This is a genomic window from Kocuria sp. CPCC 205263 (genome assembly GCF_040981075.1).
GTDB lineage: Bacteria > Actinomycetota > Actinomycetes > Actinomycetales > Micrococcaceae > Kocuria > Kocuria rosea.
The window spans coordinates 340022-396992 of record NZ_JAVKPV010000001.1; the positions used below are offsets into that span (position 1 = coordinate 340022).

Annotated in this window: 51 protein-coding genes and 2 tRNA genes (2 of these 53 cut by a window edge); 28 read left to right on the forward strand and 25 right to left on the reverse strand. The window is 73.7% G+C overall.

The genetic code is table 11. The features are described from left to right. The 5 genes from RF647_RS01590 to RF647_RS01610 form a co-directional block, all read left to right on the forward strand. Nucleotides 1–526, forward strand: the 3' portion of a protein-coding gene (locus RF647_RS01590; protein ID WP_368810203.1) for a sulfite exporter TauE/SafE family protein. Its footprint begins 335 nt before the window's first position; the window shows 526 of its 861 coding nt (coding positions 336–861); its start codon lies off the left edge, out of view; its stop codon occupies nucleotides 524–526. Nucleotides 527–577: 51 nt separating this feature from the next. After that, nucleotides 578–964 carry a thioredoxin gene (gene trxA, locus RF647_RS01595; protein ID WP_368810204.1) on the forward strand — a complete coding sequence of 129 codons (387 nt, stop codon included), beginning with the start codon at nucleotides 578–580 and terminating at the stop codon, nucleotides 962–964. A 129-nt stretch (nucleotides 965–1093) separates the two neighbouring features. Further along, complete coding sequence (locus tag RF647_RS01600; protein WP_368810205.1) at nucleotides 1094–2446, forward strand: rhodanese-like domain-containing protein; 1353 nt, start codon at nucleotides 1094–1096, stop codon at nucleotides 2444–2446. An 81-nt stretch (nucleotides 2447–2527) separates the two neighbouring features. Further along, nucleotides 2528–3598: a HoxN/HupN/NixA family nickel/cobalt transporter gene (locus RF647_RS01605; protein WP_368810206.1), complete on the forward strand. Its 1071-nt coding sequence runs from the start codon at nucleotides 2528–2530 to the stop codon at nucleotides 3596–3598. Nucleotides 3599–3603: 5 nt separating this feature from the next. After that, complete coding sequence (locus RF647_RS01610; RefSeq protein WP_368810207.1) at nucleotides 3604–4107, forward strand: metallophosphoesterase; 504 nt, start codon at nucleotides 3604–3606, stop codon at nucleotides 4105–4107. A 34-nt stretch (nucleotides 4108–4141) separates the two neighbouring features. Here RF647_RS01610 and RF647_RS01615 read toward each other — a convergent pair whose 3' ends face one another. Both RF647_RS01615 and RF647_RS01620 read right to left on the reverse strand, forming a co-directional pair. After that, nucleotides 4142–4711, reverse strand: coding sequence for a hypothetical protein (locus RF647_RS01615; RefSeq protein ID WP_017833458.1), 570 nt, complete (start codon nucleotides 4709–4711; stop codon nucleotides 4142–4144). 149 nt (nucleotides 4712–4860) lie between these two features. After that, nucleotides 4861–5157 carry a DUF1540 domain-containing protein gene (locus RF647_RS01620; protein WP_368810208.1) on the reverse strand — a complete coding sequence of 99 codons (297 nt, stop codon included), beginning with the start codon at nucleotides 5155–5157 and terminating at the stop codon, nucleotides 4861–4863. Nucleotides 5158–5390: 233 nt separating this feature from the next. On the opposite strand from RF647_RS01620, the gene RF647_RS01625 reads away from it, so the two are divergent. Genes RF647_RS01625 through RF647_RS01635 form a run of 3 tightly spaced genes read left to right on the forward strand, consistent with a single transcriptional unit; the run spans nucleotide 5391 to nucleotide 7328 of the window. Next, nucleotides 5391–5951 carry a carboxymuconolactone decarboxylase family protein gene (locus tag RF647_RS01625; protein WP_368810209.1) on the forward strand — a complete coding sequence of 187 codons (561 nt, stop codon included), beginning with the start codon at nucleotides 5391–5393 and terminating at the stop codon, nucleotides 5949–5951. Then, nucleotides 5948–6958: a pirin family protein gene (locus RF647_RS01630; RefSeq protein ID WP_368810210.1), complete on the forward strand. Its 1011-nt coding sequence runs from the start codon at nucleotides 5948–5950 to the stop codon at nucleotides 6956–6958. Before RF647_RS01625 ends, RF647_RS01630 begins: the two co-directional genes overlap by 4 nt. Before the next feature lie 22 nt (nucleotides 6959–6980). Next, nucleotides 6981–7328 (forward strand): GNAT family N-acetyltransferase, encoded by a 348-nt coding sequence (locus tag RF647_RS01635; RefSeq protein ID WP_368810211.1) that lies wholly within the window; start codon nucleotides 6981–6983, stop codon nucleotides 7326–7328. 42 nt (nucleotides 7329–7370) lie between these two features. On the opposite strand, the gene RF647_RS01640 is transcribed toward RF647_RS01635, so the two are convergent. From RF647_RS01640 to RF647_RS01655, 4 genes are all read right to left on the reverse strand, one after another. Beyond that, complete coding sequence (locus RF647_RS01640; protein WP_368810212.1) at nucleotides 7371–9005, reverse strand: tripartite tricarboxylate transporter permease; 1635 nt, start codon at nucleotides 9003–9005, stop codon at nucleotides 7371–7373. After that, on the reverse strand, nucleotides 9002–9547 hold the full coding sequence (locus tag RF647_RS01645) for a tripartite tricarboxylate transporter TctB family protein (RefSeq protein WP_368810213.1): 546 nt from the start codon (nucleotides 9545–9547) through the stop codon (nucleotides 9002–9004). The genes RF647_RS01640 and RF647_RS01645 overlap by 4 nt, the downstream gene beginning before the upstream one ends. Next, entirely contained in the window at nucleotides 9544–10548 is a 1005-nt protein-coding gene (locus RF647_RS01650; RefSeq protein ID WP_368810214.1) for a Bug family tripartite tricarboxylate transporter substrate binding protein, read from the reverse strand. The genes RF647_RS01645 and RF647_RS01650 overlap by 4 nt, the downstream gene beginning before the upstream one ends. A 290-nt stretch (nucleotides 10549–10838) precedes the next feature. After that, nucleotides 10839–11714, reverse strand: a complete 876-nt coding sequence (locus RF647_RS01655; RefSeq protein ID WP_368810215.1) for a shikimate dehydrogenase — start codon at nucleotides 11712–11714, stop codon at nucleotides 10839–10841. Between the two features lie 398 nt (nucleotides 11715–12112). On the opposite strand from RF647_RS01655, the gene RF647_RS01660 reads away from it, so the two are divergent. Genes RF647_RS01660 through RF647_RS01680 form a run of 5 tightly spaced genes read left to right on the forward strand, consistent with a single transcriptional unit; the run spans nucleotide 12113 to nucleotide 18193 of the window. Further along, a complete protein-coding gene (locus tag RF647_RS01660; RefSeq protein WP_368810216.1) occupies nucleotides 12113–13933 on the forward strand; it encodes an FAD-dependent oxidoreductase in 1821 nt (606 codons plus the stop codon). Beyond that, the gene (locus RF647_RS01665) at nucleotides 13930–14718 is read left to right on the forward strand and encodes a sugar phosphate isomerase/epimerase family protein (protein WP_368810217.1); all 789 of its coding nucleotides are present in this window, start codon (nucleotides 13930–13932) and stop codon (nucleotides 14716–14718) included. Before RF647_RS01660 ends, RF647_RS01665 begins: the two co-directional genes overlap by 4 nt. A 4-nt stretch (nucleotides 14719–14722) precedes the next feature. Beyond that, a complete protein-coding gene (locus RF647_RS01670; RefSeq protein WP_368810354.1) occupies nucleotides 14723–15511 on the forward strand; it encodes a cyclase family protein in 789 nt (262 codons plus the stop codon). Continuing rightward, nucleotides 15508–17250, forward strand: a complete 1743-nt coding sequence (locus RF647_RS01675) for a thiamine pyrophosphate-binding protein (RefSeq protein ID WP_368810218.1) — start codon at nucleotides 15508–15510, stop codon at nucleotides 17248–17250. Before RF647_RS01670 ends, RF647_RS01675 begins: the two co-directional genes overlap by 4 nt. Before the next feature lie 43 nt (nucleotides 17251–17293). Further along, the gene (locus RF647_RS01680) at nucleotides 17294–18193 is read left to right on the forward strand and encodes a LysR family transcriptional regulator (protein WP_368810219.1); all 900 of its coding nucleotides are present in this window, start codon (nucleotides 17294–17296) and stop codon (nucleotides 18191–18193) included. Nucleotides 18194–18205: 12 nt separating this feature from the next. Here the strand turns inward: RF647_RS01680 and RF647_RS01685 are convergent, their stop codons facing one another. Beyond that, nucleotides 18206–19546 (reverse strand): hemolysin family protein, encoded by a 1341-nt coding sequence (locus RF647_RS01685; protein WP_368810220.1) that lies wholly within the window; start codon nucleotides 19544–19546, stop codon nucleotides 18206–18208. A gap of 129 nt (nucleotides 19547–19675) precedes the next feature. Here RF647_RS01685 and RF647_RS01690 point away from each other — a divergent pair, with 129 nt between their 5' ends. Then, nucleotides 19676–20890, forward strand: coding sequence for a glycerophosphodiester phosphodiesterase family protein (locus RF647_RS01690; RefSeq protein WP_368810221.1), 1215 nt, complete (start codon nucleotides 19676–19678; stop codon nucleotides 20888–20890). 61 nt (nucleotides 20891–20951) lie between these two features. Here RF647_RS01690 and RF647_RS01695 read toward each other — a convergent pair whose 3' ends face one another. The 5 genes from RF647_RS01695 to RF647_RS01715 form a co-directional block, all read right to left on the reverse strand. Next, nucleotides 20952–21164, reverse strand: coding sequence for a hypothetical protein (locus tag RF647_RS01695; RefSeq protein WP_017833937.1), 213 nt, complete (start codon nucleotides 21162–21164; stop codon nucleotides 20952–20954). Nucleotides 21165–21258: 94 nt separating this feature from the next. Continuing rightward, entirely contained in the window at nucleotides 21259–22164 is a 906-nt protein-coding gene (locus tag RF647_RS01700) for an ABC transporter ATP-binding protein (RefSeq protein WP_368810222.1), read from the reverse strand. Continuing rightward, a complete protein-coding gene (locus RF647_RS01705; protein WP_368810223.1) occupies nucleotides 22154–22927 on the reverse strand; it encodes an ABC transporter permease in 774 nt (257 codons plus the stop codon). Before RF647_RS01705 ends, RF647_RS01700 begins: the two co-directional genes overlap by 11 nt. Then, complete coding sequence (locus RF647_RS01710; protein WP_368810224.1) at nucleotides 22924–23718, reverse strand: ABC transporter permease; 795 nt, start codon at nucleotides 23716–23718, stop codon at nucleotides 22924–22926. The genes RF647_RS01705 and RF647_RS01710 overlap by 4 nt, the downstream gene beginning before the upstream one ends. A 38-nt stretch (nucleotides 23719–23756) precedes the next feature. Further along, nucleotides 23757–24719 carry an ABC transporter substrate-binding protein gene (locus tag RF647_RS01715; protein ID WP_368810225.1) on the reverse strand — a complete coding sequence of 321 codons (963 nt, stop codon included), beginning with the start codon at nucleotides 24717–24719 and terminating at the stop codon, nucleotides 23757–23759. Nucleotides 24720–24851: 132 nt separating this feature from the next. Here RF647_RS01715 and RF647_RS01720 point away from each other — a divergent pair, with 132 nt between their 5' ends. Together RF647_RS01720 and mdlC are read left to right on the forward strand one after the other, a co-directional pair. Then, nucleotides 24852–25802 (forward strand): LysR family transcriptional regulator, encoded by a 951-nt coding sequence (locus tag RF647_RS01720; RefSeq protein ID WP_017833932.1) that lies wholly within the window; start codon nucleotides 24852–24854, stop codon nucleotides 25800–25802. A 94-nt stretch (nucleotides 25803–25896) separates the two neighbouring features. Beyond that, complete coding sequence (gene mdlC / locus RF647_RS01725; protein WP_368810226.1) at nucleotides 25897–27498, forward strand: benzoylformate decarboxylase; 1602 nt, start codon at nucleotides 25897–25899, stop codon at nucleotides 27496–27498. Between the two features lie 24 nt (nucleotides 27499–27522). Here mdlC and manA read toward each other — a convergent pair whose 3' ends face one another. Next, entirely contained in the window at nucleotides 27523–28626 is a 1104-nt protein-coding gene (gene manA / locus RF647_RS01730; protein WP_368810227.1) for a mannose-6-phosphate isomerase, class I, read from the reverse strand. 73 nt (nucleotides 28627–28699) lie between these two features. Here manA and RF647_RS01735 point away from each other — a divergent pair, with 73 nt between their 5' ends. Beyond that, nucleotides 28700–30100 (forward strand): phosphomannomutase/phosphoglucomutase, encoded by a 1401-nt coding sequence (locus RF647_RS01735; protein ID WP_368810228.1) that lies wholly within the window; start codon nucleotides 28700–28702, stop codon nucleotides 30098–30100. A 70-nt stretch (nucleotides 30101–30170) separates the two neighbouring features. On the opposite strand, the gene RF647_RS01740 is transcribed toward RF647_RS01735, so the two are convergent. The 3 genes from RF647_RS01740 to RF647_RS01750 form a co-directional block, all read right to left on the reverse strand. Further along, complete coding sequence (locus tag RF647_RS01740) at nucleotides 30171–31358, reverse strand: globin domain-containing protein (protein ID WP_368810229.1); 1188 nt, start codon at nucleotides 31356–31358, stop codon at nucleotides 30171–30173. A 58-nt stretch (nucleotides 31359–31416) separates the two neighbouring features. Further along, nucleotides 31417–31908, reverse strand: coding sequence for an Rrf2 family transcriptional regulator (locus tag RF647_RS01745; protein WP_368810230.1), 492 nt, complete (start codon nucleotides 31906–31908; stop codon nucleotides 31417–31419). Nucleotides 31909–32086: 178 nt separating this feature from the next. Further along, complete coding sequence (locus tag RF647_RS01750; RefSeq protein WP_133409065.1) at nucleotides 32087–33952, reverse strand: phosphoenolpyruvate carboxykinase (GTP); 1866 nt, start codon at nucleotides 33950–33952, stop codon at nucleotides 32087–32089. A 299-nt stretch (nucleotides 33953–34251) separates the two neighbouring features. Here RF647_RS01750 and RF647_RS01755 point away from each other — a divergent pair. Continuing rightward, nucleotides 34252–34327 (forward strand) — tRNA-Arg (locus tag RF647_RS01755). A gap of 83 nt (nucleotides 34328–34410) precedes the next feature. Here RF647_RS01755 and RF647_RS01760 read toward each other — a convergent pair. From RF647_RS01760 to upp, 5 genes are all read right to left on the reverse strand, one after another. Further along, nucleotides 34411–35595: an FAD-dependent oxidoreductase gene (locus RF647_RS01760; RefSeq protein ID WP_368810231.1), complete on the reverse strand. Its 1185-nt coding sequence runs from the start codon at nucleotides 35593–35595 to the stop codon at nucleotides 34411–34413. Nucleotides 35596–35607: 12 nt separating this feature from the next. Next, the gene (locus RF647_RS01765; RefSeq protein WP_368810232.1) at nucleotides 35608–36594 is read right to left on the reverse strand and encodes an aldo/keto reductase; all 987 of its coding nucleotides are present in this window, start codon (nucleotides 36592–36594) and stop codon (nucleotides 35608–35610) included. Between the two features lie 58 nt (nucleotides 36595–36652). Then, nucleotides 36653–37192 carry a histidine phosphatase family protein gene (locus RF647_RS01770; protein ID WP_017833923.1) on the reverse strand — a complete coding sequence of 180 codons (540 nt, stop codon included), beginning with the start codon at nucleotides 37190–37192 and terminating at the stop codon, nucleotides 36653–36655. Between the two features lie 96 nt (nucleotides 37193–37288). Further along, nucleotides 37289–38113, reverse strand: coding sequence for a winged helix-turn-helix domain-containing protein (locus RF647_RS01775; RefSeq protein WP_368810233.1), 825 nt, complete (start codon nucleotides 38111–38113; stop codon nucleotides 37289–37291). Nucleotides 38114–38620: 507 nt separating this feature from the next. Continuing rightward, nucleotides 38621–39256, reverse strand: a complete 636-nt coding sequence (gene upp / locus RF647_RS01780; RefSeq protein WP_031283230.1) for a uracil phosphoribosyltransferase — start codon at nucleotides 39254–39256, stop codon at nucleotides 38621–38623. A gap of 89 nt (nucleotides 39257–39345) precedes the next feature. Between upp and tadA the strand changes: the two genes are divergently transcribed. The 9 genes from tadA (at nucleotide 39346) to RF647_RS01825 (ending at nucleotide 52939) form a co-directional block, all read left to right on the forward strand. Beyond that, entirely contained in the window at nucleotides 39346–39891 is a 546-nt protein-coding gene (gene tadA, locus RF647_RS01785) for a tRNA adenosine(34) deaminase TadA (RefSeq protein WP_368810234.1), read from the forward strand. Between the two features lie 29 nt (nucleotides 39892–39920). Continuing rightward, a tRNA-Ser gene (locus RF647_RS01790) sits at nucleotides 39921–40010 on the forward strand. Nucleotides 40011–40210: 200 nt separating this feature from the next. Then, the gene (locus RF647_RS01795) at nucleotides 40211–41044 is read left to right on the forward strand and encodes a thioesterase family protein (RefSeq protein ID WP_368810235.1); all 834 of its coding nucleotides are present in this window, start codon (nucleotides 40211–40213) and stop codon (nucleotides 41042–41044) included. 123 nt (nucleotides 41045–41167) lie between these two features. Continuing rightward, nucleotides 41168–41494 carry a 2Fe-2S iron-sulfur cluster-binding protein gene (locus RF647_RS01800; protein ID WP_368810236.1) on the forward strand — a complete coding sequence of 109 codons (327 nt, stop codon included), beginning with the start codon at nucleotides 41168–41170 and terminating at the stop codon, nucleotides 41492–41494. 85 nt (nucleotides 41495–41579) lie between these two features. Then, nucleotides 41580–44450 (forward strand): FAD-binding and (Fe-S)-binding domain-containing protein, encoded by a 2871-nt coding sequence (locus tag RF647_RS01805; RefSeq protein WP_368810237.1) that lies wholly within the window; start codon nucleotides 41580–41582, stop codon nucleotides 44448–44450. Nucleotides 44451–44591: 141 nt separating this feature from the next. Further along, nucleotides 44592–45404, forward strand: coding sequence for a DUF4232 domain-containing protein (locus RF647_RS01810; RefSeq protein WP_368810238.1), 813 nt, complete (start codon nucleotides 44592–44594; stop codon nucleotides 45402–45404). Further along, the gene (locus RF647_RS01815) at nucleotides 45394–50412 is read left to right on the forward strand and encodes a DEAD/DEAH box helicase (RefSeq protein ID WP_368810239.1); all 5019 of its coding nucleotides are present in this window, start codon (nucleotides 45394–45396) and stop codon (nucleotides 50410–50412) included. The genes RF647_RS01810 and RF647_RS01815 overlap by 11 nt, the downstream gene beginning before the upstream one ends. Nucleotides 50413–50439: 27 nt before the next feature. Then, nucleotides 50440–51282 (forward strand): DNA-formamidopyrimidine glycosylase family protein, encoded by an 843-nt coding sequence (locus tag RF647_RS01820; protein ID WP_368810240.1) that lies wholly within the window; start codon nucleotides 50440–50442, stop codon nucleotides 51280–51282. A gap of 127 nt (nucleotides 51283–51409) precedes the next feature. Further along, the gene (locus RF647_RS01825) at nucleotides 51410–52939 is read left to right on the forward strand and encodes a stealth conserved region 3 domain-containing protein (protein WP_368810241.1); all 1530 of its coding nucleotides are present in this window, start codon (nucleotides 51410–51412) and stop codon (nucleotides 52937–52939) included. A 90-nt stretch (nucleotides 52940–53029) separates the two neighbouring features. On the opposite strand, the gene RF647_RS01830 is transcribed toward RF647_RS01825, so the two are convergent. Beyond that, nucleotides 53030–53572 (reverse strand): hypothetical protein, encoded by a 543-nt coding sequence (locus tag RF647_RS01830; RefSeq protein WP_368810242.1) that lies wholly within the window; start codon nucleotides 53570–53572, stop codon nucleotides 53030–53032. Between the two features lie 486 nt (nucleotides 53573–54058). On the opposite strand from RF647_RS01830, the gene RF647_RS01835 reads away from it, so the two are divergent. Beyond that, nucleotides 54059–54310 carry a DUF6458 family protein gene (locus tag RF647_RS01835; RefSeq protein WP_109268503.1) on the forward strand — a complete coding sequence of 84 codons (252 nt, stop codon included), beginning with the start codon at nucleotides 54059–54061 and terminating at the stop codon, nucleotides 54308–54310. 16 nt (nucleotides 54311–54326) lie between these two features. Here the strand turns inward: RF647_RS01835 and RF647_RS01840 are convergent, their stop codons facing one another. The 3 genes from RF647_RS01840 to RF647_RS01850 all read right to left on the reverse strand — a co-directional run. Then, nucleotides 54327–55430 (reverse strand): alanine--glyoxylate aminotransferase family protein, encoded by a 1104-nt coding sequence (locus tag RF647_RS01840; protein WP_368810243.1) that lies wholly within the window; start codon nucleotides 55428–55430, stop codon nucleotides 54327–54329. 102 nt (nucleotides 55431–55532) lie between these two features. Then, nucleotides 55533–55895, reverse strand: coding sequence for a hypothetical protein (locus RF647_RS01845; RefSeq protein ID WP_284563293.1), 363 nt, complete (start codon nucleotides 55893–55895; stop codon nucleotides 55533–55535). A gap of 272 nt (nucleotides 55896–56167) precedes the next feature. Next, nucleotides 56168–56971, reverse strand: the 3' portion of a protein-coding gene (locus tag RF647_RS01850; RefSeq protein ID WP_368810244.1) for an MFS transporter. Its footprint extends 495 nt past the window's final position; the window shows 804 of its 1299 coding nt (coding positions 496–1299); its start codon lies beyond the right edge, outside the window; its stop codon occupies nucleotides 56168–56170.

Sequence of the window (56971 nt, forward strand, 5' to 3'; positions counted from 1 at the left end):
CTCCCTGGCCATGATCCGCGGCCGCAGGAACAGCACCGCAACAACCCACGACGGCGAGCTGCCCGTCCTGAAGGTCGTCGCCGAGGGTCTGGTCGTGGGCCTGGTCACCGGCCTGGTGGGGGCCGGCGGCGGCTTCCTCGTCGTCCCGGCCCTCGCCCTGCTGGGCGGGCTGTCCATGCCCGTGGCCGTGGGCACTTCCCTGGTGGTCATCGCCATGAAGTCCTTCGCCGGCCTCGCCGGCTACCTCACTACGGTCTCCCTGGACTGGGTCCTGGTGGGCGCGGTGACCGTCGCCGCGGTCGCCGGCTCGTTCGTCGGGGCGCGGCTGGCCGGGTGCATCCCCGAGGCCGCCCTGCGCAAGGGCTTCGGCATCTTCGTCCTGGTCATGGGCGTCTTCGTCCTGGTCCAGGAGCTGCCCGGCGCGGCCGGACTCGCCGTCGGGATCACCGCGGCCGCCGGCGCGGCCGCCGCCGTCTGCTGGTTCGCGGTCCCGAGGTGCCCGCTGCGCACGCCCCTCACGGCCTGAGCGCCCCCTTCTTCCCGCACACCACACACCGCACACCGACAGGAGTTCCCCATGGCCACCATCGATCTCACCGAGCAGGCCTTCGCCGAGACCGTCCAGGAGCACGACATCGTCCTCGTGGACTTCTGGGCGAGCTGGTGCGGCCCCTGCCGCATGTTCGCCCCGACCTACGAGGCCGCCTCCGAGAAGCATCCGGACGTCGTCTTCGCCAAGGTCGACACCGAGGCCGAGCAGCGGCTCGCCGCCGCCGCCGGCATCAGCTCCATCCCCACGCTGATGGCCTTCCGCGGGGGCGTGCTCGTGTTCTCCCAGCCGGGCGCCCTGCCCGCCGCCGGGCTCGAGCAGGTCATCACCGCGGTCAAGGGCCTCGACATGGCCGAGGTCCACGCCGAGCTCGCCCGGCAGCGGGTCGGGCAGCGCACCGGGCAGCAGGCCTGAGCCGCGGCGCGGGGCCCCGGCACGTCGCTTCCGCTGTGGCCCCGCCCCTGGAACACTCCCGTAACAACTCGCCGATACCGTCACCATGCCCCGCGGTGCGCCGCGAGGCACCACCAGGAGGAACGCACCATGGACGTCACCGTCATCGACACCCCCCAGCTCGGGGACCGCAGCTACCTCGTGCACGACGGGCATGTGGCTCTGGTCATCGACGCCCAGCGCGACATCGACCGCGTCGAGGCCGCCGTGGAGCAGGCCGGGGTGAAGGTCACCCACGTGGCCGAGACGCACATCCACAACGACTACCTGACCGGCGGCTGCCTCTACGCCCGGAAGCACGGCGCGGCCTACCTCGTCAACGCCGCCGACGACGTCTCCTTCGAGCGCACCCCGATCGCCGACGGGGAAACCGTGCAGGTCGGAGAGCTCTCCGTGAAGGCCGTGGCCACCCCCGGCCACACCCACCACCACCTCTCCTTCGTGGTGGAGCACGGCGAGGAGCAGGCCGTGTTCTCCGGCGGCAGCGTCCTCTACGGCTCCGTGGGCCGCACCGACCTGCTGGGCCGCGAGCACATGGTGGGACTGACCCACGACCAGTACGCCTCCGCCCGCCGCCTGGCACAGGAGGCCGAGGAGAGGGCAGCCCTGTACCCGACCCACGGCTTCGGCTCCTTCTGCTCCTCCGGCCCCGCCACCGGCGCGGACGAGTCCACCCTGGGCGAGCAGATCAGGACCAACCACGTCTACACCGACCCGGACGAGGAGCACTTCGTCACCGAGCTCATCAGCAACCTCACGGCGTACCCGAACTACTACGTGCACATGGGCCCGGCCAACGCCGCCGGCCCCACCGAGCCGGACCTGTCCGTGCCCGACTCCCTGGACCCCGAGGAGCTGCGGTCCCGCCTCGAGGCCGGCGAGTGGGTGGTGGACCTGCGCCACCGGGTGGCCTACTCCGCCGAGCACCTCAGGGGCACCATCAGCTTCGAGTACGGCGACGGCTCCAGCTTCACCGCGTTCCTGGGCTGGATCTTCCCCTACGACCGGCAGCTGACCCTCGTGGGGTCGCGTGCGGACGTCGAGAACGCGATCCGGGACCTGTCGCGGATCGGCATCGACTCCCCCGACGCGGCGCTGGGCGAGGACCCGGAGAAGCTCGCTCCCGGGGCGGCCCGCTCCTCCTACCCGCGCGTCGACTGGAAGGGCATGCTCGAGGGGCGGCCCGAGGACGAGACCGTCCTGGACGTCCGCCGGGTGGACGAGTACGAGGACTCGCACCTCCCCGGGGCGGTCAACATCCCGCTGCACGAGCTGCTGCCCCGGATGGACGAGGTGCCCACGGGCCGGCTGTGGGTCCACTGCGGCTCCGGCTACCGCTCGGGCGTGGCCGCCAGCCTGCTCGAGCGCGCGGGCAAGGACCCGGTGCACATCGACGCCCTGTTCGCCGAGGCCGAGGAGGCCGGCGTGCCGCTGGAGAACTGACGCCGCCGCGGGGGCCGGTGCGCGCCCCCGGCCCCCGCAGCCCCTCCCCGAAGCCCACCCCAGCCCAGCGAAAGGCCCGCCGTGAGCACCTCCCGCACCGTCCCCCCGTCCGCCGCCGGACGGCGCAGCGTCACCGTCATCGGCGCCGCGGTCGTCCTCCTGCACGTCGCAGGCTGGGGCACGCTGCTCGCCCTCGTCCTGGGCACCGACACCCCCCAGGAGGGCACGGGACTGTTCGTGGGACTCGCCCTCAGCGCCTACGCCCTGGGCGTCCGGCATGCCTTCGACGCCGACCACATCGCCGCGATCGACAACGCGACGCGCTCGCTGATGGCGCGGGGCCGGGAGTCCGCGGCCACCGGCTTCTGGTTCGCCCTGGGCCACTCCTCGGTGGTCCTCGTCTCCGTGCTGCTGCTGACCCTCGGCCTGGAGGCCTTCGCCGGCGGCCTCGCGGACGAGGGCTCCGGGCTGCGGCAGGCCGCGGGGATCTGGGGCGGCACCGTCTCCGGGCTTTTCCTCGTCACCGCCGGGGTGCTCAACCTCGCCGTGCTGCTCCGGCTGCGCCGGGCCCGCCGCGCGGCGCGCACCGGCGCCCTGGACGCCGCCGAGCTGGACGCCCACCTCGCCGACCGGGGCGTGCTGCACCGCGTGCTGCACCCCGTGACCCGCATGGTGGACCGCCCTGCCAGGATGTACCCCGTCGGCTTCCTCTTCGGCCTCGGCCTCGACACGGCGGCCTCCATCGGGCTGTTCGTCATGGCCGGCGGGCTCGCCCCCGAGCTGCCCTGGTACGCGGTGCTCGTGCTGCCCGTGCTCTTCACCGCGGGCATGACGATGTTCGACAGCGCCGACGGCATCCTGATGAACCGGGTCTACGGCTGGGCCTCGATGGATGCCCGCCGCCGGCTGAACTACAACGTCACGGTGACCACCGTCTCGGTCGTCATCGCCTTCGTGATCGGTGGGACGAGCCTGCTGTCCGTGCTCGCCGAGCTCCTGCAGCCGACCGGCGGCGCGCTCGCCTTCGTGGCGGCGGTCGACCTCAACTTCCTCGGCATGGCCGTGATCGTCTTCTTCGGCGTCGTCTGGCTGGGCTCGAAGGGCCTGGACCGGATCCGCCGCGACGGACGGCCGGTCCCTGTGCGAGGCTGATCGTCATGGTCCGACTCCTCCTGCTCGCCGACACGCACGTCCCGAAGCGCGCCCGCGACCTGCCCGCCGCGGTGTGGCGGGCCGTCGACGACGCCGAGGTGGTGCTGCACGCGGGCGACTGGATCGACCTCGCGACCCTCGACCGGCTCGAGGAGCGGGCCGCGCGCCTCGTGGGGGTCTGGGGGAACAACGACGGCCCGGAGCTGCGCGAACGGCTGCCCGAGGTGGCCCGCGAGACGCTCGGGGGCGTGCGCTTCGGGATGGTCCACGAGACCGGTGCCGCCGCCGGGCGGGAGGCCCGGATGGACCGGGCGTTCTCCGGCCTCGACGTCCTGATCTTCGGCCACAGCCACATCCCGTGGGACAGCACCACCCCGGCGGGCCTGCGGCTGCTCAACCCCGGCTCCCCCACGGACCGGCGGCGCCAGCCGCACTGCACCTATCTGACGGCGGTCGCCGACGGCGGGCGGCTCACCGACGTGGAGCTCGTCCGCCTCCCGCGGCGCTGACGCCCCGCGGCACCGGCGCCGCCGGGCCGAGCGCTCAGAGGAGGCCCCGCAGCTGGTAGTAGCGCCGGCCCACCACGGTCCCGTTGACCCGGACCGCGGCCCACACCAGGACGAGCAGCAGCGCCACCAGCACGGCCGGGACGGGCACGAAGAGCGCCCACACCACCAGCGCCATGCCCGGGACGGTCAGCAGGATCGGCCAGGCGTACTGCACCATCTCCACCGCCATGTAGTCCTGCATCTCCCGCAGGACCGGGTCCCGCGGGACGGCGCCGCGGCGCACCGAGGTCCGCAGCCCCTTGCTCGCCCGGGCGCGGGCGTCCATGAGGTCGTTGCGGGGCGCGTCGTCCGCCCGGGTGAGCGAGAGGATGATGCCGCTGACCAGCAGGGCCGCCCCGCCCACCACGAGTCCCCACTGGACCGGGCTGAGCAGCCCCCTCTCGCCCAGGAGGAGCGCGGCCGCGATGCCGCCCAGCAGCCCGACCACCAGGCTGGCCACGACGGCCAGCACGATCCGCCGGGCCCAAACCGCGTCGAGCTCCCCGAGCCGGGGGATCTGCACGTGCGGGTGGTCGGCCCCGCTGAGCCGGATCTCCTCGTCCATGGCGCACCGTCCTCTCGTCGCCCCGTGCTGCTGCGCGGGCCCCTCCATTGTCCCGCGCCCCGGGCGCGGTGGCACGTCCGCCCCCGGGCAGGCGGGGACCCCGGCCCCGGTCAGGTGCCCGGGGCCGGGGTCGGGGCGGCCGACGGTCCTCAGGCGGCTTGGTAGGTGAGGCAGTCGGCCTCGTCGGCGCCGGCACCGATCTTCACGTCGTGGGCGGTGCACATCAGGTGCGCGTTGTGCTTGCACTCGGACCGCTGGCAGGCACCGACCTCGGCGTGGACGGTGGGCAGGCCGCCGTCGGGGCCCAGCGAGATGAACGTGCCGCAGTGCGCGTGGCCGGAGGATCCGGTCACGGTGATCGCGTGGGCCGTGCACTCGTGGTCGTGGTTGAACGAGCACTGCCCCACGGTGCAGTCGGAGACGGGAACGAACTCGGTGGTGGCCATGACTTCTCCTCCAGGAGGATCTCCGGGCCGGAGCCTGCTGCCCCGGCCTGAACAAGCTCTTCCAGGATGCGCCTCACGAGGGACGATGGATAGCGCATTTTTTCGTGCCCCAATGTCCGCGGGTCGGCCGACGGGCGCCGCGGCGCCGCCCTTGACGGGGCACCGCCGGGGGGTATTCGCTGGACGCACGGCGGTGCCGCCCGGCGGCGCCGCGACAACCCCGAGGAGAACCCATGAGCGCCGGCGACCACTTCTACCTCGACAAGGCGGATCCCGGCAGCTGGCGCGCGCTCAACGGCCTGGCGCGCAAGGTCGCCGCCGCGGCCGAGGACGCCGGGCTGTCCCGGGCTCTGGTGGAGCTGCTCAACATCAGGGTCTCCCAGCTCAACGGGTGCGCCTACTGCCTCGACCTGCACACCGGCTACGCCGTGGAGGCCGGGGTGAGCGCGCAGAAGCTGGCGGTGCTCCCCGCCTGGCGCGAGACGGAGCTCTTCGACGACCTGGAGCGGGCCGCGCTGGCCATCGGGGAGTCCGTGGCCCTGCTGCCCGACGAGGAGACCCGGTTGGCGGAGCTGGCGGTGGCCCGGGCGGAGCTGACCGACGAGCAGTACTCGGCGCTGCAGTGGACGGCGGTGGCGATCAACGCCTTCAACCGGGTGTCCGTCCTCTCCCGCCACCGGGTCCGCCCCCGTGCGGCCGCGCCGGAGGGGCACCCCCCGGGAGAACAGGCCGCGGAGGAGCCGGCGCCGGACGCCCCGCGCACCCCGTCGACCGTCGCGGGGGGCACAGCGTGACCAACCTGGACGTGGACCCGCAGGAGCTGCTGTGCTCCGAGGCCGCCGGGGCCGGAGCGCAGCTGCTGGCCCCGCGCGAGGTGCCCCTGGGCGGGCCCCGCGCGATGACCGTGCGCCGCACCCTGCCCCAGCGGCAGCGCAGCCTCATCGGGGCGTGGTGCTTCGTCGACCACTACGGCCCCGACCTGGTCTCGGAGTCGGGGGGCATGCGGGTGGCGCGGCACCCGCACACCGGCCTGGCCACCGTGAGCCTGCTGTTCACCGGCGGGATCGCCCACCGGGACTCGGCCGGCTACGACGCGATCGTCCGGCCCGGTGAGGTTAACCTGATGGTCGCCGGACGGGGGATCTCCCACCAGGAGTTCTCCACCCCCGGCACCACGCTGCTGCACGGCGTCCAGCTCTGGTACGCGCTGCCGGAGGCGACCCGCCACATGGCACCCACCTTCGAGCACCACGCCCCCGAGCCGGTGGTCGGGGAGGGCACGGAGCTGCGCGTCTTCCTCGGCTCCCTGGCCGGCAGCACCTCCCCGGTGGACACCTTCACCCCGCCGCTGCTGGCCGCCGAGGCCACCCTGCGGCCCGGCGCCCGGCTGGAGCTGGAGCTGGACCCGGCCCTCGAGCACGGCGTGCTGCTCGACACCGGCGACCTGGCGCTCAACGGCGCCCCCGTGCCGGTGGACCACCTCGCCTACCTCCCGGCCGGGCAGGGTCCCGTGGTGCTGGAGGCCGGCCTGAGCCCGGTCCGGCTGCTGCTCATCGGCGGCGAGCCGCTGGGCGAGCAGATCGTGATGTGGTGGAACTTCGTCGGCCGCAGCCACGAGGAGGTCGTCGCCTACCGCGCCGCCTGGCAGGCGGAGATCGACGCCGAACCGGCCCCCGCGCCGGCCTCCGGCGGCTACGAGGACGGGGCGCCGTACCCGCGCTTCGGTCCCTACCCGGCGGAGCAGCCCGCCCCGCTGCCGGCCCCGCCGCTGCCCACCGTCCAGCTGCGGCCCCGCGGCTGAGCCCGTCCCCCAGGAGACCACCATGGACACCTCCGCCGTCACGGTGCGGAACAACCCCGGCCGGCAGCGCTACGAGCTCCTCGACGGGGAGACCGTCATCGGCTCGGCCCACTGGGTGCCCTTCGAGGGCGCCGACGGGCCGCAGCGGATCTTCTACCACACCACCGTGGACGACGCCTACGGCGGGCAGGGCCTGGCTTCGAGACTGGCCCGGGATGCCCTGGACGACACCGCCGGGGCCGGGCTGACGGTCGTCCCGGTGTGCCCCTACATCAAGAAGTGGCTGCGCAGCCACCCCGACCACCAGCAGCACGCCGTGGCCGTGCGGCCCGAGCACCTCGCCGCCGTCCCGCGGCACGAGCAGCGGTGACCCCGCCCACCGGAGCGGGCTGAGCCCCGGCCGGCGAGGTCGCTACGGCTGCGGGGCGTCCGAGGAACCGGCGGGGCGGTCCGGCCGCTCCGCCGGTCCCTCCCCCCTCGAGTCAGCGGTGGCGCCCGCCGCGGTGGGCACAGCGCCGCCGTCCCCGGCACTCCTGTCCTGCCCGTTCTCCCCGTGGTCCCCGGCCAGCGCCTCCGCAGGGCTGCGGTAGTGGTGCGACTCCCGCCAGATGGCGAATCCCACCGAGGCGACGGTCAGGATGAGCAGCACGAGCGGCAGGGGCTCGAGGACCCAGCTGAGGTCTCCGCTGATGATCATCGCGCGGCGGAAGCCCTCCTCGGCGATCGGGCCGAGGATCATGCCGATGATGAGCGGGGCGAGCGGGAAGCCTGCCTTGATCATCACATAGCCGGCCAGCGCCGCGACCAGCATGACGAGGACGTCGAAGGAGCTGGAGCGCAGGGAGTAGCACCCGATCACGGCGAGCACGATGACCGAGGGCCACAGGTACGTGTTCGGGACTCGCTCGATCATCCGTGTCCACAGCCCGGATCCGAGCCAGCCGAGCACGAGCAGCACGACGTAGACGAGCAGGAAGCCCACGAAGATGCCGTACACGAGGTCGGGGGCGCCGCTGAAGAGGTTCGGGCCGGGCTGCAGGCCGTGCACCGTGATCGCTCCGATGAGCACCGCGGAGGTCACGTCGCCGGGGATGCCGAGGGTCAGCATGGGCACGAGGGCGCCGGCGGTCCCGGCGTTCTTGGCGCTCTCCGCGGCGGCCAGACCGCGGATGTCGCCGTCCCCGAAGCGCTTGGGCCGGCGCGCCACGCGCTTGGCCTCGTTGTAGGCCACGAACGAGCCGATGTCACCGCCCGTGCCGGGAATGACACCGATGATGAAGCCGATCACCGTGCCCAGCAGGGACGACGGGGCCAACCGGCCCAGCCACCCGAAGGAGGCCTTGAACTTCTCCGAGGTCGTCTTCAGCACGAGCGAGGTCTTCTGCTCGAACTGCAGGAACGCCTCCGAGACCGCGAAGAGCCCGATCATCACCGGGATGTAGTCGATGCCGGCGGTGAGGTCCGTGGAGCCGTAGGTCAGACGCGGATAGCCCTGGATGGTGTCCAGCCCGATCATGGCGATCCCCACGCCGACGACGCCGCTGATGAGACCTTTCACCATCCGCCCCTCGGATACCGAGGCGACCACGGTGAGGGCCAGCAGAGCCAGCATGAAGTACGCCGCGGGGCCGAAGCCGAGGGCCACGCTGGCCAGGCTGGGGGCCAGCAGGCCGAGGGCGACCACGCCGACGATGCCGCCGATGCAGGATGCCAGGACGGAGACCTTCAGGGCCTGCGAGGCCTGTCCCGCCCGCGCGAGGGCGTTGCCGTCCGCGACGGACGCCGCGGAGGCCGGTGTGCCCGGCGCGCGGACCAGGATCGCGGGGATCGAGCCGGCGTACACGGCGCCGCCGTAGATCCCGAGCAGCAGCATCATGCCCTGCAACGGCTCCATGACGAAGGTGAAGGGCAGCAGGATGGCGACCCCCACGGTCGCAGAGATGCCCGGAAGGGCGCCCACCACGATGCCGATGACGACGCCCACGACGATCAGGAGCAGGACCTGGAGGTCCATGGCGGCCTCGAGGCCGATGAGCCAGTTGTTCACAGCAGGACTCCTTCCAGGATGCCTGCCGGCAGGTAGACGGCCAGCAGTTCGGCGAACAGGTAGTAGAGGACGCCGGTGACCAGGAGCGAAACCAGCAGAAGGGGCAGCACCCGGCGCACACCCATGATCCGGATGGCACCCACCAGGAACAGGAACGTGGTCACGGGGAAGCCGACGGTCTCGACGACCAACACGTAGACGACCGTGAGCACCACGATCGCCGTCATGCGGCGACGGGTCCCGGGCGCGGGGGCCACGGAGGCCGGTTCGGGGCGCAGCAGCAGGAGGATCCCGAGCACGCCGAGAGCCCCCGCCACGAGCCGGGGCAGCGCACCGGTGCCGGGGTCGGAGTCCTGGGCGGAGGGCGGGAAGCCGAAGGTGGCGACCGCCAGCCCCGCCGCCAGCGCCAGCACGAGTCCTCCGATCAGCCGGTCGGCGAGCAGCCCGTGCCGGACCGCCGCTCCGGGCGGCTCCTGGGCAGTGCTGCCGGGAGTGCTGCCGGGAGTGCTGCCGCTGGTGCTGCCGGTCGTGTTCCCGCTCATCGGTCGACCCCCATTCCCGCTGCCTCGACGACCTCGCCGAAGCGCTCGTACTCCTCCCCCAGGAACGCGTCGAACTCCTCCGCGTCCCGGTGGACCTGGTTGAGACCGGTGGTCTCCATGTAGCCGGTGAAGGACTCGGACTGCCGCGCCTCGTCGAAGCAGTCGGAGAGTTGCTGCACGCGCTCCTGCGGCACGCCGGCCGGGGCGTAGAGGCCCAGGATGGCGGTGGAGGTCCAGTCGTAGCCCAGTTCCTCGAGGGTGGGCACATCGTCGGGCATGTAGTCCACCGGCTCCCCGGCCAGGGCCAGGGCGCGCAGCTCGCCGGACTCGACGAAGGAGCGCATCTCGGCGGCCCCCACGGAGACCATGTCGGTCTGTCCGCCCAGGGCGGCCTGGAGCGCCGAGGAGGCGCCGTCGAAGGGCACGTTGACCGTCCGGTCGTCGAGACCGGCGGCGAGGGCCATGCCCTCGTAGCCGAGGTGGTAGATGCTGCCGGTGCCGCTCGTGGCGACCGTGATGCGCTCCTGGTCGCTGTCGACGAGGTCCTGGAAGCTCGTGATCGGGGAGTCGCGCGGCACGGCGAACGCCACGGGCTGCTCGCTGTACTGCATGATCCCCTGGTAGTCGTCGGGGGTGATGTCCACGACGCCGAGGTGCTCGAGGATGGACAGCTCGATGGAGGCCGTCCCGATCGTGTAGCCGTCCGGGGCGGAGTCGAGGACCGCGCGGAAGCCGACGGCTCCGGAGCCGCCCGTCTCGTTGCGGACGACGAACTGCGCGCCGCAGGTCTCCTGGGCCGCGGCCACCAGCTGGCGTGTAGTGCCGTCCGCGCTGCCGCCCGGAGCATAGGGGACCACGACGTTGACGGGCCGCGAGGGGAACGCTCCCCCGTCCTCGGCCGGTTCCTCCCCGGCGCCCGAACAGCCCGCGAGGACCAGTCCTGCCGCCCCCAGGAGGGCGGCGCCGACGGTGCGCCTCCGCGCACCGGTGTCTGAGCTCATGCTGGGTCTCCTTCGCTGTCGGCACGTCGGTGGTCCGGCGGCCGGACCGGCAGCGGACGTGACGCACATCACGGCGTCCGTGCGACAGACATCACGGTACCGGTCATGTCCGAAGCGTGTGCACACATGTTCGATGTGCGAACATCGCGGACCGGTTCTGACGCCTTCACGGAGGCGCGGATCCGCGCGAGGACGGGCCGCAGGGGTTTCTGTGCGGCCCGCACACAGTCTGCGCCGCGTTCGCACACGTCGCCGGATGACGCCGGGCGAACGGCACGAGATGGGTGCGCTCAGATCTGCTGGGCCGCGATGAGATCGAGGAAGTGGGCGCGCATCCGGGCCCGGTCGGGCGCCACGCCGGTGATGAGACGGAACGCGTCCACCGCCTGCCCGACCGCCATGTGGCCGCCGTCGAGCACCTGGCACCCCCGGGCCCGGGCCGCGGAGATGAGCTCGGTCTCCACCGGCAGGTAGACCACGTCGGCCACCCACTGCCGGGCCTCCAGCAGGCCGGGGTCCACGGGAGTGCCGGGGTGGTGGTGCATGCCCACAGGGGTGGCGTTGACCAGCCCGTCGGCCGCCCGCACCAGCCCCGGCAGGGACTCGGCGGTGGCGGCCGCGACCTGCTGTCCGGGGAAGAGCTCGGCCATGGCTGCGGCCCGCTCGGCCGCCCGGGCGGGGTCCACGTCGAACAGGTGGAGGGTCTGCACGCCGGCGCTCAGCAGTGCGGAGGCCACGGCGGAGCCGGCGCCGCCGGTGCCGATCTGGACCACGCGGCCCTTGGCCGCGCCGGGGAGCGCGGCACGGAACCCCGCGGCGAAGCCGGACACGTCGGTGTTGTGGCCGACGAAACGCCCGTCGCGGATCACCACCGTGTTGACCGCCCTCAGCGCGGCCGCCTCCGGGGCGACCTCGTCGAGGTGGGCCAGCACCAGCTGCTTGCACGGGTGCGTGATGTTGAAGGCGTTGAATCCGAGGTCGCGCCCGGCCCGCAGTAGCTCCCCCACGTCCTCGCCCGGGCGGCCGATCACCTCGAGGTCCACCGGGCGGTACAGGTAGTGCAGGCCGTGGTTCCGGGCCTCGGTCTCGTGCATCGGCGGGGTGAGGCTGCGGGTGATGCCGTCGCCGATCAGGCCCACGAGATAGGACTCGGACATGGTGCTCATGGAGGACTCCTTGCGGGATGCGGGCAGGTCGCGGCCGCGCCGACCACCCGCGGAGCAGAACCGGTCCCGGTTGCGGGGAGGGCATCGCGGGCCGTTGGGACGCCCATCACAGTACACCGGGGGCCCGCCCCGCACCGCCCCGATAACCATGATGTGAAGGCTGGTGCCACAGAGTGACAGATTCTGGGTGCCGGTGGGTCCGGTGAAGAACCACGCCGAATCGGCCTTCACCGATTATTATGTCGCTTTCGATTACATTCCATGCCGGACCATCACGTGGACAGCATGTAATCATGCGTGGCACCGTGGACTGCGTTGCTGCCGTGACACACATCACTGGCGCTCGCCGCACCCACCAGTGCGTCCGCGCGGCGCCTCGTTCCCGCCCGGAGGATCCCATGACCCGCACCTCTCCCGATCCGCCGAACCGCATCACGACCAGAGACGTCGACGTCCTCGTGGCCGGCGCCGGCGCCGGTGGACTGTCCGCCGCCGTCTCCGCGGCCTACCACGGCCTCAATGTCCTCGTCGCCGAGCGCGCCGCCGTGTGCGGTGGTGCCACTGCTCGCTCCGGGGGATGGATGTGGACCCCCGGGAACCCGCTGGCCCGAGCCGACGGCGTCGACGAGCCGCGCGAGGCCTTCCGCACTTATCTCCAGCATGTCATCGACCCCGAGCACTACGACGCCGAGCGGATCGAGGCGTTCCTGGAAGCCGTCCCGCACATGGTCGGCTTCTTCCACGGAAAGACGGCCCTGCGCTTCGTCCCCGGCGCGAAGGTCAACGACATCTACGGAAAGCTCCCGGGCGCCGGCACCGGGCACCGCTCCGTGGCCCCGGAGCCCTTCCACGGGACCGAGCTCAGGCCCGAGGTGAGGCGCAAGCTAGCGCACCAGTTCTACATGACCTCCTTCGCGGGTATGGGCATCATGGCCGGCGACGACCTCGCCGCGTTCCTCACAGCCCTGCAGAAGCCCTCCAGCTTCCTGCACGCCGCCCGCCGGGTGCTCACCCACGTCGCCGACCTCGCTGTGCACCGGCGCAACATGCAGATGGTCAACGGCGTGGCCCTCACCGGCCGGCTCCTGCAGTCCGCCGACGACCTCGGGGTGCGCGTCGAGGTGCGCACCTCCGTTGAAGAACTGATCGTCGACGACTCCGGCGCGGTCACGGGCGCCTGGTTGATCGCCCCGGAGGGACGCGTGCGCGTGCACGCCCGCCGAGGCGTCGTCCTGGCCACCGGTGGCTATCCCGCGAACGTGGAGCGCCGGAAGCAGACGTTCGGGCGCACGCCGACCGGACGGGAGCACTGGACTCTGGCCCCTGACACGTCCGACGGCGCCGGAGCCCGGCTCGCCGAGCCGGCCGGCGGCTGGGTGGACAGCAACGTCACCTCCGCGGCCGCCTGGTGCCCCGTCTCGCTCGTCCACTTCCCCGGCATCCTCTCCGGCGGGCGGACCGGTGTGTTCCCCCACATTGCCGACCGTGCCAAGCCCGGCGTGATCGGCGTGCTGCGCGACGGCAGGCGCTTCGTCAACGAGGCCGACGGCTACTGGGACTACGTCGACGGGATGATGAAGGCCGTCCCCGAGGGCGAACCGGTCGAGTCCTGGCTGATCTGCGGCAAGCGTGCCCTGCGCGCCTACATGCTCGGCTTCGCCAAGCCACGCCCGCTGCCCGTCTTCCCCTACACCAAGGTGCTCAAGTACCTGGTCGAGGCGGACACGATCGAGGAGCTGGGCCACCGGTGCGGGATCGACCCGCAGCAGCTGGCCCGAACGGTCGAGGAGTTCAACGCGGACGCCGAGAAGGGCGTGGACTCCGCCTTCGGCCGCGGCGAGACCCCGTTCAACCGTTACGGCGGGGACCCCAGGATGAAGCCCAACCCCACCCTCGCCCCGCTGGGCAAGGGCCCCTTCTACGCCGTCAGGGTCCTCCCCGGCTCCTTCGGGACGTTCGCGGGCCTCGCCGTGGACCCGAAGTCGCGGGTGCTGCGCCGGGACGGCACGGTGGTAGAGGGCCTCTACGCCACGGGCAACGACCAGCTCAGCATCATGGGCGGGCGCTATCCCGCCGGCGGTGTGAACCTCGGTCCCGCCATGACCTTCGGGTACGCGGCCGGACGGGAACTCGCCGGCGTCACCGTGTACGAGGACGACGGCACGTCCGCGCCCGGCGCCGCGCCGCCGGGCGGCGCGGCGCAGGACGGCGCCCGGTGAGCCGGCCGCTCGGCCTGGCGCCCCTGTCCCTGCTCGGCGCCGAACCCGCCGCGTTCGTGCGGACCGCGGCCGCCGCGGGCTTCGACTTCGTCGGCCTGCGTGTGCGGCCCGTGACCGCCGCGGAGCCTGACCTCAGCCTGCTGCCCGGCAGCGCCCGTCTCGGCGAGGTCCGGGCCGCCCTGGCTGAGACCGGGCTGCCGGTGGTGGACATCGAGTTCCTGGTGCTGGACGGCACGGTGGGCCCCGAGACATGGCTGCCCATGCTGGAGACCGGCGGCGAGCTGGGTGCCTGCACCCTCACCGTGACCGCCGCGGACCCCGATCGCACCCGGCTGGCCGACACCCTGGCGGCGCTGACCGAGGACGGCCGGCCCTTCGGGGTGGTGCCCGCGCTCGAGCCGATCTTCTACCAGTCCGTGCGCTCCGTCCCCGAGGCTGCCGCGCTCGCCGCCGGAGCCGGGTGCCTGTGGCTGCCCGACTCCCTGCACCTGCGCCGCTTCGGCGGCACGGCCGAGGAGCTGGCCGCACACGCCGGCTCCGCGCCCATGGTCCAGCTGTGCGACGCTCCGGCCGAGCGGCCCGCGGACCAGGCGGCGCTCGTCGCGGAGTCCCGCGCGTCCCGCCTGATCCCGGGCACCGGCGGACTTCGGCTGCACGAGCTCGTCGCGGCCGTGCCCGCAATGCTTCCCCTCAGCGCCGAGGTGCCGAGCCCGCTCCGGGGGACAATGGGCGACGAGACATATGCCGGGGCCCTGCTGGCGGGGCTCACGAACTGCGAAGGGTGACATGATGAGCGTGCTGGGCGAACTGGGGGCGGCGCTGGCCGCCGGGACCGTGGAGGTTGTGGACCTGACCACCCCCCTGGACCGGGACACCCCGATCCTGCGGCTGCCGGAACCGTTCGCCAACACGGTGGGCCTGTCCATGACCCCGGTGAGCGCCTACGACGAGGCCGGGCCCGGCTGGGCGTGGAACGTCCTGACGCTGGGCGAGCACGCCGGCACGCACCTGGACGCGCCCGTCCACTGGATCACCGGCCGGGACGGGAGGTCGGTGGACCGGATCGAGCCGGCGCGGCTCGTCGGGCCGGCCGCGGTCCTGGACCTCACCGCCGAGGCGGAGGCGGACGCCGACGCCCTGCTGGAGCCCGAGCACCTCGAGCGGTGGGAGGCCGAGCACGGTCGCTTCCCCGAGAACTGCTGGGTGCTGCTGCGCACCGGCTGGTCCGCCCGCGCGGACGACCCCGAGCGCTTCCTGAACGCCGACGAGCACGGCCTGCACGCCCCGGGGCCGTCGGTGGCCGCCGCCGAGTGGCTCGCCGCCCACCCGCACGTGAGCGGTTTCGGCGTGGAGACCGTCGGCATCGACGCGGGCATCGCCGGCGGCTTCGACCCACCCTTCCCCGCCCACCACCACCTGCTGGGCCACGACAAGTACGGGCTGACCTCCCTGCGCCGCCTCGACCGGCTGCCGGTCCTCGGGGCGCAGCTCGTGGTCGCGCCCCTGCCGGTCGTGGGCGGCACGGGCAGCCCCGCCCGGGTGCTGGCCCTGGTCGGGCGCGACGGGGCGGGAGCATGACGGAGCCCGCGACCGTCCCCGGGAGCACGGCCGCGAGCGGAAGCGCGACCGTCGCCGACGTCGTCGCGCGCACCCTCGCGCGGCTGGGTGTGGCGCGCGTCTTCGGCGTGGTCGGCAGCGGCAACTTCCACCTGACCAACGCCCTGGTCGCGGAGGGCGTGCCGTTCACGGCCGCCCGGCACGAGAACGGGGCCGCGACCATGGCCGACGCGTACGGCCGCACCAGCGGGCGCGTCGCCGTGGTGACCACCCACCAGGGCTGCGGGCTGACCAACGCGACCACCGGCATCGGCGAGGCCGCGAAGTCCCGCACCCCGCTGATCGTCCTCACTGCCGACACCCAGGCCGCGGCCGTGAACTCCAACTTCCGGATGGACCAGGACGCGCTGGCCCGCTCCGTGGGTGCGGTGGCCGAGCGGGTGCACTCCCCCGCGAGCGCCGTGGCCGACGTCGTCCGGGCGTTCCGCCGCGCCCGCAACGACCGCCGCACCGTGGTGCTCAGCGTCCCGCTGGACGTCCAGGCCGCCCCGGCCCCCGTGCACCCTCAGGCCGAGCCGACCGCGCAACCCGCGCCGCGGGTGCGCCCGCAGCAGGACGACGCCGACCGTCTGGCCGGGATGCTGGCCGCCGCACGGCGACCGGTGTTCGTGGCGGGCCGCGGGGCCCGGGCCGCCCGCGCCGAGCTGACCGCCCTCGCCGAGCGGACGGGCGCGCTGCTCGCGACGTCGGCCGTGGCCAAGGGGCTCTTCACCGGGGAGGAGTTCGACCTCGGCATCTCCGGCGGCTTCTCCTCCCCGCTGACCGCTCGGCTGATCGGGGAGGCTGACCTCGTCGTGGGGTGGGGCTGCGCGCTGAACATGTGGACCATGCGGCACGGCCGCCTGATCGGCCCGGAGGCCTCGGTCGTGCAGGTCGACCTCGAGGAGTCGGCGCTGGGCGCGCACCGTCCCGTGGACCTGGGAGTGGTGGGCGACTGCGTCCTGACCGCCCGGGACGTGCTCGCCGCGCTGGAGGAGAGGACGGCGCCGGTGGAGGGGTCACCCGTGGATCCCGTCAGCGGGACGGGAGACGGAGCGGCAACCTGGCGCACGCCCGAGCTGGCCGCTCGGATCGCCCGGGAGGCCCGGTGGCGGGACGTCGCGTTCGAGGACCTGTCCACGGCTGAGCGGATCGACCCGCGGGTGCTGTCCCGCGAGCTGGACGCGATGCTGCCGGCCGAGCGGATCGTGGCCGTCGACAGCGGCAACTTTATGGGCTACCCCAGCCAGTACCTCTCCGTGCCGGACGAGCGCGGGTTCTGCTTCACCCAGGCCTTCCAGTCCGTGGGCCTGGGCCTGGCCACGGCCATCGGCGCCGCGCTGGCGCAGCCGCACCGGCTGCCGGTGCTCGGCACCGGGGACGGCGGTTTCCTCATGGGGATCGCCGAGCTCGAGACCGCCGTCCGGCTGGGCCTGCCCCTGGTGTGCGTGGTCTACGACGACGCCGCGTACGGCGCGGAGGTGCACCACTTCGCCGGCGACGGGGACGTGCCGCTGGACACGGTGGTCTTCCCGGACGTCGACATCGCCGCGATCGGCCGGGGCTTCGGCGCCGACGGTGTGGTGGTGCGCTCCGTCGAGGACCTGGCCGCCGTGCGGGACCTGCTGTCCGAGCCGAGGGACCGGCCGCTGGTGATCGACGCCAAGATCGCCTCCGACGGCGGGGCGTGGTGGCTGGCCGAGGCCTTCCGAGGTCATTGACGCCGTGGGGCGCTCCACGGCCCACGCGCACAAGGAGGATCACATGGACACCCGCTGGCTCGAGGCCTTCCTGGCCGTGGCCGAGGAGCTGCACTTCGCGCGCGCGGCCGAGCGCCTGCACATGGGCCATTCCCCCCTCAGCCAGACCATCCGGAAGCTCGAGCGGGAGGTCGGCGCGGACCTGTTCGTGCGCAGCACCCGCTCCGTGGCGCTGACCTCGGCCGGGCACGCGTTCGTGCCGCACGCCCGGAAGGTCCTGGAGGACCTGCGCTCGGGGCGGGCGGCCGTCCGGAGCGGGGGCCGGCGCGTCTACGGGGACGTCACCATCGCGTTCTCGGGGGCGCTCAACCACCAGACGGTGCCGCCCCTGACCCGCGCCGTCCGGCGGCGGCACCCTGACATCGCCGTCCGCTTCGTGGACCGGGCGCTCAGCGGAGAGGCCCTCACCCGGCTGGAGCAGGGCACCGTGGACCTCGCCTTCGTGGGACTGCCTTTCTCCTCGCCGAGCCTGGACCATCTGCTCATCACGGTGGAGACGAACCACCTGATCGTTCCGTCCGAGCACCGCCTGGCGGACCGGCGGAGCGTGCACCCGGCCGAGCTCGCGGACGAGGCCTTCGTGTGCACGCCGCGCGAGCAGGGCTCCTCGATGCGCAACGCCCTCACCCACGGCGCGTACGCCGCGGGTTTCGTGCCCGTCGTCGCCCAGGAGGTCCTCGACCCCTATCTGATCCTCCCCCTGGTCGCGGCGGGCGTGGGGGTTGCCGTGGTACCGGAGTGCTTCTCCTCGATCCTGCCGGAGGGCGTCGTGGAGATCCCGCTGGAGGGCCGGTATCCTCCCCTGCGCAGCGCCATCGCCTGGAGCCGGGACAACGAGGCCGAGCCCCTGCGCGCCGTGCTCGCCCTGGCCCGGGAGGTCTTCCCCGAGCCGGCGGCGGACTGAAACCGGGCCGGGTCAGGCCTCGGGCCTGTCCTCCCCCGCCGTGTCCCGCCGCAACCGGGTGATCCGCACCCGCTCGACCCGGCTGCGGTCCACGGCCAGGACCTCGAGCCGGTAGCCGTCCACGTCGACGATGTCCGCCGGGCGCGCCACCCGCCCCAGCCGGTCCATCACGAACCCGCCGACCGTCTCGTAGTGGCCCTCGGGGATGACGGGCCCGGCCTCCACCGGGACCTCCTGGATGATCAGCCCGCCGTCCACGAGCACGGCCCCGCCCTCGCGCAGCACCGTGTCCTCGTGCTCCCGGACCCCGGCGTCGAACTCGTCGTAGATCTCGCCCACGAGCTCCTCCACGAGGTCCTCGAGGGTCACGATGCCCGCCGTCCCGCCGTACTCGTCGACCACCAGCGCGATGTGGTGCCCGTCCTTGCGCATGGCCTGCAGGGTGCGCAGCACGTGGTTGGTCTCCGGCAGGAAGGGGATGGGCCGCACCACGTCCTGCAGGGTCCGCGGCGGGGCCTCGATGACCCCGTCGCCGTCCTGGTCCGCGACCACGAGGTCGCGGATGTGCACGAAGCCCAGGACGTCGTCCACGCTCGTGCCGAGCACGGGGTAGCGGGAGTGCGGCAGGGCCAGGGCCGTGCGGTAGGCCTCCGTGACGGGCAGGGTGCCGTCCAGGAAGTGGACGTCGGGGCGCGGGCGCATGACCTCGGCGAGACGGCGCTCGCCCGCCTCGAAGACGTCCGTGAGGATCGAGCGCGAGACGGCCCCGATGCCCCGGGTGTCCACGACCATCTCCCGGATCTCCTCCGCCGAGACCTCCTCGGTGACGGCGTGCGGGTCCCCGCCCACGAGCCGGACCACGAGGTTCGTGGACACGGACAGCAGCCAGATGACGGGGCGCATGAGCTTGGCGAAGATGCTCAGCGGAGGGGCCAGGATCTTCGTGAAGCCCACGGAGCGCTGCATGGCCAGGCGCTTGGGCACGAGCTCCCCGAGGACGAGGGAGAGGTACGCGATCACCAGGGTCATGCTGATCAGCGCGGAGGTCTCCGCGGCCGCGGTGGACAGACCGGCCCGCTCGAAGACGGGGGCCACGTCCGGGGCGAGCGTCGCGGCGCCGTAGGCCGAGGAGAAGAACCCCGCCACCGTCACGCCGATCTGCACCGCCGAGAGGAAGAGGTTGGGGTCCCGGACGAGGGCGGCGGTCCGGGCGCCCTTGCGGCCCGAGCGCTCGATCCGCTTGACCTGGCTCTCCCGCAGGCTCACGATCGCCATCTCGGTGCCCGCGAAGACGCCCCCGACGGCCACGAACAGCAGGACCAGGAGGATGTTCACGATCGTGCTGTTGTCCATGGCGACCACAGTACCGGCCGCCTCCGGGACGCCTGGAGCTCATCTGCGCGTCACGCCGCGTTGACCGGTTCGTCTCCGCGCTCCGCTTCGGTGGTGGGGCACCGTCCCCCAGGCACGAGGAGCACCGTCATGACCACCCGTTCCCCCCGCACCCTGCGCGGCGCCGCCGCGGCCCTGTCCGCCGTGGCCGTGCTCGGCTCGGCGCTGCCGGCCGCCGCCGCCCCGTCCGGCACCGAGGACCCGATTGTCGTCGGGCACCGAGGCGCCGCTGGCACCGCCCCCGAGAACACGGTCCCCGCGTTCAAGGACGCCCGCGCCGCCGGCGTCGACTACCTGGAGATCGACGTCCAGCTCAGCGCCGACGGGGTGCCGTTCCTGTTCCACGACAGCACCCCCGCGCGCACCACGGACGTCGAGGAGGTCTTCCCCGGCCGCGAGGACGACCCGGTCACGTCCTTCACGTGGGACGAGCTGCAGCAGCTCGACGCCGGCTCCTCCTTCGACGCGCAGTTCGCCGGGGAGCGGATCCCCCACCTCGACGACGCCGCGCGGATCGCCACCGTCAACACCGGCGTCTACATCGAGATCAAGTCCCCGCAGAACTCCCCCGGCATCGAGCAGGTCGTGGCCGACGCCCTGGCCGAGGACCGGGACTGGGCGAGGCTGCTCGCGGCGGACAAGGTCACCGTCATCGGCTTCGACGAGGCGTCCAACCGGACCTTCGCCGGGCTGGCCCCCGACGTGCCCCTGCAGCAGCTCACCGGCAGCGTCCCGGACGCCGCCACGATCCAGCGGTGGGCCGGGGTCGTGGACTCCGTGGGCACGAACTACCGCACCCTCGACGCTGGCGACGTCGCGCGCGTCGACGCCGCCGGCCTGGCCCTGGGCGTCTACACCGTCAACTCCCCGGAAGCGGTCCAGCACGTGGTGGACCTCGGCGTCGACATGATCACCGGCGACTTCCCCGTCCAGACGGCGCGCCACCTGGACGGGCGCGATCCCTTCCCCGCGAACAACGGGATCCGGGTCGAGGACTCCGTCAACGACGTCCCCGGCGACGACCTCCAGCCCGGGACCGGCGAGCACGTGGTGCTCACCAACACGGGCCGGAGCGCCGTGGACGTCAGCGGGTACGTGCTGCGCGACGCCGCGAACAACGTCCTCACCGTGGGCGAGGGCTACGAGCTGGCCCCGGGCGGGCGGCTGCGCGTGCACACCGGACCGGGCACCGGCACGGAGGACGCCCACTACAACGGCGGCACCTCCGCCGTGCTCAACAACGGCGGCGAGTCCGTCGCCCTGTGGACGGACAACGGCCGGCTGCTGGACGTCTTCGCCAACTGATCCGGGACGCCCCCGCGACGGGCGGGCCCCGCCGGCGACCACCGGCGGGGCCCGCCCGGGCTCACCAGAGGTGGCGGCACTGCCCGTTCTGGCAGGAGAACTCGGGGGCGCGCCCGTCGGGCAGCATCATCGACGGGGACGCCAGCTCGACGTCGCGCGCCAGGTCCCAGTCGTCGGGCATGATCTGCACGTAGACCAGCTCGAACCCGGTGGCGCCGCAGCGCGGGCACGGGGCGGTGGTGCCGCGCAGACCGTCGGACGGGGTGGTGCTCATGGCGGGCCTCCCGGGAGGACGGCCCCGGGCGCTCCGGAGCCGGTGGGCCCAGTGTAGTGGGCGCAACCGGCCCCGGAGGCGGCCGCGGGCCGGCTCAGGCCCTCGTGCCCGCCTCCCGCTTGGCGCGCTGGATCTCCTCGTAGACGTGCCCGCGCAGTTCGGTGAACCGCGGCAGGCCGCGGGTGGTGAGCTGGTCGCGGTCGTCGGGCAGGTCGATCGGGAGGTCCTCCTGGACCACGGTGGGCGAGCTCGAGAGGATGATGACGCGCTCGCCGAGGTAGACGGACTCGTCGATGTCGTGGGTCACGAACAGCACGGTCACGCCCATCCGGTGCCACACGTCCCGGATGAGGTCCTCGAGGTCGGCGCGGGTCTGGGCGTCCACCGCGGCGAAGGGCTCGTCCATCAGCAGGATCTTCGGCTGGTAGGCGACCGCCCGGGCGATGGCGACGCGCTGCTGCATGCCGCCGGAGAGCTGCCACGGGTACTTCTTGTCCGCGCCGCGCAGATCCACGGCGGCGATCGCCTCCTCCACGAGCCGGTTCCGCTCGTCCCGGGCCAGCCTGGCGTTCTTCAGCGGCAGCTCCACGTTCTCGCGGACCGTCATCCAGGGGAACAGGCTGCGCCCGTACTCCTGGAAGACCACGGCCATGTCCTTGGGCGGACCGGTCACCTTCTCGCCGCCCAGCAGCACCTCGCCGGAGGTCGGCGCCATGAGCCCCGAGATGCACTTGAGCAGCGTGGTCTTGCCGGAGCCGGAGGGCCCCACGAGGCACGCCAGCTCGCCGCGGCCGAGGTCGAACGTGAGGTTGCGGACCGCCTCCACGTCGCCGTGGTCGCTCTGGTAGATCTTCTGCAGCCCACGCACGGACAGCAGCACGTCCTTCCCGCCGGTGCGTCCCGCGCCGGTGTCCGAGACCCCGGTGGCGGTTGCGTCCGTGCCGGTCCGGGGTTCGGTCGCGCCGCCGTCCACTGCCGAGCTTCCTGATTCAGCCTGCATTCTCCACCTCTTTCAGGCCCCGGTACCAGGCGAGGACCTTGCGTTCAACACGTTGGAAGACGAACGCCAGCACCACCCCGATGAGACCCAGGACGGCGATGCCGCTCCACATCTCGGGGATGGCGAACGATCGCTGGAACTGCACGATGGTGAAGCCGAGCCCCGAGGACGAGGCGAACATCTCCGAGATCACCATCAGGATCAGTCCGATCGACAGGGCCTGCCGGATGCCGGCCATCATCTGGGGGCTGGCTGCGGGGATCACCAGGTGGACGATCCGCGACCACCCGTGGATCCCGTACGAGCGTGCCGTCTCGTTCATGACGGAGTCGACCGAGCGCACGCCCTCGATGGTGTTCAGCAGGACGGGCCACACGGACCCGAGCACGATCACCACCACCTTCATCTGGTCGTTGACGCCGATGAGCAGCATCAGCACGGGGACCAGCACCGGCGGCGGGATCGCCCGGAAGAACTCGAGCACGGGCTCCAGCAGGTTCCGCAGCCAGCGCACCGACCCGATCACGAGCCCGGCGACGACCCCGAGCAGGATGGACAGCGCCAGCCCCACCAGGAGCCGGCCGATGCTCGGCAGCACGTCGTCGAAGAACCGGTCACCGAACCAGACGTCCACGAAGGTCGTGGCGAACTCGCCGGGTTCCGGGACGTAGAAGTTGGTCTCCACCAGGGTGTAGGCCCACCACAGCAGGACCAGCAGGACGGGCAGCGCGAGCGCGTAGCCCAGGGTCTTGACGAGTTTCACACCGCCGCCTCTCCGCGGACGGACGAGTGCCAGGCCAGCGCCCGGCGCTCGAGCGCCCGCATCCCCAGGTTGATGAGCACGCCCAGCAGCCCGGCCGTGACGATGAACGCGTACATGGCCGTGACGGCGCCGCCGGACTGGGCCAGGGAGATCTCCCGGCCCAGCCCCGGCGTGCCGATCACGAGCTGGGCGGTGACCGCCAGGATCAGCGCCACGGCCGCCCCGAGCCGCAGCCCGGTGATCACGTACGGCAGGGACGTGGGCCAGGTGACGTACCGGACGCGGGCCAGCTTTCCGAGCCCGTAGCTCTTGGCCGTGTCCTGCGCCACGGTGTCCACGTCCCCCACCCCGTAGAGGACCTGGATGAGGATCTGCCAGAAGGACGCGTACACGACCAGGAGCAGGGTGGACTCGAGCTGCACCCCGAACAGCAGGACGGCCAGCGGGATGAGCGCGACCGACGGGATGGGCCGGAGGAACTCGATCGTGCTGTGGGTGGCCCGGCGCAGGAACGTGCTGCTGCCGATGACGAGCCCCAGGACGATCGCCGCGACCGCGGCGATCAGCAGCCCCAGGAACCAGGCCCGGACGGTCTGCCAGACCGCCAGCCAGAAGCCCGCCGAGCCGAGCTGCTCCCCGAGCTCCAGCAGGACCGCGCTGGCCGGGGGCAGGTACCGGGGGTCGACGATCCCCGTCAGGGGCAGCAGCTCCCAGGTGAGCAGGAACCCGAGGATCCCCAGCACCCCGAGAACCCCGGGCCCCCAGGCCCGTCCCGTGCGCTTTCGTGCCATGTCGTGCTCCCTCCCTCGAGTGCCGGGTCCGCGGACGGCTACGGCAGCAGCGCGTCGAGGTCGGGGGCCTGCTCGAGGGTCCCGTACTCCACGGCGGCGTCGCCCAGCTTCTGCAGCGCCTCGCGGTCGAACTCGGTGCGGAAGCGCGGCAGGGCCATCTCGGCGCGCAGCTCGTCGCTGATCTCCGTGTAGGTCCCGACGATCTCCCGGACCGCGTCGGGGTTCTCGTTCGCGTACTCGAGCGAGCGGTTCATGGCGTTCTGGAACTTCTCCACCAGCTCGGGGTCCTCCTCGAGCTTCTGGGCGGTCGTGAAGTAGCCGGCGATGTCGAGCTCCGGGTCGAACTCCACGAAGTTGTAGGACACCGCGCGGGCGCCCTCGTCGAGGACCTGGGTGAGGAACGGGTCGAGGATCCAGGCCGCGTCCACCTGGCCGCGGTCGAGCGCGGCCGGGGCGTCCGGGAAGCCGACCTCCACGAAGTCGATGCTCTGCGGGTCCCCGCCGGCCTCCTCGACGACGTGGCGGATCGTCGTGTCGCCGATGTTGTTGAGGTTGTTCACCGACACCGTCCTGCCCGCCAAGTCCTCGGGGCCCTGGATGTCCGAGTCGGCGGGCACCACCACGGCGCCGAAGTCCCGCTCGGTGTCGCCCGAGGTCGTGGTGCCGTTGGCGACGTACTTGAGGTCCAGCCCCTCGCCCTGGGCGACCATGACGGAGAGGGTGTTGCCGAAGGCGAAGTCGAAGTCCCCGCTAACCACGCCCGGCACGGCGGCGGCGCCGCCGCTGGTCGTCTGGATGTCGAGGTCGATCCCCTCCTCCTCGAAGAAGCCCTGCTCCTCGCCCAGCCAGATGGCGGCGGTGTCGACGATGGGGATGACGCCGACGGTGACGGCCTGCATCTCCCCCTCGGCCTCCGTGCCGCCTCCGCCGTCGCCGCCGCCGCACGCGGCCAGCGCCAGTACGGATCCTGCTGCTCCCAAGCTGATGAGCGGTCGCCGCATCGTGCCTCCCCTGTGTCGTCCGGTGCCCGTTGTGATAGGGATCACTCTAGTGACGTAGCATTCACAAACCAGTGCATGTTGTCGATGGACCGATGCATGACGTCTATGAGTCGTTGACCGAGGAGGGATGCCGTGGAACTGGACCTGAACCTGATGCGCGTGTTCTGCACGGTCTACGAGCAGGGCAGCGTCACGGGGGCCGCCGCTGAGCTGCACCTCACCCAGCCCACGGTGAGCCACGCCCTGAAGAACCTGCGCCGGCAGTGCAACGACCAGCTGTTCGTCCGGGAGGGCCGGGGCCTGAGCCCCACGCCGTTCGCGAGGAGCATCTTCCCGCAGGTCAAGGCGGGGATCGCCCAGGTGACCGCGGCAGTCTCCTCCGGCGGGCTGTTCGACCCGGAGACCGCCCGCGAGCGCTTCACCCTGGCGCTGACCGACCTCGGAGAGCTGGCGTTCCTGCCGTCCGTCATGGTGGCGCTGCGGGAGCAGGCGCCCGGTGTGGAGCTGACCGTGCTGCCCCTGGACGTGGAGCGCGTCCCGGAGGACCTGCTGCGCAACCGGGTGGACGCCGCGATCTGCGCCCCGTACATCGGCGGACCCGGCATCGTCCGCACCGTCGTCGGCACCGACGAGTACGTGGTGATCGCGGCCCGCGGCCACCCGCGGGTCCGGGAGCGGCTCACGCTCGAGCAGTTCGCGGAGGAGCCGCGGATCCGGCTCGCCCCGTCGATGGGTCACGACCTCGCCGAGGTCGCGGCGGAGCGGGCGGGCGCCCCGGGCAGCACGGCCCTGCGGCTGTCCCACTTCACGGGCCTGGTCTCCGTGGTGGAGCGCACCGACTGCCTCGCGGTGCTGCCGCGGTTCCTCGCCGAGACGCTCCAGGAGGCGGCCGGGATCCGGGTCTTCCCGCACCCGGTCGAGATGCCGGTCCTGCAGCTGGCCGCCTACACCCGCGAGACCGCCCACCAGCGCCCCGCGCAGCAGTGGTTCGCGCGGCTGGTCGTGGACACGCTGCGGGAGTCCGTCTCGCCGGACCCGTCGGCGCCGCTGCGGCCCGGGCCCTGGCATCGTCGCCGTCTATGAGGGGATAGAAAACATCGACTGGCCGTGCCCCCGGCCCCCTTCTACTCTCGCGGTGAGGCGGCACACCGGTGCCGCGTCCCGATTGGAGCGCAGCGTGACCACCATCCGTGCCAGGACCCACCGCTGGATGCAGGCCCGAGGACTCGACACCGTGTTCGGCAACCCGGGCTCCAACGAGCTGCCCTTCCTGCGGGACCTGCCCCCCGGCATCCGGTACGTCCTGGGGCTGCACGAGGGGGTGGTCGTGGGCATGGCCGACGGCTATGCGCAGGCCACGGGCCGGCCGGCGCTCGTGAACCTGCACTCGGCCTCCGGCACGGGCAACGCCATGGGCGCGCTAACCAACGCCGCCAGCTCGCACACCCCGCTCGTGGTCACGGCCGGCCAGCAGGTGCGCGCCACGATCGGCGCGGAGCCCATGCTCGCCAACGTGGCGGCCCCGGACCTGACCTCCCCGCTGACGAAGTGGGCGGGCGAGCCGCTGTCCGCGCAGGACGTCCCCCGCATGCTGGACCAGGCCCTGTGGGAGGCGTGCACCGGGTCCCGCGGCCCCACCTACGTCTCGGTCCCCTACGACGACTGGGACCGGGAGTCCGCCGACAACGACGACTACCTGCTGCCCCGGCGGGTGGTCGAGGGCCTGCACCCGGCCCCCGAGCACGTGCAGGAGATCGCCGGTCTGCTGGCCGGAGCCCGCCGGCCCGCGCTGGTGCTGGGCTCAGAGGTGGACGCCGTGGCGGCGAACGGGGTCAGCCGCGAGCTCGCCGAGCTGCTCGGCGCCGACGTGTGGGTGGCGCCCTCCCCCTACCGGCTGCCCTTCCCCAACCGGCACCCGCAGTTCCGCGGGGTCCTCCCCGCGTCGGAGCGGGGCGTGCACGCCGCCCTCGAGGCGAACGACGTGGTCCTGGTGCTCGGCGCCCCCGTCTTCCGCTACCACCAGTACGAGCCCGCCCGGTACCTGGCCGAGGGCACGCAGCTGCTGCACGTCACGGAGGACCCGGGCGAGGCCGCCCGGGCGCCGTTCGGGACCTCGTTCGTGGCCGGGCTCGCCGCGACGTCCGCGGCCCTGGTGGCCGCCCTGCACGAGCGGCGCGGCGGGGCGCGCCCGGCCGCCCCGGTCGGGTGGACGGTGCCGCCGCCCGCCCGCGAGCCCGTGGACGGCGTCTTCCACCCGGGCGCCGTGTTCGAGGTGCTGCGCGTGACGGCGCCGGCGGACACCGCCTACGTGGTGGAGTCGACCTCCACCAACGGGGACTTCTGGAGGCACATGGACCTGCGGGAGCCCGGCTCCTACTTCTGGCCGGCCTCCGGCGGCCTGGGCTTCGGGCTGCCCGCGGCGGTCGGCGTGAAGCTGGCCCGGCCGGACCGTCCCGTCATCGGGGTGGTCGGCGACGGGTCGGCCAACTACGGGATCACCGCCCTGTGGAGCGCGGCGCAGTACCGGGTCCCGGTCGTGTTCGTGATCCTCAACAACGGCACCTACGGCGCGCTGCGCTGGTTCGCGGGCATGCTCGGCACGGGGGACGTGCCGGGGCTGGACGTGCCGGGCATCGACTTCCTGAGCCTCGCGCGGGGCTACGGGGTGCCCGCGCAGGCCGCGGGCACGGCCGCGGAGCTCGCCGACCTGGTGCGGCAGGGTCTCGCGGCCGAGGGCCCCACGCTCATCGAGGTCCGCACGGAGCTGACCACCCCCTGAGCGGCACCGCGCGCCGGGGGCGGCTCAGCGGCAGGAGACCGTGAACACCCTGGCGTCGCCGGACAGCTCGACGGTGCCGGGGCCGCCCCGGTGCAGCAGCGACTCCCCGCCGGCCAGCTCCCACTCCCGGCCGGCGGCCCGCACCCGCACCCGGTCCCCGGTGCTCAGGAGGACCGTGGTGCCCCGCAGTCCGACGGGCACGGCCCGTCCCGGCACGAGCTCGTGGGCGGTCAGCGACAGCCGCTCGTCCCACAGGGGGTAGAGGCGGCGGCCGTGCTCGTCGGCGGCGGGCTCGACGACCTCCGGGGCCGCCTGCTCGTCGGCCAGCACCGCGAGCAGCTCGGCCACGTCCACGTGCTTGCCCGTCAGCCCCGCGCGCAGGACGTTGTCCGAGGAGCTCATCACCTCGATCGCCGTCCCGGACAGGTACGCGTGGAGCTGCCCGGCCGGGGTGTGCAGGGACTGCCCCGGGGTGAGGCGGACGTGGTGCATGCACACCGCGACCAGCAGCCCGCGGTCGCCCGGGTGGCGGTCGTGCACGTAGCGGACCAGCGAGGCCACCGGGTCCTGCGGGCCCGCGGCGCGGGCCGCGTCGACGGTCGCCGCCACGGCGGCCGCGGCGGCGTCGTCGTCGAGCGTCAGCACGGCCGGCAGCACGAGGCGCCCGCCGGCGGCGGCGTCGCGCAGCCAGTCCAGCCCCAGGCGCGCGGCCGTGGCGCGCAGCCGGTCCGCCGGCTGCACCCCCGTGAGCAGCTCCACGTCGGTGAGGGCCACGACGGTCTCGGGCTTGGCGGAGCGGTCCTTGTAGTTGCGTTGCGGGTCGTCGAGCGGGATCCCCGCCCGCTGCTCACGCTCGAAGCCCGCCTCGGCCTGCTCCGGCGAGGGGTGGACCTGGATGGACAGCGGGGCGTCGATGGCCAGGATCTTGAGCAGGAACGGCAGGCCCTCCAGCGGCTCGTCCCGGCCGTCCCGGACGACGACGGAGGGTGCGGAGGGGTGCGCGCCGACCCACAGCTCGGCCTCGGGCTCGGGGCTCGGCACGGGTCTGCCCTGGAGGCGGGCCAGCACCTCGCGGGAGCCCCACGCATAGTGCTGGACGGGATTGCGCATGCGGAGGATCTCGACCATGCTCGTCATCCAATCACAGGACCGCCCGCGCCCCGCGGCACCCGGGAGCGCCCGTGGCCTAAGATCACCCCTTGTGACTATCGATCTCTCAGCTTCGTTCAAGGCCTACGACGTGCGCGGCATCGTGGGCGAGTCCATCACCGCGGAGACGGTCCGGGCCACCGGCGCCGCGTTCGTGGACGTCCTGGGCCTCGCCGGCCTGACGGTCCTGGTGGGCGGCGACATGCGCCCCTCCTCGCCGGAGTTCGTGGACGCCTTCGCCGAGGGCGCGGTCCGCCGCGGCGCGGACGTCGTGAAGATCGGGCTGATCTCCACCGACGAGCTGTACTACGCGTCCGGGACGTTCGGCGCCGCCGGGGTGACCTTCACGGCGAGCCACAACCCCGCCGAGTACAACGGCATGAAGATGTCGAAGGCCGGGGCCGTCCCGGTCTCCTCCGAGACGGGCCTCTACGACATCCGCGACCTCGCCCAGCGCTACCTCGACGAAGGAGCGGTCCCGGAGGCCCCCGTCTCCGGCACGGTCACCGAGCGGGACGTGCTGACCGGCTACGCGGAGTACCTGCGCTCCCTGGTGGACCTGTCCGGGACCCGCCCGCTCAAGGTGGTGGTCGACGCCGGCAACGGGATGGCGGGGCTGACCACTCCCGCGGTGCTGGGCGACGCCGTGCTGCAGCCGCTGCCGCTGGAGGTCGTGCCCCTGTACTTCGAGCTGGACGGCACGTTCCCCAACCACCCCGCCAACCCGCTCGAGCCGGAGAACCTCGTGGACCTCCAGCGGGCCGTGCGCGAGCACGGCGCGGACCTGGGCATCGCGTTCGACGGCGACGCCGACCGCTGCTTCGTGGTCGACGAGCAGGGCGGGGCCGTCTCGCCCTCGGCCGTCACCGCGCTCGTGGCCGAGCGGGAGATCGAGCGCGCCCGGGCGGAGGGCGTGGAGAACCCGGTGATCATCCACAACCTCATCACGTCCCGCGCCGTGCCCGAGCTGGTCACCGCCCGCGGCGGCCGCCCCGTGCGGACCCGGGTGGGCCACTCGTTCATCAAGGCCGTCATGGCCGAGGAGGGCGCCGTGTTCGGGGGCGAGCACTCCGCGCACTACTACTTCAAGGACTTCTTCAACGCGGACACCGGGATGCTCGCCGCGATGCACCTCCTGGCCGCGCTGGGCGAGCAGGACGGGCCGCTGAGCGAGCTGATGCACCAGTACGACCCGTACGCGGCGTCCGGTGAGATCAACTCCACGGTGGAGGACAAGGCCGGTGCCGTCCGGCGGGTCGTCGACGCCCTGGCCGGACGGGACGTGAGCGTGGAGGAGCTGGACGGCACCACGCTCAGCTGCCCGGACGAGGGCTGGTGGTTCAACCTGCGCCCCTCCAACACCGAGCCGTTCCTGCGCCTCAACGTCGAGGCGAAGGACCCGGCGACGATGGAGCGGGTCCGGGACCGGGTGCTGGACATCGTGCGCGCCTGAGACCCCGGCACGCAGCGAACGGGGCCCCGCCGGACGAGCCGTCCGGCGGGGCCCCGTGCGCTGCGGGCACTCAGACCGCGGCGGTCTCGCGCGCCTCGTCGTGGAGCATCCACTGGTCCGGGCCCAGGATTTCGTAGGCCACGCTGCGCCCCGGGACGCCCTGGGCGATCACGGCGGAGCGGACGGCCTGCATGAAGGGCAGCGGGCCGCACAGCACCACCTGGGCGTCGGCCGGGATCCGCACCGCGCCGAGGTCCATGAACCCGTCGTGGTCGCCGTCCCCCGGGGTCTCCATCCAGGTCTCCAGGCGGGCGTGGGGCAGCTCGGCGACCAGCATCTCGTGCAGCTCGCGCAGCGCCCAGTCCTCCGCCGAGCGGTCGGCGTGCAGGACGAGGACCTGCCGCTGCGACTCCTGGCGGACGAGCCGGTCCAGGAACGCCAGCACGGGGGTCACGCCGATGCCGGCGGAGGCGAGCACGAGCGGCCCGTCCCCCTCCGGGAGCACCACGTCCCCGTAGGGGTTGGAGACCCGCAGGACGTCGCCCACCTGCACGTCGTGGCAGAGCACCGGGGTGACCTCGCCGCGCTCGTCGAGGCGCACGGCGATCCGGCGGGTCCCCTCGGGCCCCGGGACCAGCGTGAACTGCCGCGGCTGGTCCACGCCGTCGGGCATCCGCACCTCGACGGTCACGTACTGGCCGGCCACCGCGGGGGTCATCGGGGTGCCGTCGGCGGGCTCGAGGGTGATCGCCGTGGTGGTGGTCCCGGTCTGCTCCTTGGCCGCGACCCGGAACGGGGCGAAGACCACGCTGTTCGCCTGCCCCGCGCAGAAGCCTTCCTCGATCTTGATCAGGGCGTCGGCCATCAGCCAGTACACCTCGTCCCAGGCGGCCACGACCTCGGGCGTCGCGGCGTCGCCGAGGTCCCGGGCGATCGCGCCGAAGAGGTGCTCGTGGACGATCGGGTAGTGCTGGGGCAGCACGCCCAGGGACGCATGCTTGTGCGCCACGCGGGAGAGCAGCTCATCCGGGTAGCCCTCGGGGTGGGTCAGCAGCCAGGAGGCGAACATCGCGATGGAGCCGGCGAGGGCCTGCGCCTGGGTCCCGTTCTTCTGGTTGGAGCGGCTGAACATGCCGTCCAGCAGATCGGGGCGCGCCTCGAACATGGACCGGTAGAACTCGGGGGTGATGAACGGGATGCGCTCGGCGACGACGCCGATGGTCTGCTCGATGACGGGACGGGACTGGTCGGACAGCACGGTTGCCTCCTGGGGAGCCGGTGGATGACTCCTCAAAAGTAGCATTTAAGATACTTGATTACGTCATCGGCGGCGGCGTGCCCCCCGCGGTGGCCGCCGGCGGCTCGGGCGGGCGCAGTCCGATGGACACCAGCACCGGGCCCACCTGCCGCTCGCTCACGAGGTCCCGCACCCGCACGTCGTCGAGCGCGCCGTAGAAGGCCTCCCGCGCGTCCGCGAGGGCGCGGCGCAGCCGGCACCCGCGGTCCAGCGGGCAGTCGCCGCCGGCCGACTCGCACTCGACCATCGCGGAGCCCGCCTCCAGCTCGCGCAGGAGCGAGCCCACGGTGGCGTCCAGGCCGGCGGGGGTGATCGACACCCCGCCGGTGCGGCCGCGGCTCGAGGCCAGCAGCCCGAGCCCGCTCAGCCGGCCCACGGTCTTGGTCACGTGGTGGTAGGGGGCGCCCACGCCCTCGGCGATGGCGCGCGTGGTGAGCTTCTCCCCCTCGGGGAAGGCTCCTGTCAGCAGCAGGACGCGCAGGGCGATGTCCGAGAACGCGGTCAGCCGCACGGCGGGGTCCTCCGGTCGCTCATGGCGGCTCCTTCCGAGACCTCGCGCGTCCCGGCCTGCCGCGGGAGCGCCCCCATTGTCCCACGCGGGCGGCGGACGCGGACGAGGGGCCTCCCAGCACGGGAGACCCCTCGTCCGACCGCCGGCCCCGGGACGCCGCAGCGTCCCCGGACGGGGATCACGCCTGGTTTAGGCGGTCCTCCAGCCCGGCGCGCTGCTCGAGGATGGGCTCGGGCACGTGTCCGAGCCGGTGGAACCACTCGTCGATGCTGGGCAGCTCGGCCCGCCACTCCTCGACGTCGACCTTGAGGGCGGCCTCGAGCTCCTCGTCCGAGACGTCCAGGCCGGTGAGGTCGAGGTCCTCCTTGGTGGGCACGATGCCGATCGGGGTCTCCCTGCCGCCGGCCGTGCCCTCGAGGCGGTCGAAGATCCACTTGACCACGCGGGAGTTCTCGCCGAAGCCCGGCCAGGCGAAGCCGCCGCTCGGGGTGCGGCGGAACCAGTTGACGTAGAAGACCTTCGGCATGTCGTCCTCGCCGATGCGCTCGCCGACCTCGACCCAGTGCTCGAGGTAGTCGTTGGCGTTGTAGCCGATGAACGGGAGCATGGCCATGGGGTCGCGCCGGACGACGCCCACGGCGCCCTTCGCGGCGGCGGTGGTCTCCGAGGACAGCGTGGCGCCCTGGAACACCCCGTGCTCCCAGCCGAAGGACTGGGACACGAGCGGGATGGTGGTCTTGCGGCGGCCGCCGAAGACGATCGCGGACAGCGGCACGCCCTCCGGGTCGTCGTACTCGGGGGCGAGGATGTCGGCCTGCTTGATGGGGGTGCAGAAGCGCGAGTTCGGGTGCGCGGCGGGACGGCCGCTCCCCGGGGTCCAGTCCCGGCCCTTCCAGTCCGTCAGGTGCTCGGGCGTCTCCTCCGTCATGCCCTCCCACCAGACGCCGCCGTCGTCGGTGAGCGCCACGTTGGTGAAAATCGTGCTGCCCCGGGCGATGGCGCGCATGGCGTTGGGGTTGGTGGGCCACCCCGTGCCGGGGGCCACGCCGAACAGGCCCGCCTCCGGGTTGGTCACCCGGGCCTGGCCGTCCTTGCCGAAGCGGATCCAGGAGATGTCGTCGCCGACCATCTCGGCCTTCCAGCCCTCGAGCGTGGGCTCGAGCATCGCGAAGTTGGTCTTGCCGCAGGCCGAGGGGAAGGCCGCGGAGATGAACCGGCTCCTGCCCTCGGGGTTCGTGACCTTGAGGATGAGCATGTGCTCGGCCAGCCAGCCCTCGTCGTGGGCGATGGCGGAGGCGATGCGCAGCGCGTAGCACTTCTTGCCGAGCAGGGCGTTGCCCCCGTACCCGGAGCCGAAGGACCAGACGGCCCGGTCCTCGGGGAAGTGCACGATGTACTTGGCGGGGTTGCAGGGCCAGGGCACGTCCTGCTCGCCCGGGGCCAGCGGGGCGCCCAGCGAGTGCAGGCACTCGACGAAGAAGCCGTTCTGCTCGGTCATCTTCTCCAGCACCGGGGTGCCGATGGTCGCCATGATGCGCATGGAGCACACCACGTAGGCGGAGTCGGTGATCTCCACCCCGTAGCTCGGCCGCGAGGCCTCCAGGTGGCCCATGACGAAGGGGATGACGTACATCGTGCGCCCGCGCATGGCGCCGCGGAACTTCTTGCGCAGGGAGCTGCGCATCACCTCCGGGTCCTCCCAGTTGTTGGTGGGGCCCGCCCCCTTCTCGGTCTTGGTGCAGATGAAGGTGCGCTCCTCGACCCGGGCGACGTCGTCCGGGTCCGAGAACGCGGCGAAGGAGTTGGGGAACTTCTCCTCGTCCAGGCGGACGAAGGTGCCGGCGTCCACGAGCTCGTCGGTGAGCTGCGTCCACTCGGCCTCCGAGCCGTCGACCCAGTGGATGCGGTCCGGCTGGGTCAGCTCCGCCATCTCCCGCACCCACGAGAGGAGGTGCGCATGGGTGGTGGGCGCGCTGTCCAGCGCGTCCTTCACAGCCTCGTTCAGCCCGGTGGTCTCCGTCGTTGCAGTGGGGTTGTCAGCCATTGACATGTCTCCTCGTTGAGGCCGTCCGCCGACCGCCCGGGGCTCTCGTGGTGGTGCTCGTCGTCGAACACTCGACCCGGTGTCACCGGGCCCACAGTGAGCGGCGTGGAGGTGGGCGGCCGGTCTCTACTGTGATGTGGGTCCATCGTATCGCCCCCGCCTCGGCCGCCCCAGCAGGGTTACGCGCGCCGCGGCCCGTCGCGCCGGGTGTCGGGCGGGGCGCCCTCGGATTTTGCGCAGCCGGGGGCCGCATGTAGAGTAATGTCCGGTTTGAACGGCGGTGACGCCGGGACGCCGATGCGCCTGTAGCTCAACGGATAGAGCATCTGACTACGGATCAGAAGGTTGGGGGTTCGAATCCCTTCGGGCGCACCACCCACGAAAGAGCCCCTCACCAGCGGAGACGCCGGTGAGGGGCTTCTTCGTGCCCGGTCGTTCCGACCCGGGCCGCGGACGGCTCAGGCCGGGGCCGCGGCGAGCGCCCGGACGTCTCCCCCGGCCCGGCCCACGAGGCCGCGGGTCACCACGGTGTCGAGCCCCGGGAGGGCGGCCAGGCGCAGCGCCAGGCGCCGCGCCTGCCGGCGGGCGCGGGAGGACGGCAGGAACCACTGCGCCCCGCCGCGGGCGACGCGCTGCTTCGCCTCCACGACCGGCCGCCAGACCCGCTCCCAGCCCGTCAGCGCCTCCTCGACCGACCCGGCGCGGTCGAGCCGCTCGGCGAGCAGCCACGCCCCGGCGATCCCCAGCGAGGCGCCCTGGCCGCCCAGCAGGGACACCGCCTGGCCCGAGTCCCCGAGCAGCACGACCCGGCCGCTGCTCCACCGCGGCAGCTCGATCTGCACCACCTGGTCGTAGTAGAGCCGGTCCCCGCCGGGACAGGCCGCCAGGACGCGGGGCACGATCCAGCCCAGCGAGCCGTGGACGGCGCGCAGGGTGTCCCGGGGGTCGGCCGGCAGGGACGGCGCGGCGGCCCGGTGCACGGCGAACACGGCCAGGCGCCCGTCGCGCAGCCCGTAGAACCCCATCGCCCGGTCGATGCTGTCCGTGAGGCAGAAGCGATCGCCGACCTGCCGGTACGCCTCCGGGTCGTCGACCACGAACGCCGCCGTGTGCAGGCCCAGCCAGCGGCGGAAGCGCTCCTCGGGACCGAACGCGGAGCGCCGCACGGCCGAGTGCACCCCGTCGGCGCCGACCACCAGGTCGGCGTCGAGCACCGTGCCGTCGTCGAGCACCGCGCCCGCCCCGCCGGGCCGCTGCCGGACCCCGACGACGCGCCGGCCGTAGCGGAGCTCCGCGACGCCCCGGCCGTGCTTGCGCAGCACCCGCTCGAGGTCGGGGCGCATCACGCTGACCAGGTGCCCGTCGAGGGCGTGGGCGAACCGGGCGAACGGCAGCCCGGCCCGGTCGCGGCCGCGGTCGTCCACGTAGCTGAGCCGCTCGACCCGGTAGCCGAGCTCCAGGACCGCCGGCAGCACGCCCATCGCCTCGGCGGCGTCCCAGCCGGGGCCGAAAAAGTCCATCATGTAGCCCTGCTCCCGCGGGCGCGGCGCCCGCTCCAGGACCACCACGTCCCAGCCCCGCCGCCCCAGGCACCCGGCCAGGGCCAGTCCCGCGATGCCCGCCCCGCAGACGACCGCACGCACGGCCCGCGCCGCTCAGTACCGGTCGCCGACGGCTGCCACGCCGTCCAGCAGGGTCAGGTCCTCGGCCGTCAGGCGCAGGTCCGCGGCCGCCGCGTCCTCCCGCAGGTGGCCGGGGTCGGTGGTGCCGGGGATCGGCAGCACGTGCTCGCCGCGCACCGTGGTCCAGGCGATCGCGACCGCCGCGGGCGAGGTCCCGTGCCGGCCGGCGACCTCGCGGAGGGGCGCCAGCACGGCGTCCTCGTTGGCGGCCATGGCCTCCGGCGTGAACCGGGGGTTGCGCGAGCGGAAGTCGGAGCCGGAGAACTCCCGGCCCGCGAGGGCCCCGGAGAGGTAGCCGCGGCCCAGCGGGGAGAAGGGGACGAACACCGCCCCGCGCTCGGCGCACCACCCGATGACGTCCCCGGAGGGGTCCCCGTCGGCGGTGGGGCCCGACCCCTCGGGGTTGCGGGTCCACAGGGAGTACTCCGACTGGACGGCCGCGACCGGGTGGATCGCGTGCGCCCGCTCGGCCTGCTCCGTGCTGACCTCGGAGAGCCCCAGGTGGCGCACCTTGCCCGCGGTCACGAGCTCGCCCATCGCGCCCCAGGTGTCCTCGAGGGGCACGTCGGGGTCCACCCGGTGCAGGTAGTAGAGGTCCACGACGTCGGTGCGCAGCCGGCGCAGGCTGTCCTCGATCGAGCGGCGCACCTCGTCCGGGTGCCCGCAGCGCTCCGTCCGGGGCGGCTCCAGTGAGGCCGCGCGCAGCCCGGTCTTGGAGCAGAGGAACACCTCGTCCCGGCGCGGGGCGAGGGCGGCGCCGACGAGCTCCTCGTTGGCTCCCCCGCCGTAGAGCACCGCCGTGTCCACCACGTTCATGCCGAGGTCCACCGCGAGCCCGAGCACCTCGTGTTTGCGCCGCTCGGTCAGCCCGTGCCGGTCGTAGACCCAGCTCAGGCCCATGGCCCCGAACCCGATCGCGCCCACGCGGTCCCCGGACGGGGTGAATTCGATCTGTCGCATCCAGTGCTCCTTCGTCGGTCCGGCCGCCGCGCCGGCGCCCGGAGGGCCGGGCCGCCGGTCAGCGGTCTCCCGCGGACGGTCGCGGCACCGTGAAGTCCACCAGGCGGGCGTCGGCGCCGTCCAGTCCGGCCCAGGTGCCGGGAACCTCCAGGACCGCCAGTCCGGAGGTGGGACACCCGTCGGCGAGGGCCATGACGGCGTCGTAGTCGGAGTCCGGTGTGGCCAGGCGGAGGGCGGCGTCGCGCAGACCGGGCAGGTGGCCGATGAGCAGCAGGGACTCCACGGTGTCCGGCACGTGGTTGAGCACCGCGATGATCCGGCTGTCCTGGGCCGCGTAGAGGGACTCGTCAAGCCGCGCGGTCGGGGCGAGGTCGCCGAGCTCGCTGCACACCCACGTGCAGGTCTGGCGCGCGCGCAGGGCGCTCGAGCACAGGATCATGTCCGGCACGTGCCCGTTCGCCAGCAGCCAGCGCCCCGCGGCGGCGGCGTCCGCGGCCCCGCCGCGGTCCAGGGGGCGGTCGTGGTCGGCCACGCCCCACGGGTGCTCGGCCTCCGCGTGGCGCATGAGGACGAGCTTCTTCCGGTCGTGGCGGGTCATCGGTTCATGATGCCACGCGCCCGCCGGGCACGGAGCGACCCCGGCTCCTCCGCGGCGCGGGACGGAACCGGGGCCTGCACGGATCGGGGACGCGGATCAGATGGAGTACTCGGGGGCCGCCCACACGACGACCTCGGGGTGCTCGTAGAAGCGGTAGCCCTGGCCGCGGACGGTGCGCACGGTGTTCGCGAGCCGGCCGAGCTTGGAGCGCAGGCGCCGGATGTGCACGTCGATGGTCCGCTCGTTGGGCACCTCCTCGGAGTCGCGCCACAGGCTGTGCAGCAGCTCGTGGCGGCCGACGGTCCGGCTGCCGTTCTCCACGAGGTAGTTCAGCAGCTCGAACTCCTTGAACGTGAGGTTTAGGAGACCGCCGTCGAGGAAGACCTCCCGGCGGGAGAGGTCGATGAGCACCCCGGTGGACTGGCTGGTCTTCGTCTCGGGCGCCGGCGCGGGCGCAGCGGGCGCCGTGGACCGCACGGCCCCCGAGGTGGGATCGCCCAGGGCGTTGCGCACGACCTCGAGGTCGGTACCGGCGGTGTTGGCGGGAGCCAGCGCCACGGCGGCGTAGGAGTCGGCCTGCGGGACCAGCTGCTGGGCGTACGCCCGGATGCTCTGGACCATCTTGACCAGCGAGGTGCCGCTGGCCGCCGCGGTCTCCTCGTCGAGACCCACGTAGATCACGAACCCGCGCGCCTCGTTCTCCTGCACCTGCGGACGCGGCGCCGTGTCCCGCTGCAGGCGGGTGGGGAGCGGGGTCTCGCCCGGCGCGGCCGGCATGGGGCCGATCGTGCTCCGGAGGCTGCGGTAGTCGGCGGGGGCGGTCTGCCCCCGCTCGGGGGCCGCGGCCGGACCGCGGACAGCACGGGCCTCGCTCGTGCGGTTGCGCTGGGAAATGTGCACGTATCCCGGTGTGCCTGGCATCTGGTGCCCCTCGTCTTTCCGTCGTGCGGCGGACGAGGTTCCGTCCGCCTGAGTCGATCCGCCCCTCGGAACGGCCCCGCCGCTCCCAGCTCCCGAACCGGCCCGCTCCGTGGTGGTCGGGGAGGGTCCCCGCGAAGCTGGCAAATTCCTGACAGTGGCGTTGTTCTCATGGTCCACCAGCCCTCAGGATCCCGCAAGTAATATTCGAGGGGCTATCTCACGATGTGAGATTGGAACGACGGCTGTCCAAGTACTCCGCCAAAATGAACCCCCTTCACCTTGCGGCTGCTATGCCGCTTTCCGCCCCACCCCCGGGATATCAGACCTCTGGGACGATCCGGGGGCTTTTCCGCCCCAAAAGCAGGTTCCGATCCTGTTGTCAAGACGGCTTCGTTGGTGAACTGTTCGTCTCGCTATGTGGACACGTGGCCGGAGGCCGAAAAAAGGCCCGCCGAGGACGTCGGCGGGCCTTTTCAGCATGCGGTCTGCGGTGTCACGGGACGGCGGTCAGTCGACCACGCCGTAGAGCCGGTCTCCGGCATCCCCGAGGCCCGGGACGATGTAGGCGTTCTCGTCGAGCCGTTCGTCCCTCGCAGCCAGGACGATGTTCACCTCGGAGTCCCCCAGCTCCTCCTCGAGGGCGGCCAGGCCCTCCGGGGCGGCCAGGAGGCACACGCACGTGATCTGCTCCGCCCCGCGGCGGTAGAGGAACTTGATCGCCTCCCGCAGCGTCCCGCCCGTGGCCAGCATCGGGTCGAGAACGAAGACCTGGCGGCCGGTGAGGTCGTCGGGCAGCCGCTCGGCGTAGGTGATGATGTCGAGGGTGTCCTCGTTGCGGGCCATGCCGAGGAAGCCCACCTCGGCCGTGGGGATCAGCCGGGTCATGCCCTCGAGCATGCCCAGGCCGGCGCGGAGGATCGGCACGACCAGCGGTCGGGGCTTCGACAGCCCCACGCCCGTGGTGCGCGTGACCGGTGTGTCGATCTCCACCGGTTCCACGCGGACGCCCCGGGTGGCCTCGTACGCGAGCAGCGTCACGAGCTCCTCGACGAGCAGGCGGAACACCGGGGACGTGGTGTTCTTGTCCCGGAGCACGGTCAGTTTGTGTGCCACCAATGGGTGGTCGAGAACGGTCACTCGCATGGACCAAAATTACCATCGGGCCACGGGGGCGCCCCGCCCCCCTCGCCGGACCCCGCCCGGCCCGGCGCCCCGCCCAGGAGGAGAAACGCATGGCACTGCCCCCGCGCACCCGCTCCGAGGCCCGGGCGGAGGAGTGGATGCGGCTGGCCCTCGCCGAGGCCCGGGCGGCGCTCGGGACGCAGGACGTGCCGATCGGCGCCGTCGTGGTCGGCTCCGACGGGACGGTGGTCGGCCGGGGCCGCAACCGCCGGGAGGCCGACGGCGACCCCACCGCCCACGCCGAGATCCTGGCGTTGCGCGACGCCGCCCGAGCCCTGGGCTCGTGGCGGCTGGACGGCTGCACGCTGGTGGTGACCCTCGAGCCCTGCGCGATGTGCGCGGGCGGGATCGTCCTGGCCCGCGTGCCCCGGGTGGTCCTGGGCGCGTGGGACGACAAGGCCGGGGCGGCCGGCTCCGTCCTCGACGTGCTCCGGGAGCGGCGGCTCAACCACTGGGTGGAGGTGACCGGCGGCGTGCTTGCCGAGGAGTGCTCCCGGCTGCTCCTCGACTTCTTCGCGGAGCACCGGCGCGGCGGGGACGACGACGCCGGGCCCGCCGCTCCCGGTCCCGCCGGCCCCGCGGGTTTTGGCGCTTGAGCTCGCCAGCCGGTACAGTACTGCGAGCTGGTGACGTGTCCGAGCGGCCGAAGGTGCATCACTCGAAATGATGTTTGGTGTAAGAGCCAACGAGGGTTCAAATCCCTCCGTCACCGCCAGTCGGGAAGGCCCCGGGTCCTGAGGGATCCGGGGCCTTCCGCATGCCCGCCCGCCGGTCCCGCCCCGTCCGGCGCCCCGGAGGACGTGGGCGGCCCGGGCCCCTGGGCGACCGGCGGCGGGGAGCGCGGGCCGCCGTTGGATACCGTGGTGGCGGTCACCACGCCCGCCGTGCGGCGGGCCCGGACGGAAGAGGGGCAGCATGACGATGTCGGCGCAGGCAGTCGGACACCTGGGAGCGGAGGGGGAGGAGTACCCGGACGCGTACTTCGTGCGGCTGGACCGCACCCGGTTCCGCTCGACGCTGCACTCGCAGGGCGCGTGGAGCGAGGCCGAGCAGCACATGGGCGCCGCCTCGGGGCTGCTCGCCCACGCTGTGGAGGCCGACCACCCCCGCGCGGACCTCCTGCCCGTGCGCTTCTCCTACGACATCCTCGGCTTCATCCCCGGCGGCGAGGTCGAGGTGACCACGCGCGTGGTCCGCCCGGGTCGCACCATCGAGCTGGTCGAGGCCACCATGAGCCACGCCGGGCGCTCCTGCATCCGGCTGAGCGTGTGGCGGCTGCTCCGGGGCGAGACCGCCGACACCGCCGGCACGCACCGGGAGGCCCTGCCGCCGGTGGGCGACGCCCTGCCCGCCACGATGACCGGGCGGTGGCCGGGCGGCTACATCGCCTCCCTCGAGGGCCGCACCGTGCGCGAGCACCGGCCCGGCCGGGCAGCCATGTGGCTGCGCGCGCCGCACGCCGTCGTCGCCGGGGAGGAGTCCTCCACCACGGCGCGGTTCCTGGCGGCCGTGGACGCCGCCAACGGCATCGCCGTGCGGGTGGGCCCCGACGAGATGGTCTTCCCCAACGTCGACCTGAGCGTGCACCTGGTCCGGGAGCCGGTCTCCCCCTGGGTGGGCCTCGACACGCACGTCACCTTCGGCGACACCGGCGTGGGCCTCACCGAGTCCGCGCTGCACGACGAGGCCGGCTACCTGGGCCAGGTCGCCCAGTCCTTGACCATCCGGCCGCTCCCGCTCTCCGGCTGAGCCGAGCCGGACGGGCCGGGCGCGGGCCCCGGCCCGTCCGTGGCGGCCGCCGCGCGACCGTACAATGGGGCGGGATTTCCGACGTCGAGACCAGGGGCGACCGTGCCCCGAGGAGGCCACCCAGTGAGCAGCATCAACATCACCGTGATCGACCGCGAGGGCAACCGCACCGAGGGCGTCGAGTGGAAGGACTACGAGAGCCTCATGGAGGCCCTCACCCGCCACAAGTACCCGATCCTCGCGACCTGCGGCGGCAACGCGTCCTGCTCCACCTGCCACTCCTACCTCGACCAGACCTCCTTCGCGAAGGCCAACGAGATCAACGACGAGGAGGAGGACCTCCTCGACATGCTCGACGACACCCGCCACGACACCTCCCGGCTCAGCTGCCAGGTCGAGTGGGCGGAGGAGCTCGACGGCGCCGAGGTCACCATCGCCCCCGAGTGGTGAGCCCCCCGTCCCCGCGGGGACGCCCCCGCCAGCCCTGACCAGACCCCGGACGGACCGGCCTCGCCGGCGCGCAGGAAAGTGGACCATGACCGACATCCGTGAGGACCTCACCACCCGCGCCGCCTACGTCTCGGACGCGTCGATCTACCGGCGGCTGCCCGAGGCGGTGGCCGAGCCGCGCAGCGTCGAGGAGGTCCGCGAGCTGCTGGCGCTGGCGAAGGAACGGGGCTGGTCGGTGGTCTCCCGCGGCGGTGGCACCTCCGTGGCGGGCAATGCGATCGGCGAGGGGCTGGTCATCGACACCTCCCGGCACTTCAACAGGATCCTGTCGATCGACCCCGAGGCGATGACCGCTACGATCGAGCCCGGGGTGATCTGCGACCAGCTGCGCTCCGCGGCGTCCGAGTTCGGCCTCACCTACGGACCCGACCCTTCGACGCACTCGAGGTGCACGATCGGCGGGATGGTCGCCAACAACGCCTGCGGCTCCCACTCCGTGGCGTGGGGCACGTCGGCGGACAACCTGGTCTCGCTGAAGGTCATGCTCGCCGACGGCCGGGTGGTGGAGCTGCACGAGGGCGGCACCTCCGAGCCGTGGATCGACCGGGCACTGACCGGGATCCGGGACCGGCACCTGGCGATGCTGCGCACCGAGCTCGGCCAGTTCCCGCGCCAGGTCTCCGGGTACGGGCTGCACTACCTGCTCGGCGAGAAGGGCTTCGACGCCGCCAAGGCCTTCGCCGGCACCGAGGGCACCTGCGGGGTCATCACGCAGCTCACGGTCCGCCTGGTCCGCAGGCCCGCCCACACGGCCCTGGCCGTGCTGGGCTTCGAGGACGCGTTCGAGGCCGCCACGGCGGCGCCGAAGCTGCGCGTGCCCGGGGTGTACACGATCGAGGGCATGGGCGCGGACCTGCTCGACGCCCTGCGCACCCGGCAGGGCCAGGAGCACGCCGGCCGCGAGCTGCCCCGCGGCGGCGGCTGGCTCTACTGCGAGGTCGGCGCGGACACCCTCGAGGAGGCCGAGGCGGCCGCCCGCACCCTGCCGGGGCTCGTCCCGGAGAACGTCGTGGACTCCGTGATCGTCTCCGACGCGGGGCAGGCCCGCGCCCTGTGGCGGATCCGCGAGGCCGGCGCCGGGATCGTCACCCGCCTGCCCGACGGCGGGGAGGCCTGGCCGGGGTGGGAGGACTCCGCGGTCCCCCCGGCGCGCCTGGGCGAGTACCTGCGCGACCTCTACGACCTGCTGCACGAGCTGGGCCTCACCGGCATCCCCTTCGGGCACTTCGGGGAGGGCTGCGTGCACATCCGCATTTCCTTCGACCTCGGCACCGAGGAGGGGATGGCGACCTACCGCACGTTCATCGAGCGCGCCGCGGAGCTCGTGCACCGCTACGGCGGCTCGGTCTCCGGCGAACACGGCGACGGCCGCGCCCGGTCCGAGCTGCTGGCCACGATCTACTCCCCCGAGGCCCTGGCCGCCTTCGCGGAGTTCAAGGCCGTCTTCGACCCGGATGGCGTCTTCAACCCCGGCGTGCTCGTGGACCCGGAGCCCATCGACCAGGGCGTGCGCCCCGGGCCCGGCGCGCGCACGTTCGAGCTGACGCCCGTGCACGCGTTCTCCCGCGACGGCGGCTCGTTCTCCAGCGCGGTCAACCGGTGCGTGGGCGTGGGCGCGTGCCGCTCCGACGTCGGCGCCATGTGCCCGTCCTTCCAGGCGACCCACGACGAGGTGCACTCGACCCGCGGCCGCGCCCGGTCCCTGGCCGAGATGCTGCGCGGGGAGTCCATCACGGACGGCTGGAAGTCGAAGGAGACCCTCGAGGCCCTCGACCTGTGCCTGTCCTGCAAGGCCTGCGCGTCCGAGTGCCCGGTCAACGTGGACATGGCGACGTACAAGGCCGAGTTCCTGCACCACCACTACCGGCACGGCCTGACCTCCTTCCTGGGGCGCGGCCGGCGGCCGATGGCCCACTTCACGATGGGCTGGATGCCGCTGCTGATGCGGATCGTCGAGAAGGTGCCCCTCTCCTTCCGGCTGATCAACCTCCTCGAGTCCAACCGGGCCGTGGAGGAGCTGACCAAGCGGCTCGGCGGGATCGAGCCGAAGCGGCGGATGATCTCCTTCGCCGAGCAGCCGCTCACCCGGTGGTTCCGCGGCCGTCCCGCCGCGCGGCCCGGGGGCGGGCCCGCCGAGGCCCGACCGTCCGTGGTGCTGTGGCCGGACACGTTCACGAACTTCTCCGCCGACGCCCCCGGCAGGGCCGCCGTGGAGGTGCTCGAGGCCATGGGCTACCGGGTGCTGATGCCCATGGGCAACGTCTGCTGCGGGCTGACCTGGCACTCCACCGGGCAGCTGGAGATGACGCAGAAGGTGCTGCGCCAGACCCTGGACGTGATGGAGCCGCTGATCGAGGCCGGGTATCCGATCATCGGGCTCGAGCCCTCGTGCACGGTCATGCTCCAGGAGGAGATCACCGAGCTGCTCCCCGGCGACCCCCGGGCCCGGCGGGTCACCGAGCTGACGACGACGATCGGCGCGTTCGCGGCCCGCCACCTGGCCGAGGGCGGTGCGTGGCCGTTCCGGGAACTGGCCACCGAGGCGGGCCCCGCCGGTGCCGTGTGCCAGGTCCACTGCCACCAGCAGTCCATGAGCGGCTACGGCCCGGAGCTGGAGGTCCTTGCGAAGCTGGGCGTGGACACCGCCGTGGTCGGCGGCGGGTGCTGCGGGCTCGCGGGCAACTGGGGCTTCGAGCCCGGCCACTACGATGTCTCGCAGACCCTCGGCGAGCGGGAGCTGTTCCCCGCGATCCGGGCCGCGGCGGACGGGACGATCGTGCTCGCCGACGGCTTCTCGTGCCGCACCCAGATCGCCCAGGGCACGGGCGCGGACGGCGTCCACCTCGCCGAGGTGATGCGCGCGGCGCTGCCCCCGGCGGAGCCCGGCGAGCGGTAGCCCCGCCGGGAGCGGCCCCGGCCGGGGCGGGCGCCGCCTCCGGCAGCGGTGTCGGTGGCCCTGCCTAGAATGGAGCACCTGGGAGGGATCGCTTCCCGGGACGTGGCACGCCACGACGTCCGTCCGAGGAGGATATCCCCCGTGTCTTCGCTCTCCCCCGCCCCCCGCCCCGTCCTGGGGGCCCTCGCCCTCGCCGCAGCCCTGCTCCTCACCGCCTGCGCGGGCGAGGAGCCGGAGCAGACCGGCACCGCCGGCGCCCCCGCCGAGAGCGGACCGGCCCCGACCTCGGCGGCGCCCCCGGAGACCGCCCCGGCCACCGGGACGGAGGACGCCACGGCGCCGGCCGAGGACCGGACCGGCGGGCAGGACACCGCCGGGCCGGCGGAGCCCCGCCCGGCGGAGGAGCCCGCCGCGGACGGGCCGGACGACGACGGGGCGGACGAGGCGGCGGCGGAGCGGACGGACGGCGGCACCCCCGACGCCGGCGCGGAGGGCGACGGCACGGCCGCCCGCGGCGGCACCGCGGGCACCCGCACCGGCGGCTCGCCCCTGTGCACCACCTCCCGGCTCGAGGTCGCGGCCGCCCCCGTGGGCGGCGCCGCCGGCTCCGTCCACGTGGACGTCGTCCTCACCAACGCGGGCGAGGACCCGTGCACGCTCGCGGGCTACGCCGGCGTGTCCTTCGTCGACGCCGACGGCACGATGATCGGCTCCCCGGCCCTGCGGGACGCCACCGTCCCCGGCACCGGCCAGGTCCTGGCGCCCGGGGAGTCCGTCACCGCCGGCCTGCGCATGAGCCAGGCCGGCAACCACCCGACCTGCGACGCCCGGACCGCCACCGGTCTGCGCGTCTACCCGCCCGAGAACACGGAGTCCGTCGTGATCCCCTTCACCGTGGAGGCCTGCGGCGATCCGCGGATCCACCAGCTCGAGATCCAGGGCTTTGGCGCCTGACCCAGCCCTGAGCCTGTTCACCGAGCACACCCGGGCCTGGTTCTCGGGTGCGTTCGCCGCGCCCACCGCCGCCCAGGAGGGCGCGTGGCGGGCCATCGCCGCGCGGCGCCACGCCCTGATCGTGGCGCCCACCGGCTCCGGCAAGACCCTGGCCGCGTTCCTGTGGGCCCTGGACCGGTTCGTGGCGGAGGCCGCGCCCGGCGCCGGGACGTCGGCCGCCGGGCCCGCCCCCGGCCCTGCGGGCGGCGCCCCGGCCCCCGGCGGGACCCTGCGGGCCAAGGCCCGCTCCGCGAGCACCGCGGGCGAGCGGCGCGGGACCCGCGTCCTCTACATCTCCCCGCTCAAGGCCCTGGGCGTGGACGTGGAGCGCAACCTGCGGGCCCCCCTGATCGGCATCTCGCAGACGGCCCGGCACGCGGGGATCGAGCCGCCGGAGATCAGCGTGGGCGTCCGCTCCGGGGACACGCCCCAGGCGATCCGCCGGGCCCTGCTCACGAACCCCCCGGACATCCTCATCACCACCCCCGAGTCGCTGTACCTGATGCTGACCTCCAAGGCGCGGGAGACCCTCACGGACGTTCAGACGGTCATCGTGGACGAGGTGCACGCCGTGGCCGGCACCAAGCGGGGCGCGCACCTGGCGCTCACGCTCGAACGGCTGGACGCCCTGCTGGAGCAGCCGGTGCAGCGCATCGGGCTGTCCGCGACCGTCGAGCCGATCGAGACGGTCGCCCGGTTCCTGGGCGGCCGGGAGCCGGTCACCGTCGTCGCGCCGCGCACGGAGAAGACGTGGGACCTCACGGTCTCGGTGCCCATCCCGGACATGACCGTGCTGGGCGGGCCGAGCGCCTCGCCGTCCCTGGCCGGCTCGGCCTTCGGGGACGACGACCTCGACGCCCTCGCCCCCACGACCACGGCGTCGATCTGGCCGCACGTCGAGGAGCGGGTCGTGGACCTGGTGCTCGAGAACCGATCGACCATCGTGTTCGCCAACTCCCGCGGCCTCGCCGAAAAGCTCACCGCGCGGCTCAACGAGATCTACGCGTTCCGCGTGGAGCACGCGGACCCGGACGGAGGGGCCCGGGACGGCGCCCCCGCGGACGGCACCGGTCCGGGCGACGACGGGGCGCCGGGGCCCCCGGCCGGCTCCGCGCCCCAGCAGGTCGGGGACGTGCTGCGCTCCGCCCTCGCCGGGCGGGAGCCGGCCGCGACCGGCGGGTCCGCCGCCTCCGAGCCCGCGGACCTGCGCCGGCAGACCGGCCGCTACGAGGGCGCGGCGCCGGTGCTGGCCCGCGCCCACCACGGGTCGGTCTCGAAGGACCAGCGGGCGGTGATCGAGGACGACCTCAAGACCGGACGGCTGCGCTGCGTGGTGGCCACCTCCTCCCTGGAGCTGGGCATCGACATGGGCGCGGTGGACCTGGTGGTCCAGATCGAGGCCCCGCCCTCGGCGGCCTCGGGCCTCCAGCGCGTGGGCCGCGCCGGTCACCAGGTGGGCGAGGTCTCGCGCGGCTGGTTCTACCCGAAGCACCGCGGGGACCTGCTGGACGCCGCCGTCACGGTGGAGCGGATGCTGCAGGGACGGATCGAGCCGCTCTCGGTCCCCCTCAACCCCCTGGACGTCCTGGCCCAGCAGACGGTCGCGGCGACCGCGCTGGGACCGATCGACGTCGAGGAGTGGTTCGACACCGTCCGCCGGTCCTGCCCGTTCCTGACCCTGCCGCGCTCCGCCTACGACGCGACCCTGGACCTGCTCGCGGGCCGCTACCCGTCCGACGAGTTCGCCGAGCTGCGCCCGCGGATCGTGTGGGACCGGGAGACCGGCACCATCGAGGGCCGGCCCGGGGCGCAGCGCCTGGCCGTGACCTCCGGCGGCACGATCCCGGACCGCGGCCTGTTCGCGGTCTACCTCGTGGGCGAGCAGGACGGGAAGAACTCCCGGCGGGTGGGCGAGCTCGACGAGGAGATGGTCTACGAGTCCCGCGTGGGGGACGTGATCGCCCTGGGCGCCTCGAGCTGGCGGATCGAGGAGATCACCCACGACCGCGTCATCGTCTCCCCCGCCCCGGGCGTGCCGGGCAAGCTGCCGTTCTGGCACGGCGACGGCCCCGGCCGGCCCGTGGAGCTGGGCCGCGCGGTGGGCCGGTTCAACCGCGAGATCGCCGGGGCCTCCGCGGAGGACGCCCGCACCCGGCTGCGCGCGGCCGGTCTCGACGAGTGGGCCGCCGACAACCTGCTGGCCTACGTGGGCGAGCAGAAGGAGGCCGTGGGGCAGGTCCCGTCGGACCGGCTGTTCGTCGTCGAGCGCTTCCACGACGAGCTCGGGGACTGGCGCGTGGTGCTGCACTCGCCGTTCGGGATGCCCGTGCACGCCCCGTGGGCGCTGGCCGTGGGGGCCCGGCTGCACGAGCGGTACGGCCTCGACGGCTCCGCGCAGGCCGCCGACGACGGGATCGTGCTGCGCGTGCCGGCCATGGAGGACGAGCCCCCGGGGGCGGAGCTGTTCCTCTTCGACGCCGACGAACTCGACCAGATCGTCACCGAGGAGGTGGGCGGCTCCGCGCTGTTCGCCTCCCGGTTCCGGGAGTGCGCCGCCCGGGCCCTGCTGCTGCCCCGGCGCGACCCCGGCCGGCGCTCCCCGCTGTGGCAGCAGCGCCAGCGCTCGGCGCAGCTGCTGGACGTCGCCCGGAAGTACCCGCAGTTCCCGATCATCCTGGAGACGATCCGCGAGTGCCTCCAGGACGTCTACGACCTGCCCGCGCTCAAGGAGCTGCACCGGGCGGTCGAGCGGCGCGCGATCCGGGTGGTCGAGACCACCACGGAGCAGCCCTCGCCCTTCGCCCGGACCCTGCTCTTCGGCTACGTGGCCCAGTTCCTCTACGAGGGCGACTCCCCGCTGGCGGAGCGCAAGGCGGCCGTCCTGTCCCTCGACGCCGCCCTGCTCAACGAGCTCCTGGGCCGCGCCGAGCTGCGGGAGCTGCTGGACCCGGAGGTCATCGAGCGCACGGAGGCGGAGCTGCAGCGCCTGGCCCCGGACCGGCGGCTGCGCGGGGTCGAGGGTGCGGCCGACCTGCTGCGCCTGCTCGGCCCGCTCACCACCGCCGAGGCCGTCCGCCGGCTCCAGGACCCCGGGGACCCGGAGTCCGCGTGCCCCGAGGACGTCGCCGCCGGGTGGCTCGAGCAGCTCGTGGCCGCCAACCGCGCCCTGCGCGTGCACCTGCGCGGCGTCGAGCACTGGGCCGCGATCGAGGACGCCTCCCGGCTGCGCGACGCGCTGGGCGTGCCCCTGCCCATGGGGGTGCCGCTGGCCTTCGTGGAACCGGTCGAGGACCCGCTGGCCGATCTCGTCTCCCGCTACGCCCGCACCCACGGGCCCTTCACCGTGGACGAGGCCGCGGCGCGGCTCGGGCTGGGCACGGCCGTGGTGCGCACCACGCTGGAGCGGCTGGCCGCGGACCGGCGCGTGGTCGAGGGCGAGTTCCGGCCGGTGCGCCCCGACGGCAGCGGGGCCGGCCCGGCGGCCTCCGAGTGGTGCGAGTCCGAGGTGCTGCGCCGGATCCGGCGCCGCTCGCTGGCCGCGCTGCGCCGGGACGTGGAGCCCGTCTCCGGGCAGGTCTACGCCCGGTTCCTGCCGGCCTGGCAGCACGTGGGCCGGGGCCACCAGCTGCGCGGCGAGGACGGGGTGCTGACGGTGGTGGACCAGCTCGCGGGCGTCGCCGTCCCCGCCTCGGCCTGGGAGCCGCTGGTGCTCGCGGCCCGGGTGGCCGACTACCGGCCCGAGCTGCTGGACGAGCTGACCGCCACCGGGGAGATCCTCTGGTCCGGAGCCGGGTCCCTGGCGGGCGACGACGGATGGGTGTCGCTGCACCTGAGCGAGGCGGCCCCGCTCACCCTGCCCCCGGCCGAGACCCTCGAGGTCGCGGCGGCGGCCCTGGACTCCACGCTGGAGCGGCGGGTCCTCGACGTCCTGGCCCCCGGCGGCGCGTGGTTCTTCCCGCAGCTGCTGGGCCTGCTCGACGCCGCCGGGGACCCGGTTCCCGCCCCGGCGCTGACCACCGCGCTGTGGAACCTCGTCTGGTCCGGGCTGATCACCAACGACACCTTCCTGCCCGTGCGCTCCCTGCTCGCCGGCGGGCAGGCCGCCCACCGGCACCGGGCCCAGGCCCCCCGGGGACGCACCACGTCCCGCCGGGGCGCCGCCCGGCTGCGGCCCGGCGCGGCCCCCCGCCCGGGGATCGGCGGGGCGCTGCGCGCCCCGGCGCGGGCAGCCACTCTGGAGCGCCACGACTCCCCGCTCGTGGCCGGGCGCTGGTCCATGCTGCGCCCCGAACCCCTCGACCCCACGCTGCGGGCGTCGGCCACCGCGGAGCTGCTCATGGACCGCTACGGCGTGGTGACCAAGGGCCCCGTGGCGGTCGAGGAGCTCCCCGGCGGCTTCGCCACCGTCTACAAGGTGCTCTCCACTCTCGAGGACACGGGCCGGGCCCGCCGCGGCTACTTCATCGAGGGCCTGGGCGCCGCCCAGTTCGCGCAGGCCGCCACGGTGGACCACCTGCGCACGTTCAGCACCGACGACCAGGTCCGCGCCGAGGAGCCCGTGGCGCTGGCGCTCGCCGCGACCGACCCCGCCAACCCCTACGGGGCGGCCCTCGAGTGGCCGGAGCCCGTGTCCGTGCCCGCCCCGGACGGCGGGGACGCGCCCGCGGGGCGGCACCGGCCCGGGCGCAAGGCGGGCGCCGTCGTCGTGCTCGTGGACGGCGCCCTGGCCCTGTACGTGGAGCGCGGCGGGCGGACCGTCCTCGCGTTCACCGACGACGCGGCCGCCCTGGCTGCCGCCGGACCCGCCGTGGCCGAGACCGTCCGCCGGGGCGCGGTGGACAAGCTGACCGTCGAGCAGGTCAACGGCGCCGGGGTCCTGGGGCACGGCCCCGTCGAGACCGCGGTGCGGGAGTCCCTGCTGGCCGGCGGGTTCTACTCGACGCCGCGCGGTCTGAGGATGCGCCGATGAGCGCGGACCCGAGCACCGGGGGCGGCCGTGCCCGAGGGTGACACCGTCTACCGCCAGGCCGTCCTGCTGCGCCGCGCCCTGGCCGGGAAGATCCTGACCCGCAGCGACCTCCGGTTCCCGTCGATCGCCACCGCGGACCTCTCGGGGCGCACCGTGACCGAGGTGGTGCCGCGGGGCAAGCACCTGCTGGTCCGCACCGACGGCGGGCCCGACGGCCTGCCCCCGCTCACCCTGCACTCCCACCTGCTCATGGAGGGCATGTGGCACGTCTACCCGCGGGGCGCCCGGTGGCGACGCCCCGGCCACCAGGCGCGGGCGGTGCTCGAGAACGCGGCCGCGCAGGCCGTCGGCTTCGACCTCGGCATGCTGGACCTCGTGGCCACCGCCGACGAGGACGAGCTCGTGGGCCACCTCGGCCCGGACCTGCTGGGCCCCGACTGGGACCGGGCGGAGGCCCTGGCCCGGCTTGCCCGCCACCCCCTCCGGCGCGTGGGGGCCGCGCTGATGGACCAGCGCAACCTCGCCGGCATCGGCAACGTCTACCGCAACGAGATCCTGTTCCTCCAGCGGCTGCACCCCTTCACCCCGGTGGCCGAGGTCCCGGACCTCGGCGCGGTCGTGGACCTCTCCCACCGGCTGCTGCACGTCAACCGGGACCGCTCGCAGCGCTCCACGGTGGGGGGCCCGGCCCGTCGCGGCGAGCAGTTCTGGGTCTACGGCCGCGGCCGGCAGCCGTGCCGCCGGTGCGGGGCCCCGGTCCGGGAGGCGCGGATCGACGACGCCGAGCTCGTGCCCGGCGAGCCGTACCCCGGGCCGCCGCGGGACCGGGCGGTGTGGTTCTGCGAGCGCTGCCAGCCCCTCCCCTCCTGAGTCCGGCCGTCGCGGCTTATCATGAGATCGCCGCCCCAGCGGCCCGACACCATGAGGAGGCACCATCAACACGACCCTGCTCGGCGCAGAGTACTTCGCGGCACCCGAGGACGGCACGGACGGCGAGGTGTTCCGCTCCGCTTCCCGTGCCTCTGCCGCGGCCCTGGACCAGCGCGAGGACGTGGTCCGCTACAAGGACCGCTTCGCGCTGCGGATCACGGACCAGACCCCGCACGACGTCATGGTCCAGAACCTGCTCTTCCTGCGCGGGGTCCTGGACTCGGCGGGCGTCGATTACCTGCTGGTGCGGGGCAACGACGAGCGCCCCGTCATCGCCGTGGACCTCAAGGACCGGCCCCGGCTCCGGCAGGCCCTGGTGGACGCGGCCGTGGGCGAGCCGTACTACGTCAAGCCGATGGACACCAAGAAGAAGACCGTGCAGCTGCTGGCCGACGGCGAGCTGTCCTCGCGCCGCAACGCGCGGGTCCTGCGGCTGTTCCGGCCCCACTACTCCGCGGAGGCCAGGCTCTACTACGGCGCCGGCACCGGGGTGCAGGTGGAGCTGTGGGAGTTCGGCGAGGACGAGATCCGGCTGCCCATCGAGAACTCGCTGACCCGGCGCACCGTCCCGGTGGCCGAGGCCGTGCGCGGCACCGTGGAGCGCTTCGGCCTCACCTGGCCCACGATCGAGAACATGTTCGCCGACCACGCCATCGACATCGACTTCGCGGTCGACATGATCTTCTCGTGGGTGGACGGCTCCGACGAGGAGTACCGCAGGGTCCGGGCCTCGTACATGGCCGACGCCGTGGTGGGCGAGGGCGACGCGCACGAGGCCCGCTTCCGGCAGGTCGACGAGCTGAAGTACGCCCTGCGCTCGGTGCACATGTTCGCCCCCTGGGTGCGCAACATCTACATCGCCACCGACTCCCGGCCGCCGGCGTGGCTGGCCGAGCACCCGCGCGTGCGGGTCGTGCGCAGCGAGGAGTTCTTCGCGGACACCTCGGCCCTGCCGATCTACAACTCCCAGGCGGTGGAGGCGCAGCTGCACCACATCGAGGGGCTCTCGGAGCACTACCTGTACTCCAACGACGACATGTTCTTCGGCCGCCCGATCGGCCCGGCGCTGTTCTTCTCCCCGGGCGGGATCACGAAGTTCGTGGAGAACGAGACCCGCATCGGCCTGGGCGAGAACTCCGCCGAGCGCTCCGGCTTCGAGAACGCCGCCCGCGTCAACCGCCGGCTCCTGTGGGAGCGCTTCGGCCGGATCACCACCCGCCACCTGCAGCACTGCGCCGCGCCCCTGCGGCGCAGCGTGGTGGCCGAGATGGAGCGGGAGTTCCCGGCGGAGTTCGCCCGCACCGCGTCCAGCCGCTTCCGCGCGGCGGACAACATCTCGGTGACGAACTCGCTCTACCACTACTACGCGCTGCTGACCGGCCGGGCAGTGACCCAGGAGACGGCCCGCACGGAGTACGTGGACACCACCACGCGCTCCGGACTGCAGCAGATGGAGAAGCTGCTCGGCCGCCGCAACCTCGACATGTTCTGCCTCAACGACGGCAGCTTCCCGGAGGTGCCCGGTCCCGAGCGCGCGGAGCGGATGACGGAGTTCCTGGAGCGCTACTACCCCATCAAGGCTCCCTGGGAGAAGTGACCGCGGAGAGCGAGCGGGGCCGGTGCGGGATCCCCGCACCGGCCCTGCTCGCTCTCCGCGGCTCGACGACTGCCGCGTCCGAGCCGGGGCTCAGGTGCGCGGCCGGTCCCCGGGGCCGGGGTCGCCGTCGGGGCGGGTGCTGCCCTCGCTCCGGGCGTCGCCGTCGTGCCGGGTCCGGGTGTCCGATCTGGCGTCGCCGTCCTGCCAGGGAGCCTCGTCGGAGCGCGTCCCGGAGCCGCGGTCGGTGACGTCCTCGCGGCGTCCGCGGGAGGTGTCAGCAGGGGTGGAGTCGTCCCCGTCCGGGACGAGCGAGGCGGCGTCCCGGCGGTGGGTCTCCGCCTCCTGGCGGACCTTCTCGGCGTCCTCGGTGCGCCGCTGGGCGTCCTGCTCGAGGCGGTCGGCCTCGATCCGGGCCTTCTCGGCCTCGGCGCGGGCCGCGTCCGCGTCCGCCTTCCGCTCGCGGGCCGAGAGGTCCTCCTCCTCGCTGCGGGCGCGCAGCTCGGCGGCGCGCTGCTGGTTCTCCCGCCGCTCCACGACCTCGCGCTCCTTCTTCTTGCGGCTCCCGGCCAGCGCGGCCAGGACGACCACGGCCAGCACGGCCAGGGCCAGCACGATCCAGATCCAGGTTTCCATCGGATGTTCCTCCTCGGTAGGTCCCCACGTTCCTCAATAGAAGCAGAGCCGGACGGGTCCGGCTACAGGCCCCGGCGCCCCGGCGGACGGCTCCGTGCCGGAGCACCCCGGGGTCGTGCCACCGGCACGGGGCGCACCGGCCGCCGGGCGGCGTGCGCGGAGGACCCGCGCCGCCCGGGTGCGTGCTCCGCCGGCGCAGTGGCCGGGAAGTCGTGCCTTGCCACCGGCGGTTTCGGCAGCACGCTTCCCGCTCCGCCCCGCCGCGCCCCCGGGCCGCCCGAGCAGCGCGGCGCCGGGCCGGGGAGCACGGGTCGCCCCGCGGGACACGAGGCGCCGGCGCCGTCGTGACCGAACATGACCCTCCGCGTCGGGCGGAGCGCCGCCGGGCGTGCACACGGCCCCCTCGGCGCGTCCCGCATGATCGGACATGGATTTGCTTTACTTAACGAACTCGTGCTCCGCCCGCCCTCCCGAGAGGACCTCGCCATGCGCCTCAACCCCGCCGGACCCCTGATCACCATCGCCGTCGGCCTGATCCTCTGGCTGGCGTTGCCGTCGGTCGTGGGACCGCTGAACCTCGCGCTCGCCGGCCAGATCATCTTCTGGGTGGGCGTGGCCTACCTCGCGCTGGTCCTGATCGCCGCCGCCGTGCCGTCCCGGCGCCGCTCCACCCGCCGCACGGTGGCGGACCCCGGCACCGGGGAGCGCATCGAGCGCTCCGAGACCGACCTCATCTGAGCGGACGCGGAGCGGCTCACACCAGAGCGGGGACCTTCCGCAGCGCCTCCTGGAGGGCGCCCAGGAGGAGGGCCACCGACCCGGCGTCGGCGTTGGGGCCCATCAGGCCGATCCGCCACACGGTGTTCGCGTACTCCTTCACGCCCGCCCCGATCTCCACGGAGAAGTGCTCCAGCAGGTAGGCCCGCACCCAGGCGGAGTCGACGCCCTCGGGCACCTTGACCGTGGTCAGCTCCGGGAGGCGGTGCCCCTCGGCGGCGAACAGCTCCAGCCCCATGTCCTGCAGCCCAGCCTGGAGCGCGTCGCCCGAGGCCTGGTGACGGGCCCAGACGTTCTCCAGGCCCTCCTCGGCGATCCGGCGCAGCGCGGCGTCCAGGGACGCGATCATCGCCGTGGGCGCGGTGTGGTGGTAGGTCCGGGCCCGGCCCTGGGCCTCGCCCACGTAGCCGCCGAGCATGCCCAGGTCGAGGTACCAGGAGCGGGGGTGCTGCACCCGGCGCTCGAACGCGGCGTCCGAGATCGTGAACGGCGCCAGGCCCGGGGCGACCCCCAGGCACTTCTGGGTGCCCGCGTAGCCGAGGTCCACCCCCCAGTCGTCCGCGCGCAGCTCGATGCCGCCGATGGACGTGACCGCGTCCACGAGCAGCAGGGCGTCGCCCTTGAGCTCCCCCAGCGCGGCGATGTCGGAGCGCACGCCCGTGGAGGTCTCCGCGTGCACCGCCGCGATGATCTTCGGGGACGGGTGCGCCTCCGCGACGCGCTGCGGGTCGATCGGCTCCCCGTAGGGGAAGTCCACGCGCACCACCTCGGCGCCGCACCGGGCCGCGACGTCGCACATGCGCTCGCCGAACAGCCCGTTGACGGCGACGACGACGACGTCGCCCTCCTCCACCGTGTTGACGAACGCCGTCTCCATGCCGGCGGAGCCGGTGGCGCTCAGCGGCAGGGTGCGCCGGTTGTCCGTGCCCCAGACCGTGCGCAGGCCGTCGCAGGCGCTGTCCATGACGTCGAGGAAGGCGGGATCCAGGTGGCCGAGCAGCGGGTGGCCCAGCGCCGCCGTGGCCTCCGGGTAGGGGTTGGACGGGCCGGGGCCGAACAGGTGTCGCTGGATCAGGGGCACGGTGCACTCCTCAGGGGAACGGGTGGACGGGTTCGCCGACCAGCCTATGGCCTGCCCGCGCCGGAGGGCGTCAGCGTGCTGCCCCGCAGGTCGCCGGAAACCTCACCGGCGTCCGAGCCGGCGGAGCAGCGAGCCGAGGCGTCGCGCCGGAGCGCTCCGCGGACGGCCGCCCGGGCCGCCGTCCGGCCGGCGGGGCCGCTGGGCGGTCCGGGACCAGGAGGCGAACATGGCGCTGCCCTCGGTGGCCGTCATGCGGTCCTGGAGCGTGGGCCGTCCCGCGGGGCCCTGGACCACGCCGGTGCGCTTGTCGTAGGTGAAGCCGTCGTCGAGGACGATGTGCCGTTCCGTCTCCGTGACCACGGTGTACAGCACCGCGTGCTCGCCGGAGCCCGCTCCGGGGTGGACGGCGGCGCGCGCGCCGGGATGCGTGGCACCGCCGTGGTTGAAGTCGAACAGGTCGGCCATGGGAGGGGCGTCCTCCTGAGAGCTCGGGGACTCCGGTCGCCGGCACGGCGCCGGCGACGGTCCGGCCCGGGCCCGGTGGGGTGCGGACCCGGTGCGGCGGGTGGGCGCTCCCCACTCTAGCGACCGGTCGCGGGGCCCTCGAGGCCCCGGGGCGCTCCCCCGACCGGGGCCTCCCGGGCCGCACGGCGGCACCCGAGGGCATCCCGCCCCGCGGGCTCGGTCCCGTAGGCTCGGTCCCGTGGGCTCAGTCCCGTGGGCACAGTCCCGCGGACTCAGTCCCGCGGGTCGGCCGGGACCGGCTGGTGGGTCTCGTACATCCGCACCGCCACGACCAGGGCCGAGACGGCGCTGATGCCGGCGGCGGCCCAGACCGCGGCGTGCAGGCCCAGCAGGTCGGCCACGATCCCCCCGAGGACGGCCCCGACCGCGTAGCCCAGGTCGCGCCAGACCCGGTAGACGCCGACGGCCCGGCCGCGCCAGACGGGGTGGGCGACGTCGCCGACCACCGCCAGCAGCGTCGGGTAGACCATCGCGGTGCCCGCCCCGAGCAGGACCGTCCCGGCGGCCCAGCCGCCGAACCCGTCGCCCAGGGCGATGACGGCCAGGGCCGCGGCCTGGGTGCTCATCCCGGCGGTGATCAGGTGCTTGCGCCCGACCCGGTCCGACAGGGCCCCGGTGACCAGCTGCCCCACGCCCCACACCCCGGGGTAGAGGGCGAAGAGCAGACCGATCTGGGACACGGTGAGCTCGGCGGTGGCGAACAGCAGGGGGAACAGGCCCCAGGACAGCCCGAAGTTGAGATTGTTGACCAGCCCCGCCTGGCTGGCCGAGGACAGCGCGGGCTCCCTCAGACTGGTCTGGGCGAAGATTTGGCGATCGGTGAGACCGGCGTGCAGGTGGTCGTGCATCCCGTCGGCGCGGGGGGTGTGCCGACCGGCGTCGAGCAGCGCGTGGCCGCGGGTCTCCTTGACGAACGCCCCCGACAGCAGCAGGGCCAGGGCGGTGTAGGCCAGGCCCAGCAGGAACGGGGCCGGGCGCAGGCCGTACTGCTCGGCCAGGTACCCGGCCAGCAGGGA

Bases quoted from the DNA above. Each gene is read 5' to 3' on its own strand.
- upp (WP_031283230.1), bottom strand. From the start codon at position 39,256: ATGCGAGTGACCGTTCTCGACCACCCATTGGTGGCACACAAACTGACC.
- RF647_RS01700 (WP_368810222.1), bottom strand. From the start codon at position 22,164: ATGCAGGCTGAATCAGGAAGCTCGGCAGTGGACGGCGGCGCGACCGAA.
- RF647_RS01835 (WP_109268503.1), top strand. From the start codon at position 54,059: ATGCGCCTCAACCCCGCCGGACCCCTGATCACCATCGCCGTCGGCCTG.
- RF647_RS01610 (WP_368810207.1), top strand. From the start codon at position 3,604: ATGGTCCGACTCCTCCTGCTCGCCGACACGCACGTCCCGAAGCGCGCC.
- RF647_RS01670 (WP_368810354.1), top strand. From the start codon at position 14,723: ATGAGCGTGCTGGGCGAACTGGGGGCGGCGCTGGCCGCCGGGACCGTG.
- RF647_RS01715 (WP_368810225.1), bottom strand. From the start codon at position 24,719: ATGCGGCGACCGCTCATCAGCTTGGGAGCAGCAGGATCCGTACTGGCG.
- RF647_RS01650 (WP_368810214.1), bottom strand. From the start codon at position 10,548: ATGAGCTCAGACACCGGTGCGCGGAGGCGCACCGTCGGCGCCGCCCTC.
- manA (WP_368810227.1), bottom strand. From the start codon at position 28,626: ATGGTCGAGATCCTCCGCATGCGCAATCCCGTCCAGCACTATGCGTGG.
- RF647_RS01685 (WP_368810220.1), bottom strand. From the start codon at position 19,546: ATGGACAACAGCACGATCGTGAACATCCTCCTGGTCCTGCTGTTCGTG.
- RF647_RS01635 (WP_368810211.1), top strand. From the start codon at position 6,981: ATGGACACCTCCGCCGTCACGGTGCGGAACAACCCCGGCCGGCAGCGC.
- RF647_RS01750 (WP_133409065.1), bottom strand. From the start codon at position 33,952: ATGGCTGACAACCCCACTGCAACGACGGAGACCACCGGGCTGAACGAG.
- RF647_RS01775 (WP_368810233.1), bottom strand. From the start codon at position 38,113: ATGCCAGGCACACCGGGATACGTGCACATTTCCCAGCGCAACCGCACG.
- RF647_RS01795 (WP_368810235.1), top strand. From the start codon at position 40,211: ATGACGATGTCGGCGCAGGCAGTCGGACACCTGGGAGCGGAGGGGGAG.
- RF647_RS01830 (WP_368810242.1), bottom strand. From the start codon at position 53,572: ATGGAAACCTGGATCTGGATCGTGCTGGCCCTGGCCGTGCTGGCCGTG.
- RF647_RS01770 (WP_017833923.1), bottom strand. From the start codon at position 37,192: ATGACCCGCCACGACCGGAAGAAGCTCGTCCTCATGCGCCACGCGGAG.
- RF647_RS01675 (WP_368810218.1), top strand. From the start codon at position 15,508: ATGACGGAGCCCGCGACCGTCCCCGGGAGCACGGCCGCGAGCGGAAGC.
- RF647_RS01690 (WP_368810221.1), top strand. From the start codon at position 19,676: ATGACCACCCGTTCCCCCCGCACCCTGCGCGGCGCCGCCGCGGCCCTG.
- RF647_RS01625 (WP_368810209.1), top strand. From the start codon at position 5,391: ATGAGCGCCGGCGACCACTTCTACCTCGACAAGGCGGATCCCGGCAGC.
- RF647_RS01600 (WP_368810205.1), top strand. From the start codon at position 1,094: ATGGACGTCACCGTCATCGACACCCCCCAGCTCGGGGACCGCAGCTAC.
- RF647_RS01695 (WP_017833937.1), bottom strand. From the start codon at position 21,164: ATGAGCACCACCCCGTCCGACGGTCTGCGCGGCACCACCGCCCCGTGC.
- RF647_RS01765 (WP_368810232.1), bottom strand. From the start codon at position 36,594: ATGCGACAGATCGAATTCACCCCGTCCGGGGACCGCGTGGGCGCGATC.
- trxA (WP_368810204.1), top strand. From the start codon at position 578: ATGGCCACCATCGATCTCACCGAGCAGGCCTTCGCCGAGACCGTCCAG.
- RF647_RS01645 (WP_368810213.1), bottom strand. From the start codon at position 9,547: ATGAGCGGGAACACGACCGGCAGCACCAGCGGCAGCACTCCCGGCAGC.
- RF647_RS01655 (WP_368810215.1), bottom strand. From the start codon at position 11,714: ATGAGCACCATGTCCGAGTCCTATCTCGTGGGCCTGATCGGCGACGGC.
- RF647_RS01805 (WP_368810237.1), top strand. From the start codon at position 41,580: ATGACCGACATCCGTGAGGACCTCACCACCCGCGCCGCCTACGTCTCG.
- RF647_RS01660 (WP_368810216.1), top strand. From the start codon at position 12,113: ATGACCCGCACCTCTCCCGATCCGCCGAACCGCATCACGACCAGAGAC.
- RF647_RS01845 (WP_284563293.1), bottom strand. From the start codon at position 55,895: ATGGCCGACCTGTTCGACTTCAACCACGGCGGTGCCACGCATCCCGGC.
- RF647_RS01620 (WP_368810208.1), bottom strand. From the start codon at position 5,157: ATGGCCACCACCGAGTTCGTTCCCGTCTCCGACTGCACCGTGGGGCAG.
- RF647_RS01710 (WP_368810224.1), bottom strand. From the start codon at position 23,718: ATGGCACGAAAGCGCACGGGACGGGCCTGGGGGCCCGGGGTTCTCGGG.
- RF647_RS01615 (WP_017833458.1), bottom strand. From the start codon at position 4,711: ATGGACGAGGAGATCCGGCTCAGCGGGGCCGACCACCCGCACGTGCAG.
- RF647_RS01680 (WP_368810219.1), top strand. From the start codon at position 17,294: ATGGACACCCGCTGGCTCGAGGCCTTCCTGGCCGTGGCCGAGGAGCTG.
- tadA (WP_368810234.1), top strand. From the start codon at position 39,346: ATGGCACTGCCCCCGCGCACCCGCTCCGAGGCCCGGGCGGAGGAGTGG.